The sequence below is a fragment of the Gloeomargarita sp. SKYB120 genome (assembly GCA_025062155.1).
In the GTDB taxonomy this organism is placed as follows: domain Bacteria; phylum Cyanobacteriota; class Cyanobacteriia; order Gloeomargaritales; family Gloeomargaritaceae; genus Gloeomargarita.
Window position 1 is genome coordinate 111,441 of the sequence record JANXAM010000002.1, and the last position, 52,744, is coordinate 164,184.

Annotated in this window: 43 protein-coding genes and 1 other RNA gene; 32 read left to right on the plus strand and 12 right to left on the minus strand. The window is 56.0% G+C overall.

Annotation, left to right across the window (positions count from 1 at the left end; genetic code table 11):
- The first annotated feature begins 104 nt into the window (after positions 1-104).
- Positions 105-731 carry an IS1 family transposase gene (locus NZ705_01545; protein MCS7291646.1) on the plus strand — a complete coding sequence of 209 codons (627 nt, stop codon included), beginning with the start codon at positions 105-107 and terminating at the stop codon, positions 729-731.
- Positions 732-767: 36 nt separating this feature from the next.
- Here the strand turns inward: NZ705_01545 and ssrA are convergent.
- Positions 768-1,167: a transfer-messenger RNA gene (gene ssrA / locus NZ705_01550) on the minus strand.
- A gap of 106 nt (positions 1,168-1,273) precedes the next feature.
- On the opposite strand from ssrA, the gene NZ705_01555 reads away from it, so the two are divergent.
- Both NZ705_01555 and NZ705_01560 read left to right on the plus strand, forming a co-directional pair.
- Complete coding sequence (locus NZ705_01555; protein MCS7291647.1) at positions 1,274-2,527, plus strand: PrsW family glutamic-type intramembrane protease; 1,254 nt, start codon at positions 1,274-1,276, stop codon at positions 2,525-2,527.
- A complete protein-coding gene (locus NZ705_01560; protein ID MCS7291648.1) occupies positions 2,524-4,014 on the plus strand; it encodes an anthranilate synthase component I family protein in 1,491 nt (496 codons plus the stop codon). The genes NZ705_01555 and NZ705_01560 overlap by 4 nt, the downstream gene beginning before the upstream one ends.
- On the opposite strand, the gene NZ705_01565 is transcribed toward NZ705_01560, so the two are convergent.
- Positions 3,974-4,099 (minus strand): hypothetical protein, encoded by a 126-nt coding sequence (locus NZ705_01565; protein MCS7291649.1) that lies wholly within the window; start codon positions 4,097-4,099, stop codon positions 3,974-3,976. The genes NZ705_01560 and NZ705_01565 overlap by 41 nt on opposite strands.
- Positions 4,100-5,232: 1,133 nt before the next feature.
- Here NZ705_01565 and NZ705_01570 point away from each other — a divergent pair.
- Together NZ705_01570 and thpR are read left to right on the plus strand one after the other, a co-directional pair.
- Positions 5,233-5,478, plus strand: a complete 246-nt coding sequence (locus tag NZ705_01570) for a hypothetical protein (GenBank protein ID MCS7291650.1) — start codon at positions 5,233-5,235, stop codon at positions 5,476-5,478.
- Positions 5,479-5,480: 2 nt separating this feature from the next.
- A complete protein-coding gene (thpR, locus tag NZ705_01575) occupies positions 5,481-6,056 on the plus strand; it encodes an RNA 2',3'-cyclic phosphodiesterase (GenBank protein MCS7291651.1) in 576 nt (191 codons plus the stop codon).
- Between the two features lie 562 nt (positions 6,057-6,618).
- Here thpR and NZ705_01580 read toward each other — a convergent pair.
- Complete coding sequence (locus NZ705_01580; GenBank protein MCS7291652.1) at positions 6,619-6,759, minus strand: hypothetical protein; 141 nt, start codon at positions 6,757-6,759, stop codon at positions 6,619-6,621.
- 277 nt (positions 6,760-7,036) lie between these two features.
- Positions 7,037-9,847 (minus strand): cation-transporting P-type ATPase, encoded by a 2,811-nt coding sequence (locus NZ705_01585; GenBank protein ID MCS7291653.1) that lies wholly within the window; start codon positions 9,845-9,847, stop codon positions 7,037-7,039.
- 44 nt (positions 9,848-9,891) lie between these two features.
- On the opposite strand from NZ705_01585, the gene NZ705_01590 reads away from it, so the two are divergent.
- Genes NZ705_01590 through NZ705_01600 form a run of 3 tightly spaced genes read left to right on the plus strand, consistent with a single transcriptional unit; the run spans position 9,892 to position 13,097 of the window.
- Complete coding sequence (locus NZ705_01590; GenBank protein MCS7291654.1) at positions 9,892-11,178, plus strand: FGGY-family carbohydrate kinase; 1,287 nt, start codon at positions 9,892-9,894, stop codon at positions 11,176-11,178.
- A 22-nt stretch (positions 11,179-11,200) separates the two neighbouring features.
- Positions 11,201-12,631 (plus strand): 9,9'-di-cis-zeta-carotene desaturase, encoded by a 1,431-nt coding sequence (gene zds / locus NZ705_01595; protein ID MCS7291655.1) that lies wholly within the window; start codon positions 11,201-11,203, stop codon positions 12,629-12,631.
- Between the two features lie 4 nt (positions 12,632-12,635).
- Positions 12,636-13,097, plus strand: coding sequence for an SRPBCC family protein (locus tag NZ705_01600; protein MCS7291656.1), 462 nt, complete (start codon positions 12,636-12,638; stop codon positions 13,095-13,097).
- Here the strand turns inward: NZ705_01600 and NZ705_01605 are convergent.
- Together NZ705_01605 and NZ705_01610 are read right to left on the minus strand one after the other, a co-directional pair.
- Positions 13,062-14,150: a histidinol-phosphate transaminase gene (locus NZ705_01605; protein ID MCS7291657.1), complete on the minus strand. Its 1,089-nt coding sequence runs from the start codon at positions 14,148-14,150 to the stop codon at positions 13,062-13,064. The two genes, NZ705_01600 and NZ705_01605, sit on opposite strands and share 36 nt — an antisense overlap.
- A gap of 51 nt (positions 14,151-14,201) precedes the next feature.
- Entirely contained in the window at positions 14,202-14,429 is a 228-nt protein-coding gene (locus NZ705_01610) for a DUF433 domain-containing protein (GenBank protein ID MCS7291658.1), read from the minus strand.
- A 212-nt stretch (positions 14,430-14,641) separates the two neighbouring features.
- Here NZ705_01610 and NZ705_01615 point away from each other — a divergent pair, with 212 nt between their 5' ends.
- From NZ705_01615 to NZ705_01665, 11 genes are all read left to right on the plus strand, one after another.
- Complete coding sequence (locus NZ705_01615; protein MCS7291659.1) at positions 14,642-14,926, plus strand: DUF427 domain-containing protein; 285 nt, start codon at positions 14,642-14,644, stop codon at positions 14,924-14,926.
- Between the two features lie 96 nt (positions 14,927-15,022).
- Positions 15,023-15,586: a type II toxin-antitoxin system RelE/ParE family toxin gene (locus NZ705_01620; protein MCS7291660.1), complete on the plus strand. Its 564-nt coding sequence runs from the start codon at positions 15,023-15,025 to the stop codon at positions 15,584-15,586.
- Between the two features lie 24 nt (positions 15,587-15,610).
- Positions 15,611-15,898: an ATP-dependent Clp protease adapter ClpS gene (gene clpS / locus NZ705_01625; GenBank protein ID MCS7291661.1), complete on the plus strand. Its 288-nt coding sequence runs from the start codon at positions 15,611-15,613 to the stop codon at positions 15,896-15,898.
- A gap of 32 nt (positions 15,899-15,930) precedes the next feature.
- A complete protein-coding gene (locus NZ705_01630) occupies positions 15,931-16,710 on the plus strand; it encodes a CPBP family intramembrane metalloprotease (GenBank protein ID MCS7291662.1) in 780 nt (259 codons plus the stop codon).
- A complete protein-coding gene (locus NZ705_01635; protein MCS7291663.1) occupies positions 16,703-17,104 on the plus strand; it encodes a hypothetical protein in 402 nt (133 codons plus the stop codon). The genes NZ705_01630 and NZ705_01635 overlap by 8 nt, the downstream gene beginning before the upstream one ends.
- 191 nt (positions 17,105-17,295) lie before the next feature.
- Positions 17,296-19,026, plus strand: coding sequence for a Na+:solute symporter (locus tag NZ705_01640; protein ID MCS7291664.1), 1,731 nt, complete (start codon positions 17,296-17,298; stop codon positions 19,024-19,026).
- Positions 19,027-19,103: 77 nt separating this feature from the next.
- Positions 19,104-20,762 (plus strand): AarF/ABC1/UbiB kinase family protein, encoded by a 1,659-nt coding sequence (locus NZ705_01645; GenBank protein ID MCS7291665.1) that lies wholly within the window; start codon positions 19,104-19,106, stop codon positions 20,760-20,762.
- A 5-nt stretch (positions 20,763-20,767) separates the two neighbouring features.
- Complete coding sequence (locus NZ705_01650) at positions 20,768-22,375, plus strand: trypsin-like peptidase domain-containing protein (protein ID MCS7291666.1); 1,608 nt, start codon at positions 20,768-20,770, stop codon at positions 22,373-22,375.
- Positions 22,376-22,466: 91 nt separating this feature from the next.
- Positions 22,467-24,302, plus strand: coding sequence for an ATP-dependent zinc metalloprotease FtsH3 (gene ftsH3, locus NZ705_01655; GenBank protein ID MCS7291667.1), 1,836 nt, complete (start codon positions 22,467-22,469; stop codon positions 24,300-24,302).
- Between the two features lie 99 nt (positions 24,303-24,401).
- Positions 24,402-28,535 carry a GAF domain-containing protein gene (locus NZ705_01660; GenBank protein MCS7291668.1) on the plus strand — a complete coding sequence of 1,378 codons (4,134 nt, stop codon included), beginning with the start codon at positions 24,402-24,404 and terminating at the stop codon, positions 28,533-28,535.
- Between the two features lies 1 nt (position 28,536).
- On the plus strand, positions 28,537-29,415 hold the full coding sequence (locus NZ705_01665) for a phosphatidate cytidylyltransferase (GenBank protein ID MCS7291669.1): 879 nt from the start codon (positions 28,537-28,539) through the stop codon (positions 29,413-29,415).
- On the opposite strand, the gene NZ705_01670 is transcribed toward NZ705_01665, so the two are convergent.
- On the minus strand, positions 29,357-30,046 hold the full coding sequence (locus NZ705_01670) for a DUF2993 domain-containing protein (protein MCS7291670.1): 690 nt from the start codon (positions 30,044-30,046) through the stop codon (positions 29,357-29,359). The two genes, NZ705_01665 and NZ705_01670, sit on opposite strands and share 59 nt — an antisense overlap.
- Before the next feature lie 297 nt (positions 30,047-30,343).
- Here NZ705_01670 and NZ705_01675 point away from each other — a divergent pair, with 297 nt between their 5' ends.
- The 5 genes from NZ705_01675 to NZ705_01695 all read left to right on the plus strand — a co-directional run bounded on the left by NZ705_01675 (position 30,344) and on the right by NZ705_01695 (position 37,500).
- Entirely contained in the window at positions 30,344-31,006 is a 663-nt protein-coding gene (locus NZ705_01675; protein MCS7291671.1) for a response regulator transcription factor, read from the plus strand.
- Between the two features lie 46 nt (positions 31,007-31,052).
- A complete protein-coding gene (locus NZ705_01680; protein ID MCS7291672.1) occupies positions 31,053-31,574 on the plus strand; it encodes a hypothetical protein in 522 nt (173 codons plus the stop codon).
- 109 nt (positions 31,575-31,683) lie between these two features.
- Positions 31,684-34,929, plus strand: a complete 3,246-nt coding sequence (carB, locus tag NZ705_01685; protein MCS7291673.1) for a carbamoyl-phosphate synthase large subunit — start codon at positions 31,684-31,686, stop codon at positions 34,927-34,929.
- A 3-nt stretch (positions 34,930-34,932) separates the two neighbouring features.
- Positions 34,933-36,180, plus strand: coding sequence for a bifunctional folylpolyglutamate synthase/dihydrofolate synthase (locus tag NZ705_01690; protein ID MCS7291674.1), 1,248 nt, complete (start codon positions 34,933-34,935; stop codon positions 36,178-36,180).
- A gap of 24 nt (positions 36,181-36,204) precedes the next feature.
- Entirely contained in the window at positions 36,205-37,500 is a 1,296-nt protein-coding gene (locus NZ705_01695) for an exonuclease SbcCD subunit D (protein ID MCS7291675.1), read from the plus strand.
- On the opposite strand, the gene NZ705_01700 is transcribed toward NZ705_01695, so the two are convergent.
- A complete protein-coding gene (locus NZ705_01700; GenBank protein MCS7291676.1) occupies positions 37,456-38,523 on the minus strand; it encodes a hypothetical protein in 1,068 nt (355 codons plus the stop codon). The two genes, NZ705_01695 and NZ705_01700, sit on opposite strands and share 45 nt — an antisense overlap.
- A 5-nt stretch (positions 38,524-38,528) precedes the next feature.
- Positions 38,529-38,870: a hypothetical protein gene (locus NZ705_01705; protein ID MCS7291677.1), complete on the minus strand. Its 342-nt coding sequence runs from the start codon at positions 38,868-38,870 to the stop codon at positions 38,529-38,531.
- A 55-nt stretch (positions 38,871-38,925) separates the two neighbouring features.
- Here NZ705_01705 and NZ705_01710 point away from each other — a divergent pair, with 55 nt between their 5' ends.
- On the plus strand, positions 38,926-39,525 hold the full coding sequence (locus NZ705_01710) for a chromophore lyase CpcT/CpeT (protein MCS7291678.1): 600 nt from the start codon (positions 38,926-38,928) through the stop codon (positions 39,523-39,525).
- On the opposite strand, the gene NZ705_01715 is transcribed toward NZ705_01710, so the two are convergent.
- From NZ705_01715 to nadA, 3 genes are all read right to left on the minus strand, one after another.
- Positions 39,514-40,242: a DUF429 domain-containing protein gene (locus NZ705_01715; GenBank protein ID MCS7291679.1), complete on the minus strand. Its 729-nt coding sequence runs from the start codon at positions 40,240-40,242 to the stop codon at positions 39,514-39,516. The two genes, NZ705_01710 and NZ705_01715, sit on opposite strands and share 12 nt — an antisense overlap.
- Complete coding sequence (locus NZ705_01720) at positions 40,243-44,214, minus strand: magnesium chelatase subunit H (GenBank protein MCS7291680.1); 3,972 nt, start codon at positions 44,212-44,214, stop codon at positions 40,243-40,245. It lies immediately after the preceding gene.
- 270 nt (positions 44,215-44,484) lie between these two features.
- A complete protein-coding gene (gene nadA / locus NZ705_01725; protein ID MCS7291681.1) occupies positions 44,485-45,447 on the minus strand; it encodes a quinolinate synthase NadA in 963 nt (320 codons plus the stop codon).
- A 137-nt stretch (positions 45,448-45,584) separates the two neighbouring features.
- Here nadA and cobA point away from each other — a divergent pair, with 137 nt between their 5' ends.
- The 7 genes from cobA to glmS all read left to right on the plus strand — a co-directional run.
- Entirely contained in the window at positions 45,585-46,310 is a 726-nt protein-coding gene (cobA, locus tag NZ705_01730) for a uroporphyrinogen-III C-methyltransferase (GenBank protein ID MCS7291682.1), read from the plus strand.
- A 31-nt stretch (positions 46,311-46,341) separates the two neighbouring features.
- On the plus strand, positions 46,342-47,562 hold the full coding sequence (locus NZ705_01735; GenBank protein MCS7291683.1) for an SPFH domain-containing protein: 1,221 nt from the start codon (positions 46,342-46,344) through the stop codon (positions 47,560-47,562).
- Positions 47,559-48,743 (plus strand): 8-amino-7-oxononanoate synthase, encoded by a 1,185-nt coding sequence (locus tag NZ705_01740; GenBank protein MCS7291684.1) that lies wholly within the window; start codon positions 47,559-47,561, stop codon positions 48,741-48,743. Before NZ705_01735 ends, NZ705_01740 begins: the two co-directional genes overlap by 4 nt.
- A complete protein-coding gene (cbiD, locus tag NZ705_01745; protein ID MCS7291685.1) occupies positions 48,736-49,809 on the plus strand; it encodes a cobalt-precorrin-5B (C(1))-methyltransferase CbiD in 1,074 nt (357 codons plus the stop codon). Before NZ705_01740 ends, cbiD begins: the two co-directional genes overlap by 8 nt.
- A gap of 30 nt (positions 49,810-49,839) precedes the next feature.
- Entirely contained in the window at positions 49,840-50,319 is a 480-nt protein-coding gene (locus NZ705_01750; GenBank protein MCS7291686.1) for a CBS domain-containing protein, read from the plus strand.
- 25 nt (positions 50,320-50,344) lie between these two features.
- Positions 50,345-50,926: a Uma2 family endonuclease gene (locus NZ705_01755; protein MCS7291687.1), complete on the plus strand. Its 582-nt coding sequence runs from the start codon at positions 50,345-50,347 to the stop codon at positions 50,924-50,926.
- 156 nt (positions 50,927-51,082) lie between these two features.
- On the plus strand, positions 51,083-52,744 hold a 1,662-nt coding region (gene glmS, locus NZ705_01760; GenBank protein ID MCS7291688.1), incomplete at its 3' end, for a glutamine--fructose-6-phosphate transaminase (isomerizing).

The window sequence follows — 52,744 nt, forward strand, 5'->3', positions numbered from 1 at the left end:
GCTATAGCTAAGCACACAATGTTTGGCATGAGCTACAACTGGAGACCTTGACGCTTCTTCCTTGTCCGCCGTCCAAACACGCCAGCTTAAATGTTTTCTGCTATATGACTGCCATCGGCAATTTACACCTGAAGCTAGGAAGAAACATTTCTCAAGCCCAAAGGCAACTGGTCGATAAAATGTTGTTAGAGCGACTCTCAATTGCCGCCATCTCACGGGTGACTGGCATTTCACAATCTTGGCTGTATAAATATGTAAAGCCAAAGGCAATTTATACGTCAGAAATGATGGATATTCAGCTCGGTGACGATGAAGAGATAGAGCTGGAATGCGACGAGATAGGGTCGTTTTGCGGCTCAAAAAAGCATCTCCAGTGGCTCTGGGTAGTTCCCGAGAGGAAGACACGTATGATTGTAGCCGCCTGTGTGGGAGACAGAAGCATAGAGACAGCAAAAAAGTTATGGAAGAGAGTGCCGATTGTTTGGCGAAAACGAGCAAAATTTTATACTGATTCTTGGCCAGTTTATCGGCGGGTGATTCCGAAATCTCAACACGAAGTCGGTGTCAAAGGGAGTGGTAAGACGTCCTTGATTGAGCGCTTCAACAACACGCTTCGACAGCGAGTTAGTCGCTTGACGAGGAAAACTCTGTTCTTTTCTAAAAACCTAGAAAATCACATCGGCATTATATTCAACTTCATCCACCACTATAATGCATCATTACTTACATAGCACTACCGATAGCTGGGAAGTCCCTTAATTTATGGGAAATGGAGCCGAGCGGAATCGAACCGCTGTCCGCATCGGGTAATGACGTCCTACTCCTTCACAGGCTTAGGTATCTTAACCCAGATACCAGGAGCCGATTTTGTCCCAAACCGGCAAGGGGTTCACGGTTGAGTCTTAGCTAACAGGCAACCGTGCAAATCCTGTTAGGGCAACCGTTAGGGGGGTACGCTCATGGCTTAACGGTGTCACCATGAACGCCTCGAAGTCGGACTAGTCGCTTGACTAGGGACTCTTAGGCAGCCACAACGGCCGCTTTACGAGCAAAAGGAACAATGTTGTTCGCACTTACTGGCTTGAGCCTGGATTTACGAGCGGTGCTCACGCTCGGCCTGCATCATAGGATGCGCCTTCGCCGACACGTCGAAGCCATTACGGCCCCTTGTTCAGCACTCTCTATTGTAGCTTGTGGGAAAAAGGATTGACAGGTTGGAAGTGGGATAGGGAACGCTCCATAATGGAGCAGTAGCAGCTGGTCAGGGTTGCCTGTGAGCGTCATTGTCTTGGAGTGGCAAGAGAATGGGCGCACTCATCGCCGCCAGATGAGCCTGTCTACGCCAACATCCGTCATCCGATTAGGGCGCGACCCGAATGTGTGTGACATTGTGTTTACAGACCCGACGGTTTCGGGATTGCAGGCCGAAATTGCCAGCGATGGTCAAGGGGTATTCCTGCGGTGCTTGCGCGAGTCCAATCCCCCCTGGGTAGATGGGCAACGGTTGGGCGCGATGCCTGTGCCCCTGCAGACTGGGAGTGTGATTCGGTTGGGGCGCACGGTGGTCAAGGTGGTGAGCGTGGGCGCTGAACCGGTTGGGGTGGACACAGATTTGAGTCTGAGTCAGTTGATTCCAGTGGTCGGCACTGGCCGGGCCTTGACCCGCAAAGCGCATTTGGTGCCGGCAACGGTAGCTGTCATCGGGGTTATCACGCTATTTTCCGCTATCGGCAATCCCCCCCTGTTCAATGCCTGTCTGGCGTTCTTGCTAGGAGCCGGGGGGTTTTACTTCATTTACCAGCTGTGCGGTAAGGCCAAACCTTGGTGGGCAATGACGTTGGTGGCCCTACTGACGGTGATTTTGTTGATTAGTCCGGTTTGGTCTATCTTGGCCTTCATCTTTCGCCAAATTCTGCCGGGCGACATTGACCCTAGCAACCCGAATTTTGCTGCCCAGTTGATTTCCCATTTCTTTGGCGCTGGATTGCTAGAGGAATTAATCAAGGCATTACCCATTGGATTGTTTTGGTGGATGGGGTCCTGTCTATCGCCGAGGGCGCGCTCGCGAATTGGGGTCGTGGAACCCTTGGATGGCATCGTCTATGGGGCGGCGTCAGCTCTGGGCTTTACCTGGCTGGAAACGATGGGGGAATATGTGCCGGGGATTATTCAGGATGTGGCGCAACAGGCGGGTGAAGCAGCTGGCGAGTTGGTAGGCTTGCAGTTGTTGATTCCCCGTATTCTGGGGTCGGTGGTAGGTCATATGGCCTACAGCGGCTACATGGGCTATGGCATCGGCTTGGCGGCCCTGAAACCGAAGTACACCTGGATCGTGCTTCCTACTGCCTATGGGGTCGCCGCCATCATCCACGCCCTGTGGAATGCATCGGGTGCGCTGGGGGTCTGGGCATCAGCCATCGTGGGGATATTGGCCTACATCATGCTCTCGGCGGCGATTCTAAAGGCGCGGCAGCTTTCTCCCTATCGGGATGAAAATTTTGCAACGACCTTGGCTCGCCGTCCATGAACGGGAAAACCGCCGCTGGCGCCTCATGGGAGACGTTTCAACGCTTGAGTGAACAGGGGAATTTTGTCCCCGTGTATGCGACGTGGCCAGCAGATGTGGATACACCGGTGTCTGCCTGGTATCGGGTGTGTCGCGGATGGCCCTACAGTTTTTTGCTGGAGTCGGTAGAGGGCGGTGAACGCATCGGACGCTATAGTTTGCTGGGGTGTGACCCGCTGTGGGTGCTGACGGCCTGGGGCGATCACTGCGAGCAGGTGTTTCGGGACGGGACCAAGCGGGTGTGGTGCGGGTCGCCGTTCGAGGTCATCCCCCAGTGCCTTGCGCCGTACCAGCCGGTGTCGTTGCCAGAGTTGCCGCCGGGGTTGGGGGGATTGTTTGGGTTTTGGGGTTATGAACTCATCCGCTGGCTAGAACCGACGGTGCCGGTGGTGGCGGAAGGTACGTTACCCGATGGTTGCTGGTTGCAGATGGACCACCTGCTGGTGTTTGACCAGGTGCGACGCCAGATTTGGGCGGTGGCCTATGGGGATACCCGCCACGGCGATATCCGGGCTGCGTATGAACAAGCCCGGGCCAAAGTGCAGGAGTTAATCGCTCGGCTGGAACAACCCCTGACCTCCGAAGTGACTCGCATGCGTTGGCAACCCAACGTTAGGACGCTCGACCTTAAAAGTGATACGACGGCAGAAATGTTTCAAACGGCGGTGCGCCGGGCCAAGGACTACATCCACCGGGGGGACATTTTTCAGGTGGTTCTCTCCCAGGAACTCCGCACCCCCTACACGGGCGACCCTTTTTTGCTCTACCGCTCGCTGCGGCTGGTAAACCCGTCGCCCTACATGGCCTTTTTCCAATTTGGGGACTGGCAGTTGGTCGGTTCTAGCCCAGAAGTGATGGTCAAGACCGAAGGCCGTCTCGCCACGGTGCGACCGATTGCAGGAACCCGTCCACGGGGGGCCACGCCGGAGGAAGATGCGCGTTTGGCCGAGGAATTGCGCACAGACCCCAAGGAGGTGGCTGAACACGTGATGCTGGTGGATTTGGCGCGCAATGACCTGGGGCGGGTAGCCGAGCGTGGAACGGTGCGGGTGGACGAAATGATGGTGATTGAGCGCTACTCCCACGTGATGCACCTGGTCAGCAATGTGGTGGCCAAACTCGCGCCGGAATTCACCGCCTGGGATGCCCTAAAGGCTTGTTTTCCAGCGGGGACCGTCAGCGGTGCGCCCAAGATCCGGGCGATGCAGATTATTTATGAACTGGAACACCGGCACCGGGGACCCTACGCGGGCTGCTACGGGTACTACGACTTTGAGGGGCAATTGAACACGGCCATTACCCTGCGGACCATGGTGGTACATCAAGGTTGGGTGCGGGTGCGGGCAGGCGCTGGTGTGGTTGCCGATTCCGACCCCGAACGGGAATACCAGGAAACCTGGAACAAGGCTAAAGGACTGCTGGCAGCCATTGCGGCGCTAGGGGAATGACTTTCACCAGGTAGGCCGTTGCGATTGCCAGGCCGCCGATTCCCAGCCACTGGGGTAGCTCAGGAGCAGGCTGGGTGCTCCCCATCAGTACAACACTCGGCAAAAAGCCAATGACGGCGGGATAGGCGTGCCAAGCGGGTAGGTCAATGCCGACTGAATATGGCTAAGGTCACTCAACCCCAACGGCAAGTATAGCTAAGCTGACAAAGGTTGACATAGAAGACAGATAGCTTTATCCACGAGAAAACGTAGGTTCCGTTTGGTTAAACTCCACGCATGGTTGACCCACCGTTTTATCAATCGGATTCAAATCGGGTGAATATCTCGGTAAATAAACCAAGCGACACCCAGCCGCTTCCACAACCTGTCTCACCGCCTTATCGCTGGTAAAAGTCTCTCACTTAACCATCGGGTAGTGGCCTATCCAAGTAGTAAATGGTTCCATCACACGCCCTGATTAGTAAGCCACCATAATGCTAATTCGTTTTTCGGCGCTCAACTATATTCATCAATATCCCAGTAATCCACACCAGATTGGTTCATATAGACCACCCGCTCTGATGGTATCTGCTGGATTAACCCGCAATAGACCTGTCGCTCTTAGAAATACGTTTTTTTTGTGGGTATAGCCTATCTTTTGCAGGGCCTTAACTCACACCGAATCAAGCGGCCATCTCCCGTTAATCTACAAACCGCTGAAATGCTTATGACGATGGCCCTTCTGATAGCCTTCCTTCAGCGTTGTACCGTTCGACAGCTGACGTTTAGGAACTGACTGACTTCCATGATGGTTTCTACCGCCTTATTGCGCAAATCATAGTTATATAGTCTGGGCACTTTCTCACTCCCTAGCAACGCGTTCATTATATGACAATCTTAAAAAGCTTGGCTATAACTTGCCCGCTCGTAGGATGACCAAGCGGGTGACGGGCTAGCCCTCCGGGACAAGGCATTGATGCGCCGCTACGGTATCCGGTTGCAAAGCCCTAGCCATTGCCTCCAGGGCTGCGAAAGGAAGACCCGCCAGCGCTGTCGAAGTCTGAAGCCATACCAGGCGCTCGTCAACTGATTCCCAAGATAGACGTACTACCGGCGGTATGATAGGCTGGGGGCGGAGTGATCCATGCTCGTTTTTCAAGTGGATAAGATTGTTGAAACCCTGGCGGCGCTGGGAGTACCAGGTTTGGTGCTGTTGGTAGCTAGGCAGGTGCGGCGGCCATGACGACTGCGTTAGCGGTTTTGGGGGGACCCTTGGGAATGATAAGCGGCATTGGCATTTTGGGCCTTCTGGGGTTGATAACAAAAGGATTGGCGGACTACGGCTTTGAGCGGTTATCTCAAAGCACGGTTGAAGCTTTGAGAAAGCAGGGCAAATCCAAAGAAGAAATTGCTAGGGAGATTGACAGCTATCCCATCTCTTACAAACTGAAACTCAAGATTAAGGATTACTTGCAGCAACTTTAAGCATGACAACGACTCAAGACCAACCCCTGCGAACCTTTCTGGCCATTCCCCCTGATCCCACAGCGCGAGAGTATTTGACCATTTATCATGAGCGTTTGACCGCGCAAGCATGGAGTGAACAGGTACGCTGGGTAAACCCTGAGCAATGGCATTTGACCGTGCGATTTTTTGGGAATTTACGCCCAACCCAAGTAGCAACACTAATCCAATTGTTGAACCAAAAATTGTCTTTTAGCGCCCTACCCCTAACACTGACTCAACCCAGTTTTTTACCGAACCAGCGACAACCCCATGTGATTGCCTGTCGTGTCCCGACCACAGAAGGATTACAAAACTTGGTGAACTGTACAGAAAACTGCGTGCGGGCCTTGGGTTTGCCGCAAGAAAAACGACCCTTTCGGGGGCACATTACGTTAGGCCGTTTGCGGAATAAGGCCACACTGCCAACTAGCATTATTGATATTGATCAGGAACAGAGTGCTGCGTGGCAAGCCAATAGGCTCGTGCTTTACCAAAGTGCCTTGACTCCCCAAGGTTCCTACTACCAGGAATTAGCCGCTTGGTCGCTGGGGAGTTAAATTTCTAATCTAGGCCTGATGCGCCCCTAACCAACGCCAAGCTGTTATTGGTTAGTTGGGGGTAAAAAAACTACTGGAGCTTAGACAACGTAGTTCGGACACCTGGACGCGGTAGCCCTGTTCTTGTAATGGTTAAAATAGGGGTAGTTGGATTTGGGTGAAGCCATCAGTACAATTACTTGCCCCCGTTGCCGGTCTCAAAATACTGTGAAGTACGGTTATATCCATAATGGAAAACAGCCATCGGCAATTTACGCCTGCAGCTGGAAAAAAATACTTTTCTGGAGCACAAAGGCGACTTGTTAGAGCGACTTTCAATTGCCGCCATCTCACGGGTGACTGGAATTTCACAATCTTGGCTGTATAAATACATCAGAAATGATGGATATTCATCTCTGCGAAGATAATACGACGAGATATGGTTGTTTTGCGGCTCGAAAAAGCATCTCCAACGGCTCTGGCTGGTTCTATAGCTAGGCACAGAATGTTTGACATGGGTGACAGCTGAAATCCCTGAGCTGCCAACTTCAATTCCTGTCTGTCTGCAACAAACTGACTGTTTTTAGCTATATAAACGAGTCAACCGCCGGACCTGCAGCGCCGCCCGAATCCTGGCACGCAGTTCCTCCGCATCAATGGGTTTGCAGATAAATTCGTAATTCGTCTGCGCCTGTGGCCAGCCCCAGCACTCAGTCGGCGGCATCCTCGCGCACGGTGAGCATCAAGAAATAGACATGGGATATGGCGCAGTTTGGGGTCTGATTCGACCCGACGACACAGTTCGATTCCCGACAGGCCCGGCATGAACCAGTCGCTGATGATCAAAGCTGGGGGCGATTCGCACAGGCAATGAGTTCCCGTGCCATCATGCTGTTGTCAAAGACCAGGATTGGCACCAAGTCGTAGGCGGTCCTAGGTATCATGGGGTTCACCCAGGCTCTCCTGCCATCTATGGTGGCACACTGGGGCGCGGCAGTCACCTAGCCCTCCCGGTCGCGGCCCGGCCATAGCCAGCGGATCACCAATTTTTCCAACTCAACCCAGACAAACACCAGTAGGCTAAAGGCGACGCAAATCAACATTTCCTGGGGCGGCAGGTAAAAAACGCTGAAAAAATGTCGCAGCGGCGGCAAGTAGACAATCAGTACCTGCGCCAGAGTCATCAAACTCACTGCCCCCCAAATCCAAGGATTACTGCGGGGATTGAGTTCTACCAGCAGCCGGCTGTCAGAACGCACCGCAAGTGCATGGCCCATCTGCGATAAGCAGAGTGTGGTGAACACCATCGTCTGCCAGCGGCGTGGGTCGAGACCAGGGGCCGTGTGGGTCTGGGTGTAATCAAAGGCCCAGACCATCAGGGCAATAGTCACAGTGGAAAAGACCAGCCCCACCCGCACCATGTAGGACCCCAGCCCACGGGCGAAGATACTCTCTTGCGGGTCCTTGGGGGGTTGCCGCATCACCACTGCTCGCCCCGGTTCCACTGCCAGCGCCAAGGCGGGAATCCCATCGGTGGCCAGGTTCATCCACAGGATTTGCAAGGGTGTCAGGGGCGACCCCCCCAGCCCTAGCAGGGGTGCCATGCCAATCGTAAGCACCTCGCCGATGTTGCTGCCCAGGATGTACCGGATAAAGCGCCGGATATTGCCATAAATCACTCGCCCTTCCTCGACCGCCGCGACAATCGTGGCGAAATTGTCATCTAGCAGGATCATGTCGCTGGCTTCTTTGCTGACATCGGTGCCGGTGATGCCCATCGCCACGCCAATATCGGCCTGTTTGAGCGCGGGTGCGTCATTTACTCCATCGCCCGTCATGGCGACCACGTGCCCCCTTTTCTGGAACGCCTGCACAATCTTGAGCTTATGTTCCGGCGACACCCGCGCATAGACCGTCACCCGCTCCACCCGTTCCGCCAGCGCTTCCGGCGACAGGGTTTCCAAATCGCGGCCCGTTAACGCCTCATCTCCCGGTCGCCAGATGCCCAGTTCTTTGGCAATCGAGCAGGCGGTCAACCAGTGGTCGCCCGTGATCATCACCACCCGAATTCCTGCCGTATGACAGCGGGCCACCGCCGTTTTGGCCTCGGGACGCGGGGCGTCCAGCATTCCCACCAGGCCCAGCCAGATCAACCCCTGTTCCAGCTCGGCGGCCTCTGGTTGGCTAGGGAGCGCGTCCAAGGGCCGGTAGGCCAACCCCAGCACCCGTAACCCCTGACTCGCCAGCGTGTTGTTCTGCTCCAAGATGGTGCGGCGGTCTTCAGGGGTCAGGGGCCGCACAGCCTCTCGGCCCTGCACCTGGTCACAGCACTCCAGCGTCAGTTCCGGCGACCCCTTGCACAGGAGTAGAAATTCCCCCTGCACAAACGCAAACAGGGGCTGGTCGTCGGTATCCACCACCACGCTCATGCGCTTGCGCTCTGGAGAAAAGGGAAATTCCGCCACGCGGGGCAAGCGGTAGCGCTCCAAGGTCAAACCAGCTTTGGCCGCCAGGGGAAACAACGCCCCTTCGGTGGGGTCCCCCAGGATGGTCCATTGCCCCCGCTCCTGTTTCCAGATGGCGTCGTTGCACAGCAGGCCCGTCAGGAGCAGAGACATGACCTCGGGATGTGCTTGGGGGTCAAACGGCGTGTGGTTAGGGCTCAAAAATTCGCCGGCGGGTTCGTAGCCGTTTCCCGTGACGTGGACGTAACCCAAATCGGGAAGCGCCAGGGTTTGCACTACCATTTTGTTCTGGGTCAAGGTGCCGGTTTTGTCCGAACACACCACCGTCACCGACCCTAGGGTTTCCACTGCTGGTAAGCGCCGGATCAGGGCCTGGCGTTGCATCATCCGCCGCGTCCCCAGGGCCAACGTAATCGTCACCACCGCCGGCAAGCCCTCGGGCACCACTGCCACTGCCATGCTTAGGGAGACTTCGATCAAAGTGACGAACATCTGCGGCTTGTGCAAGGTGCCAGCGGTCACCACCAGCGCCACTAAGGCCAGAGCGCCCGTCACCAGCGTTTTCCCCAGTTGGTCCATGCGTCGTTGCAAAGGGGTGGGTTCCACCTCGACGGTTTGCAGCGCCGACGCGATTTTCCCCAGTTCTGTGCGCATGCCAGTCTGAGTCACCACCAGCGTCCCCCGGCCATGCACCACCTCCGTGCCCATAAACCCCAGATTGACCCGGTCGCCCACCTCTGTATTGGGGGGAAGCACCACGTCAGCCTGTTTGGTCACCGGCATGGCTTCACCGGTCAGCATTGCCTCCCGCACCTGGAGATTGGCGGTCACCAGCCAGCGCCCATCGGCTGGGAGCTTGTTTCCGGCTTCCACTAGCACCACATCGCCCGGTACCAGCTCTGTGGCATCCACTTCTTGGATTTGGCCGGCCCGCACCACCCGCACCCGGGACGCCGACATTTTTTTCAGAGCCAGTAGAGCCTGTTCCGCCTTGCTCTCCTGGATGTAACCCAGCAGGCCGTTCAAGACCACAATCGCTAGAATGGCAACGGTATCTTTGGGAAAGATAAATTCCTGCGATTGTAAAGATTCCAGAACATCCAGCACTCCTGACAAGATTGCCACCGCAATCAGGAGCAATAGCATGACATTTTTGAACTGGTCTAGGAGAATATCCCAGTGGCTACGGGCGTGGGTTTCGTTTAGTTCATTCGGCCCGTAGTGAGCAAGTCGTTGCTGGGCTTCCCCTGGCGCCAGACCGTCAAGGCTGGTTTTCAGATAGGTTAAGGTGTCAGGAATGGAGAGGGTATGCCAGTCGGGTGCAGTGCAATCAGTCGGAACGGCCATGTCCTTATCGTGGGTACTTAGTTTCCATCCTAGGGGGTGGCCGGATGGTTGAACAGGGGTGTGGGACGCTCAGCCTGGGAATTGATTGTGGTACATCGGCGCTCAAGGCAATGGTGATTGACGCCCAAGGGCAGATTCACCATGCCGACCGGATACCCCTGCGTGACCCGGCAGACCCGTACCAATGGCGGGCGGCACTCGAACAGGTACTCCAAACGATTCCCCCAGCTTTGAAACCCCGCATCGACCACATCGCCATTGCTGGGACGTCGGGGACGGTACTGCTTGTTGATGATCGAGGGGAACCTGTCGCGCCTGTTTTGCTCTACAATGATGCCCGCGCTGTCGTTTGCCTAGAAGAACTGCAACGTTATGTTCCAGCGCCCCACCTGGTTTTGAGCGCGACGTCCAGTCTAGCCAAGGTGTTTTGGTACGCTCGCCAGGGGCTAGAATTGCGGGGCCTATACCTGCTGCACCAGGCGGACTGGTTGGGGTTCTGGTTGCACGGGCAATTAGGGGTGAGCGATGCACACAACGCGCTGAAACTGGGCTACGACCCCGGCGCCCGGCGCTACCCGGATTGGTTTGCCGATTTGCCCGTGCCGGTGCGTTTCCCCCAGGTCTTGATTCCGGGCGCGGTGGTGGGTGCGCTTCGCCCAGAGGTGGCTCCACGGTTTGGGTTACCCCCTGCGTGTTCCGTACATGCGGGTACGACCGACAGCATCGCGGCATTTATTGCCAGTGGTGCGAACCAAGTCGGTGACGGGGTAACGTCCCTCGGCTCCACCCTAGCGCTGAAATTGCTGAGCGACCGGCGCATTGATGACCCAACAACGGGCGTCTATAGCCATCGCTTGGGCGATCTATGGCTGGTGGGGGGCGCGTCAAACACAGGCGGCGCGGTGTTGAGCCATTTCTTTTCGGCTCAGGAATTAGAGGACTTGAGCGCCCGGATCAACCCGCTAGTCCCCCTGGACCTGGGCTATTACCCGCTGCTCAAGCCCGGCGAGCGGTTTCCCATCTGTGACCCCCACTTGGCACCCCGGCTCGACCCCCGTCCAGACGATCCGGTGCAATTTTTACAAGCCCTGTTGACTGCGATGGCCCGCATCGAAGCCGAAGGGTATCGCTTGCTGCAAACCCTAGGGGGGCCAGCGTTACAACGGGTGTTTACTAGCGGCGGCGGCAGTCGCAACCCCACCTGGCAAGCGATTCGCCAACAACTGCTAGGGGTACCGGTTCTGGTGGCCCAACAGCAGGAAGCGGCCTGGGGCACGGCGCGGTTAGCCCAGGGTCTGCCTGATAGGTTGAACGCTGAGATAAACTGTTAAGCAGTGTTAAAAGTTGGGGGCGATGCGGGTAGCCATTATTGGGGCGGGTCTAGCGGGTTTAGCGGCGGCGGTCACGCTGGTGGACCACGGGCACCAGGTAACGGTGTATGAAGGGCGCCGGTTTGTCGGGGGTAAAGTGGGGAGCTGGCGAGACGACCAGGGCCATCACATCGAAATGGGCTTGCACGTCTTTTTCCACAACTACGACAACCTGTTTGCCCTGATGCGCCAGGTGGGGGCCTACGAAAACTTGTTGCCCAAGGAACATGTGCATACGTTTGTCAATCGCGGCGGCCAGCTCGGGCACTTGGATTTTCGGTTTCCCTTGGGAGCCCCATTTCACGGGTTAAAGGCGTTTTTCACCACGGAGCAACTCACCTGGTGGGACAAGTTACGCAATGCCATTGCCTTGGGCACCAGTCCCATCGTTCCGGGGTTGCTGGACTATGAAGGGGCAATGCGGCGAATTCGGGCCTTGGACTGCTATAGTTTTGCCGATTGGTTTCGCCGGCATGGCGGGTCGCAGCACAGTTTGGAACGGCTCTGGAACCCGATTGCCCTGGCGCTGGGGTTTATTGATACCGAGCAGATTTCCGCCCGTTGTATGCTCACGATTTTTCTCATGTTTGCCGCCCGCACGGAAGCGTCGCGGTTGAACATGCTCAAGGGGTCGCCGGATACCTATTTGCATCAACCGCTGGTGCGCTACATTCGGGAGCGGGGGGGCGAAATTTTCACGTCCCGGCGGGTGCGGCAAATCGAGTTTGCCGAAGTCAATGGCGAAACGCGAGTGACGGGTCTGGTGGTGGCCAACGGCGAGCAGGAGGAACGGGTGACGGCGGATGCCTACGTCGCGGCCTGTGATGTGCCAGGGATTCAGCGGCTGTTGCCCCAACAGTGGCGGCGCTGGCCGGAATTCGACCGGATTTACAAGTTAGACGCCGTGCCGGTGGTAACGGTGCAGTTGCGCTTTGACGGTTGGGTGACGGATCTATCGGGGTCGGCGGTCAACGGTTCCCAACCTAGGGGCCTGGACAACCTGCTCTACAGCGCCGATGCGGACTTCTCTTGCTTTGCCGATTTAGCGCTCACCAGCCCGGCGGACTATTACCGGGAAGGGCAAGGGTCCTTGTTGCAGGTGGTGTTGACGCCGGGAGACCGGTTTATCCCCATGCCGAATGAGCAAATTGCCCAGCATGCCTTGGCCCAGGTGCGGGAGTTGTTCCCAGCGGCGCGCAACCTGAACCTGACCTGGTATAGTGTGGTGAAACTGGCCCAATCCTTGTATCGGGAAAATCCCGGGATGGAGCCGTTCCGTCCGCCCCAAAAGACGCCGGTTCCCAACTTTTTCCTGGCGGGGAGTTACACGCAGCAGGACTACATTGACAGTATGGAGGGGGCGGTGATTTCCGGGCGACAGGCAGCACAGGCGGTCTTAGCGTTTTTGGAGTGAACCGATGACAGAGTGGTTAGAGCATACGGTGCAGGTCACGGTAGGGATTCCTGTAAGTTTGGCGTGGGCCTTGTGGTCGGACTTGGAACGTATGCCCCAGTGGATGCAGTGGATTCGCTCGGTGGAGGTGCTGCCGGACCAACCGGAGTTATCGCGCTGGCATCTGGCAACACGGGGCCTGGACTTCAGTTGGCAATCGCGCATCGTGAAACAAATTCCCCACCAGATCATCCAATGGGAGTCAGTGACCGGCTTGCCCAATCGCGGGGCGGTGCGGTTTTACGACCGGGGCAACCAGTGCGTGGTGAAATTGACGGTGGCCTATTCCCTGCCAGCGTGGGTGAGTCAATGGGTGGATGGACTGGTCGGCCCCTATGTGGAACGGACGTTGCAGGCGGATTTGGAGCGCTTTCGGGAATACAGCGAAAACCTAGCCCCCACAGCACTGGCGCAAGCGCTGAATTAAACGGGAATTTTCTGCCGGTGTGCCAATCGTCAGCCGCAGTCCCCCGCCAGTGTGCCGCACCACTGTACCCAGGTCGTACAACTGCTGGTAGAGCTGCTCGGGGGCCAGGCGTGTAGGTCGGCTAAAGATAAAGTTGGCTTGGCTAGGCCATAGTTGGATGCCCGGACATTTGCGCAGCTCGGCCATGACCCGTTCCCGCTCAGTCAAGATTTCCGGGATGGTGCTCAGGAGTTGCCGGCGCTGGGTCAGAGCCAATTGGGCGGCTAAAAGGGAAAAACCGCTCAGGTTATAGGGCAACCGGACATGTTCCAGCGCGGTAATCACTTCGGGATGGGCAATGGCGTAACCAATCCGCAAATTGGCCAGGCGAAATGCCTTGGAAAAAGTGCGCAAAATGACCCAGTTCGGGCGGCTAAGCAATTCCGCCAAGAGCGTGTCCTGACTAAACTCAAAATAGGCTTCGTCAATCACCACCAGAATTTTGGGGGGCAACTGCTTGAGCCATTCCCGTTCTTGAGCGGTTAATCCATTGCCCGTGGGGGAATTCGGATGCACCACAAACACCACGCGAATAGGTTCTTGCTGGATGAGTTCGTTCGCTTTCGATAGATGCATCTCAAACTGCTCGTTACGCCCCGCATCCCACACCGGAATCCCCAGCGTCCGCGCCAGGATTTTGTACATCGAAAACGTGGGTTCTGCAATTAAAATGCCAGCATTTTGACCAAGGCAGGTCGCAATCAGGACAGAGCGAATCAACTCGTCAGAACCGTTGCCAATCGTTAACCACTCGCCGGTGAGTTTGTTTTTGGGGTTGGCCCCTAGTTGTTCGCCCAAGTATTGCACCAATTCCTGTTTGAGTTCTGCGTGGGTGCTATCGGGGTAGCGATTGTTCTGAATATCTTGGCGGTAGAGCCACACCAGTTTTTCCTTGAGCGCCGGCGGCCAGTCCCAGGGCGATTCATTCCCATCTAGCCAGTCGGTTCCTGCGTCCCGCGCCGGTGGGTGATAGACCGCTAAGTTGGCTAAGTCCGGTCGCAAACAGGGCAACATTTTGACCATTGGCTCCCAACGGTTGCTTTATCCTAGCGCTTTGCCGGCCCATTATCCCATCCGCAACGGTAACTCTCGTTCCTGTACGGCTTCAGCCGCATAGCGAAGTGCTTCCCGAATGTCTTCCTGTTCCAGGTCGGGGTAAGCTGCCAGGATTTCTGGGGCGCTGAGACCTTCAGCCAGCATACCCACTACAGTCGCTACGGGAATGCGCAACCCCCGAATACAGGGCACACCACCCATTTGTTCAGGATCAACGGTAATGCGTGAGTACTTCATAGCCCTGTTTTTTTTTACTAGCCCTGTGATTGACTCTCCCCCTGACAATGACCATAACAAACATTCGCAACGACCCAGCGCAGGGGTGTATTGTCGTTTTTGATGATACGCGCATCCGTTTGGGAAGACTGCCTTAATCGGTTGAAACCGTTTCCCTACACCTGCCACGCTGTTAAGATATGTAAAAAAGTTGACCGGGCGAGAGCGAACCTATGGCGCAAGCGATTTGGGAAGGGGTTGTGCTAGCCGACAGCGACCGCTACGAAGTCGTGGAGGGCAATGTGTATTTCCCGCCGGAAGCGTTGAAGATGGAGTATTTTCGTCCCAGTGCCACCCAGACCACCTGCGGCTGGAAGGGCGTTGCCCATTACTACACCATCGTCGTCAACGGCAAGGAGAATCCCGATGCAGCCTGGTATTACCCTGACCCGAAACCAGCAGCCCAACATATCAAGGGCTACGTGGCCTTTTGGCGAGGGGTGCAAGTGAAACGGTAAATCTGCCTAATGGTTTGGAGGATTGAGTATGCTTATGGAGACGTAGAGCAGTTTATTCTGGAGTTACCACCAGGGTTGGCAGCCAGATACTTGTGATTGACGGACTTGATGCTTGAGTTTAGCCCTGATTTGGGTATGCCTCATACCAAGGCGCTCGGTAACGGTTTGTTTGAACTTCGGTTAAAAGGCCAAGAAGGCATTGCTCGTTTGTTTTACTGTACCCCAACTGGTCAACGAATTGTTATGCTACACGGCTACATTAAGAAGGCACAAAAGATTCCACTTCGAGTACTTAAAATGGCTAGAAGATGCATGTTGGAGGGAAGAACCGTAGACCACACTGAACTCAAAGCTAGGCTTCTGACTAAGCCGAAAACACGCTCTATCTATGAAGACTTAGCAGATGAATTTGATCTGCTCCGTCAAGTATTAGCAGTTAGACGCGGAGCCCGACTGACTCAGACTCAAGTCGCAGAGCGGATGGAAATGAAACCGGCTGCTATTGCCCGCCTAGAGTCAGCACTTGTCACGGGCAAACCATCACCGTCACTGGCTACCTTGCGTCGCTATGCTAAGGTGCTAGGATATAAGCTGGAAATCAGGTTGACTCAACCCCAAGGCGATGTATCTTCCCGCCGGTCTGTTCATTCGCTAAGCTGAAACTGTGTTTGGGAGTGGAGAACGATGGCGACCGAAATCCTGGAAAAACCAAAAACCAGTCAAGAACGCAAGCACGCACCCAAGTACAAAGTTCTGCTCCACAACGACGACCACAATACCATGGAGTACGTGGTGGAGTGCTTGATGAAGGTGGTGCCAAGTCTCTCCTGGGTGGAAGCGGTCAACATCATGCTAGAGGCCCACAATACGGGTGTTGCTCTGGTTATTGTTTGCCCCTTGGAACCGGCGGAATTTTACTGCGAAGGGCTGCGGCGCAAGGGCCTAACCAGCACCATTGAACCCGAATGCTAAGCTGGCTGACGGCTGTCCCCTTTCTGGGCCGGTTGCTGGCATTTGTCCTGCTACTTCTGCTGGTTTGGTTGCCGGTGGTGGCTGCTCTTTGGCCATTCCTGCAGGGCAACACGCCCATCCGCTCTATAGCAACTGGCATTCTTTATCTGGAATTTGTCGGTATGTTGTACCTGTGGGGCCGAGCAGTCCGAGACGAAAAGCGCCCCTGGGTCATGTATGGCCTGCAACTGAACCGGCGGTGGTGGCAAGAGGCGCTGGCGGGTTGGACAATGGCCCTAGGGGCGTTATTGGGATTGCTGGCATTGCAGGCATCCTGGGGATGGTTGGACTGGCAAGCGGCGCCCCCTTCATCCGTTGTTCTACAAGGGATGGGCTTGGGACTTGGGGTAGCCCTAGCAGAAGAACTGTTGTTTCGGGGCTGGCTGTGGCAGGAACTGCAACTAGATTACGGGGTCACCGTGGCCGTTTGGGCAAGTAGTGGACTGTTTGCACTGGCGCATTTTTTTCATCCCCCCGAGGTACTGCTGCAAATCTGGCCGCAATTTCCGGGTTTGTGGGTCCTGGGATTGGCGCTGGCGTGGGGACGCCTGGCCTGTGCCGGCCGATTAAGTTGGCCAGTGGGCTTTCACGCAGGTCTGGTAACAGCCTACTACTGGGTGCGAGTGGGGCATTGGCTCGTGGTGAATCCGGAGTTGCCGGCCTGGTTGACGGCGCTGGAGACGAATCCGCTGGCAAGTCCCCTGGGATTTACGGCGATGTTAGTCGTGGCGCTTGTCACGCGCTGGTGGTGGGTACGCCAGGTGAATGCGTAAAGGCCAATGGCTGGCAATTCTCAGCAGCGTGGCTGTCATTGCAGGCTGTCAGCCCCAAGTTGTAGAAGTAAAAGACGGTTTTGAGACCGTAACGCTCCCAGGTCAGGCTGGGGGACCAGTGGACAGCGAGATTTGTGGTTACATCGCTCAGCGTCCCAATCACGAGTTGCATTTGCCCCAGGCGATAGATTACTTAAAAATCCAGGTGAACAGCGCCGCTCCCGTCACCCTATTCATCCAAGGCCCCGACGGGTCATTTTGCGCGACCGCCATCCAAGACCGTCCCCCCCAGATTGCTGGGTATTGGCTAGCAGGTAGGTACCAAGTTTTCGTAGGTACGCCAGCCACAGAAATATCTGCGCCGTATGAGCTGGTTATCACGGACGAACCATGAAGCGATACCTGCTCACAAAGAGACAACAAGTTCAGCCTGTTGCAGCCAAGCCGCTTCAGTTTGCCGGAGAGAAGAGACAAAGCAGGGGTGGGGCTTTGCTCTGCGACCCAAGGGCTTGATGCTGTAGTGCGTTGGAACGCCAGTAGCAGGGTATAGTGAATTGCTGTGTTCTTCGATGGCTGGAGGCACCGGTGACCGTTGCCGATTGGGTGGTCGTGGGGCTTTATCTGGTTGCTAGCTTGGGGTTGGGGCTGTACCTGGCGCAGCGCGGTAGTCAAAGCTTAGAAGAATTCTTTGTCTCAGGACGGGCGCTCCCCTGGTGGCTGGCGGGAACTAGCATGGCGGCGACCACGTTTTCGATTGATACGCCGTTGTACGTGTGCGGGTTGGTGGCCAAACGGGGGGTGGCAGGCAACTGGGAATGGTGGAGTTTTGCCTTTACCCATGTGGTGTTGATTTATCTTTTTGCGCGGCTATGGCGACGGGCAGAAATTATCACCGATGCGGAATTAACGGAATTGCGCTATGGGGGTCAACCGGCGGCGTTGCTCCGGGCGACTAAGGCCTTTTTGTTTGCCGTGCCGATCAATTGCATCGGTATGGGCTACGCACTCCTGGCAATGGTAAAGGTGGTGGACGCCTTGGACATTTGGAGCAGTTTGGGAATCGACCCTGGGCCAAATGGCAAGTTGTGGAGTGTGATAGGCATCAGCGTGCTGGTATTGGTCTATGCCGGTGTCGCTGGTTTGTGGGGCGTGGTGGTCACGGATTTATTCCAATTCGCCTTGGCGCTGGTGGGTGCAGTGATTGTCGCGGTAGCGGCGCTGCAACACGTGGGTGGCATGGGAAGGATTGTCGCCCATTTTCAAGGCACGGAAATGCTGCGACTGTGGCCTTGGGGTGAGCAGGTGGGGCTGTCGGCCAGTACGTTGTTTGCCTACGTGTTTGTGCAGTGGTGGGCGTTTCGGCGTAGCGATGGGGGCGGGGAATTTATCCAGCGGCTGGCGGCGACCCGAAACGAACGAGAAGCGGAACGGGCAGCCTGGTGGTTCAACTTGCTGCATTATGTAGTGCGCACCTGGCCTTGGGTGGTGGTGGCGCTGGCGGCCCGCATGCTCTACCCGGACTTAAGCGACCCAGAGTTGGGCTACCCCCGCCTGATGCGTGACTTTTTGCCGCCGGTGCTGCTGGGATTGGTGGTGGCGTCGCTATTAGCAGCGTTTATGAGTACGATGTCCACGTTGATCAACTGGGGGGCGTCCTACCTGACGTGCGACTTGTACCAGCGGTTTGTGCGGCCCCAAGCGAGTCAGGCGGAACTGGTGGGGGTGGGACGCATTGCCTCGGTGCTGATTACGGCGCTGGCGGGACTGGCGGCCTTTTACGCCCAGGAGGTCACCACCGTGTTTCGCCTGGTGATTGCCATGGGAACGGGGCCAGGTCTGGTGCTGATCCTGCGCTGGTTCTGGTGGCGGATTAATGCGGCAGCGGAATGGACGGCGATGGTGGCGGGCTTTTTCATCGGGCTGGGAACGACGGTGGTGCCGGTGATCCGAATCCCAGACTTTGGTTGGCGGTTGATGGTGACGACGGGTCTCACGGCGCTGGCCTGGCTGACCGTTATGTACTGCACTCCCCCAGAAAGCGAGGAAACCCTGAACGCCTTTTACCGACGGGTCCGGCCTGGGGGACCGGGATGGCGACGGCAACAACAGGCAACGGGTTTGCCACCTTTGCAGGATTTGGGCTGGGAAATCCAACGCACGCTAGCCGGGGTTGGACTGCTGCTGGGGGCGCTCCTGGGGGTGGGGGGATTCCTGCTCTGGCAACCCCTGGCGGGCTGGACCTGCTGGAGTCTGGCGGTACTGGCAGGCTGGTGGCTCCATCGTCTAAATCGCCGCGAGAAAGCAAGCCAAATGTAAAGAAACAATAGAATTTCTTAATGGGGATCAAAACAATTCTTTATTAAATTGATTAAAGATGCGCGATTCATCCAGGCATGAGTAAGAGCAGCATTGAACAGTTGCGGCGGTACGACCCTGAGGTCATTGCGGCGTATTACCGGTGGCGGCTCTGGCGGGTGTGGGGACGGCTGCTGCAAGTCGGTTGGGCGATGGCGCAGTTTGTTGCGGCGTTGGTGTGGGACCACCTCACTGGGCGGGAGGAACCCAATCGGCCCCAGCGGGCGGCCCAACTGCGGGAGTTGATTACTCGCCTGGGTCCCACCTTCATCAAAGTGGGGCAAGCCTTATCCACGCGACCGGATTTGGTGCGCCGGGACTATCTGGAAGAATTGACGTTGCTCCAGGACCAGTTGCCGTCGTTTCCCAATGCGGTGGCCTACCAGATCATCGAGAGCGAACTGGGGCGGCCTGTAGCGGATATCTATGAGGAACTCTCCCCAGAACCAGTGGCGGCGGCGAGTTTGGGACAGGTCTATCGGGGCCGCTTGCGCACGGGGGAAGAGGTGGCGGTCAAGGTCCAGCGACCGGGTTTGATTCCCATTCTCACCCTTGATCTCTACATCCTGCGGGAATTGGCCCATTTCCTACAGCCCTGGTTGCCCATTCACATGAAGGATGACTTGCGCTCGATTGTGGATGAGTTCGGGCGTAAATTGTTTGAGGAAATTGATTATTTGCATGAGGCTTGCAACGCGGAAAAATTTGCCGATAATTTCCGAGATGACCCGACGGTGAAAGTCCCCAAAATTTACTGGGCTTACACCAATCACCGGGTGCTGACGCTGGAGTGGATCCACGGCTATAAACTCACGGATGCCGACGTGGTGAAAAAAGCTGGGATTGAAATGCACGAATTTGTGCAAATTGGGGTGCGGGCTGGGTTGAAACAGTTGCTGGAATTTGGCTTTTTTCACGCTGATCCCCACCCAGGCAATTTGTTTCTCACCACCGACGGCAAGTTGGCCTATATTGACTTCGGCATGATGGACCAACTGACCCAGGAAGCCAAAGAGCAATTAGCCGATGCCCTGGTGCATTTGGTCAACAAGGACTACACAGAATTGGCCAGGGATTTTGTGCGGTTAGGTTTCTTGCCCCCCGATACGGACATTACCCCCATCGTGCCGGCCTTGGAGGCGGTTTGGCAAAAGGCTGTTGGGAGTCAATTGCGGGATTTTCGCTTCAAGCAGGCCACCGATGAATTTTCGGATTTGATGTATCGTTATCCGTTTCGGGTGCCAGCCCATTTTGCGCTGATCATTCGTTCGCTGGTCACCCAAGAAGGAATCGCCATGAGTTTGGATCCCGATTTCCGGATTGTGGATGCGGCCTATCCCTACGTGGCGCAGCGGTTGCTTACGGGTGAAACGCCCGCGTTCCGGCGGCGACTGATGGAGGTGCTATTCAAAGATAACCGGTTCCAGTGGCAACGGTTAGAAAGTCTGCTATCGGTGGCGCAACAGGCGGGCGATTTGGATTTGCGACCAGTTCTGGGACCGGCGTTGAGTTATTTGTTTTCGGAGGAAGGCCAGTTTTTGCGCACCCAGTTAATTTTGGCCTTGACAGAGGATGACCGGCTGCACCTGGCGGAAGTGGAACGGTTGTGGCGGTTGGTGCGGGGGCAACTGCGTCCCAAAGCCCTGTTAGAATTAGCATGGCAACAGCGGGAGGCGTTACTGCTCAAATTTGGGTGAAATCCATGCACAAAGCGGCGGCGATTGGCCTGGCGCTGTGGATGCTGGGGAGCGCTGGGTTCATGTCAGGACGAGCAGCACCTACGCCGCTTGTTGCCCAAGCCCGCTTGAGTAAAAGTCAAATTGCGGATGTCGCGGAAAAAATCACCGTTTTGATTCAAACACCAGCGGGGCACGGGTCGGGGACAATTGTGGGACGCAATGGAGATGTCTATACCGTTCTCACGGCCAAACACGTGATTGAGAGCATTCAACCGGGGGAAGAAGCCGATATTACTACCCACGACGGCAAGGTGTATCCCCTGAATCGGCAAGCCATCCAACCCCTGCCCAACGTGGATTTAGCGGTGGTGCAGTTTCGCAGTTCGGTCAATTATCCCCAAGCGAAATTGGGCAATGACCTGGCCATCAAACGGGGGATGACGGTGCATGTCGCGGGTTTTCCCTTACCGGGCCAGGCCATCACGAAACCGGTCTTGCAGTTCACCAGCGGCGATGTCACGGCCACGTCCGAAAACCTTTTGAAAGACGGTTACTCGCTCACCTACACCAACAACACGCTGCCAGGGATGAGCGGGGGTCCGGTACTCAACGAACAAGGCGAGGTGGTTGGGATTCATGGGCGCGCCGAAGGCCGCTATCAGTCCACGCAACAGGGGATGGTGGCGCTCAAATCCGGGTTTAATCTGGCGGTGCCGATTCGTACCTATGTCGCCTGGGTGAATAAACAACCGATTCGCATCCAAACCACGGCCACTACAGCTCAAGAACTCTTTATCTCTGCCGAGCGCAAGTTCAACGCTGGCGATATACAAGGGGCGCTGGCGGATTTGAACCAGTTGATCAAGCTGGAACCGAATTCGGCGTTGGCCTACATGAGCCGGGGGATCATCAAAGCCCTTGACCAGAAGGACTACGCCGGCGCCTTGGCCGATTACAACCAGGCTCTGAAACTCGACCCCAACAATGCTGACATTTACGGGAACCGGGCGTTTGCCAAGGCGGGACTGCGGGATTTTACAGGAGCCATGTCCGATGCCGACCAAGCCATTCGCCTGCGACCGAATTATGACCGGGCTTACATCGTACGGGGACTGGTGAAAAGTCAAATGAACGATTATGCCGGCGCTTTGGCTGATGCAACACGGGCGGTGGAATTGAACCCGAACTCGGCGGATGCGTGGTTAATGCGGGCGACAGCCTACGTGTACCTGAACCAGCCCCGCCGGGTTTTGGACGATGTCAACCGCGCGCTGGCTTTGAACCCTAGGGAGTCGTCCAGCTATGCGATCCGTTCGCTGGCCCGAGCCGCGTTGCAGGATGTCAAAGGGGCGCTCGAGGATGCGCAGCAGGCAGTTCTTTTGGACAACACCAGCGCGCTCGCGTTTACCGCCCGCAGTACGGCCCGTTTATTGATCCAGGACTACAGCGGCGCAATGGCTGATGCCGAGCGGGCGATGCAGTTGAACCCCGCGAATCCCGACAACTACTTCATGCGCGGGGCCGCCCGAGCTGGTCTGGGAGATGCGCGGGGAGCTTGTCAGGATTGGCAAACCGCCAGTCAACTAGGGAGCGCCGAAGCCCGCCAAATGCACCGACAATTCTGCTTTTGAACCGTTCTCAGGAAGTTGTAACAATTGTTCATAATACAAACGGGTGCGTTAACATATAGGGAAAACGATTCTGCTGTAAGGAGTAGGTCCGGTGAACAAGCGGTGGCGCAACGTAGGGCTTTACGTGCTGTTGGCGATTGTGGTGGTGGCGCTGGGGACTGCCTTTTTAGACCGTCGCCCGCAGGTGGAAGTGTGGCGCTACAGCCAATTCATTGACGCGGTGCAGGCGGGCCAGGTGGCCAAGGTGAGCATTACATCTGATCGGACGCAGGCGGAAGTGGTGCGCCAGGACGGGACGCGGGTGATGGTGAATTTGCCCAACGACCCGGATTTGATCAACATCCTGACAGACAAGAATGTGGATATTTCGGTGGTGCCCCGGCGCGAGGAGGGCTTTTGGTTCCGGGCCCTGAGCAGCTTGTTCTTGCCGGTGTTGTTGTTGCTGGGGTTGTTTTTCCTGCTGCGGCGGGCGCAAGCGGGTCCTGGCTCCCAGGCGATGAATTTTGGCAAGTCGCGGGCGCGGGTGCACATGGAACCCCAAACCCAAGTGACCTTTGCCGATGTGGCCGGGATTGACCAAGCCAAGCTAGAACTGGCGGAAGTGGTGGACTTTTTGAAGAATGCCGAGCGGTTTACAGCGGTGGGGGCCAAGATTCCCAAGGGCGTGTTGCTCGTTGGGCCGCCAGGAACAGGTAAAACCTTGCTGGCGCGAGCCGTGGCTGGGGAGGCCGGGGTGCCCTTCTTCAGTATTTCCGGCTCGGAATTCGTGGAGATGTTTGTAGGCGTCGGCGCGTCGCGGGTGCGGGACTTGTTTGAGCAGGCCAAGCAACACGCCCCCTGCATCGTGTTTATTGATGAAATTGACGCGGTGGGACGCCAGCGGGGGGCCGGTCTTGGCGGCGGCAACGACGAACGGGAGCAAACCCTGAACCAATTGTTGACGGAAATGGACGGGTTTGAAGGCAACAGCGGCATCATTATCATTGCGGCGACCAACCGGCCTGATGTTTTGGATGCGGCGTTATTGCGGCCTGGGCGGTTTGACCGGCAAGTGGTGGTGGACCGGCCCGACTACAAGGGACGCCTGGAGATTTTGCAAGTTCACGCGCGCGGCAAGGTGCTGGCCCCCGATGTGGATTTGGAAAAAATTGCTCGTCGCACACCGGGATTTACCGGCGCTGATTTGGCCAACCTGCTCAACGAAGCGGCGATCTTGGCGGCCCGGCGCAACCTGACCGAAATCTCCATGGATGAAATTAACGATGCGATTGACCGGATTTTGGCAGGGCCGGAGAAAAAAGACCGCGTGATGAGCGAGCGACGCAAGACTCTGGTGGCCTACCACGAAGCCGGCCATGCGCTGGTGGGGGCGCTGATGCCCGATTATGACCCGGTGCAAAAAATCAGCATTATTCCCCGGGGACGGGCGGGCGGCCTGACCTGGTTCACCCCCAACGAAGACCGGATGGATTCGGGTCTCTACAGCCGCAGCTACCTGGAAAACCAAATGGCCGTAGCGCTAGGGGGCCGGGTGGCGGAGGAAATTGTGTTCGGTCCGGACGAAGTGACCACCGGGGCGGCCAATGACCTGCAACAGGTGGCGCGGGTGGCCCGCCAGATGGTGATGCGCTTTGGTATGAGCGACCGGGTGGGGCAAGTGTCCTTGGGGCGCAGCCAGGGCGGCATGTTTCTAGGCCGGGAAATTGCCATGGAGCGGGACTTTTCCGAGGAAACGGCGGCCCTGATTGACGAGGAGGTGCGGGCGCTGGTGGACCGGGCCTACCAAAAAGCCAAGTACGTGCTCACCCACAACCGGGCCTTACTCGATAAACTGGCGCAAATGCTGGTGGAAAAAGAAACCGTGGACGCCGAGGAGTTGCAAGCCCTGATTGATAGCCACGATGTGGTCATGGCGCCCCTAGGCTAGAGTTCCCTTTTCGCAACAAAACTTTACAACAGTTAGGCGGCGAGGGGGACGCCAGGGCATGATGGAAAAGATTATTGGCTGCCTGTTCGAGGATTACCGATGACCCGTACATCCCCCCGCCCTACTCCGACCGACGTTGCTACGCCTGAACCCACCAACGGCGTTCCACTAGCGCCAACCGTTGTCCCGATGCCTACTCCTAGCAAACCGGCACGGGTGTGGGCGCAGCGAGTGGTGACCTTGGCGGCTTTGACCGGATTGGCGGGTGCGGTCGCTGGTGTGGCCACCTACAACGCGCTTTTACCATCCACATCAACGCCCCAAGTGGAGCAGAAAACCTGGGCTGGCGGTGCAGCAGCAACCGTGGGCTTGGTGCTGGGTTTGGCGGCGGCGGCCTTACTCGGGCAAGGGTTGACCCAACCAGCGTGGCTGCTGTTGCAGATGGTGCAGCGACTCCGGCGGGGGGATTGGCAGGCGCGGGTGTCTCTCCCGGATGAATGGGCGGGGGTGGGCCAGGAGTTGAATGCGCTGGCGGCCCAGTTGGAGCAGCTGACCGAGCAGCAGCAGTCGGAACGGGAACAGGCCAACCGGTTGCGGGAGTTGATCCAGCACCTGCGCCAGACCCACGACCCCCAAGCGCTGATGGACTTGGTGGTGCGGGAAGCGCGGCAGGTGTTACGCTGTGACCGGGTGGTAGTCTATCGCTTTGACGCCGACTGGGTGGGCACGGTGGTGGCCGAATCCGTTGGACGGGGTTGGGTCTCGGCGTTGCAGGAGAAAATTGACGACCCTTGTTTCCGGGGCGAGTACGTCACGCAGTACCAAGCCGGGCGCGTGCAGGCGGTGGCGGATATTTACCAGGCCGGTCTCCAGGATTGCCACGTGCGTATCTTGGAGCGGTTCCAGGTCAAGGCCAACCTGGTGACGCCGATTCTCGTCGAAGGGAAATTACTGGGGTTATTGATTGCCCACCAGTGCAGCGAACCCCGCGAGTGGACGGTGGGAGAGCAAGAATTTCTAGCGCAGGTGGCGTTGCAATTGGGAGTGGCGCTGGAGCAAGCGCAGTTGTGGCAAGCGCAACAGGTGCAGATGACCCAAGCCGCCCTGCTTAACCAAATGATCATAAGAATGCGGGAGTCCTTGGACCGCCAGACGATTTACAACACCACGGTGCGGGAACTGCGGCAAGCCCTGCAATCCGACCGGTGCGTGGTGTACTTGTTTGATGAAAAGTGGCAGGGGACGATTGTCGCTGAATCCGTCGCCAATGGTTTCCCTAGGGCGTTGGGAGCGCAGATTGATGACCCCTGTTTTGCCGAAGGGTATGTAGAGAAATACCGCCAGGGACGGGTACAGGCTACGCCCGATATTTATCAAGCCGGGTTAACGCCATGCCACTTGCAACAGCTCGAACCCTTCCAGGTGAAAGCCAATTTGGTGGCGCCGATTCTAGCGGAAGGAAAACTGTTGGGGTTGCTGATTAACCATCAGTGCCGTGGCCCGCGCCAGTGGCAGCCCCACGAAATCGAACTTGCTCGCCAAGTGGCCCTACAAATGGGGTTTGCGTTAGACCAAGCCATTGCCCTCGAGCGGCAAGCGCAGTTGCGGCGGGAGCAGGAAACCAAAGCCCACCTAGCGCAACTGCTCAACGACATCACCCTACGGATTCGCCAGTCCCTCGACCAACAAGCGATTTTCCAGACCACCGTGCAGCAGATGCGCGAAGCCCTTGAAAGCGACCGCTGTGTGGTGTATCTCTTCGACGAAAACTGGAAAGGCACGATTGTGGCGGAATCCGTAGCGCCAGGGTGGCCAAGAGCCTTGGGAGCGCAGATTGACGACCCCTGTTTTGCCCAGGGTTACATCGAGAAATACCAGCAAGGACGGGTACAAGCGACGCCAGATATTTACCGCGCCGGTTTGACAGAATGCCATTTACAGCAACTGGAGCCTTTTGCCGTCAAGGCCAATCTGGTCGCGCCCATTTTGCTGGGAAATAAACTCTTCGGTCTCCTGATTGCCCATCAGTGCAGCGGCCCGCGCCAGTGGCAAAGCGGCGAAATTGAGTTGATGAAACAGGTGGCGATCCAGGTGGGGTTTGCCCTCGACCAGGCCAACTTACTGGCGCAGCAAAAAGCTAAGGCCGAACAGGAGCAGTTGCTCAACCGGATCACTTCCAAAATTCGAGAGTCCCTCGAGCGCCAGACGATTTACGAAACCACGGTCTGGGAGGTCCGCCAGGCGCTCAAGTGCGACCGCTGTGTGGTGTGTTTGTTTGACGAAAACTGGCAAGGGACGGTGGTGGCGGAAGCCGTCACGCCGGGGTATCCCCCCGCCCTGGGCGCGCAAATTGCCGACCCCTGTTTTGCCAATCAGTACGTTGAGCCATACCGCGCCGGTCGGGTGAAAGCGACGCCGGATATATACAACGCCGGTTTAACCCCTTGTCACTTGCAGCAGTTAGAACCTTTCCAGGTCAAGGCCAATCTGGTCGCGCCGATTCTGCTGGGCAACAAACTCTTTGGCCTGTTGATTGCCCACCAGTGCGATGGCCCCCGCCAGTGGACAGAGTTGGAGATTGACCTGATGCGGCAGGTGGCGATTCAGGTGGGGTTTGCCCTCGACCAGGCGGTGGCGTTGGAAGAGCAAGCAGCCCTACGGCGGCAACAGGAAGCAGCGGCAGCCCAGGCGCAACGCATCAACGAAATCACCTCTAAAATTCGCCAGAGTTTACAGCGCTCGGCCATCTACAACGCCGCCGTCCAAGAAGTCCGTAAAGCCCTGCAAGCCGACCGGTGCATCGTCTATCTCTTTGACGACCAGTGGCAAGGGACGGTGGTGGCAGAAGCGGTGGCGGGTGGTTGGCCCAAAGCCCTAGGCGCCCAAATTCACGACCCCTGCTTTGCCGAAGGCTATGTGGAGAAATACCGCCAGGGACGGGTGCAGGCCACGCCCGATATTTATCAAGCGGGGTTGACGCCCTGTCACTTGCAGCAACTGGAACCCTTTGCGGTGAAGGCCAACCTCGTGGCGCCCATCCTGGCGGAAGGGAAATTGCTAGGGTTGCTGATTGCCCACCAGTGCAGTGGCCCGCGCCAGTGGAATGAACTGGACATTGACCTGATCCGGCAGGTGGCGATGCAAGTGGGGTTTGCCCTGGACCAGGCCATCTTGCTGGAACAGGTGGAACAGGCGCGGCAGCAGGCCGAAGCGGTCTCAGAAGAACAACGCCGGCAACGGGAAGCCCTTCAGGGACAACTAGCTCAATTCCTGGCGGACATCGAAGGCGCGTTCCAAGGCGATTTGACGGTACGGGCGCGGGTGACCTCCGGCGAAATGGGAACGGTGGCTGACTTTTTCAACGCCATCATCGAGAGCCTGCAACAACTGGTGCAGCAAGTGCAGGTGGCGGCCCAAGCGGTGGCAGATACCGCCCAACGCAGCGCTCCCCCGGTGAATGCCCTCTCATCGGAAGCGGCGCGGCAGGCGGAAGCCATCCAGGGCGCCTTGGCCCAAATTCAACAGATGGTGCAATCCATCCAGCAGGTGGCGGCCAATGCCCACAGCGCCGAATTGCAGGTGCAGCGGGCCAACGAAACCGTGCGCGAAGGGGACGAAGCCATGAACCGTACAGTGGCAGGAATTTCGGCGATTCGAGAGACGGTAGCAGCAACTGCCAAGAAAGTCAAACGTCTCGGCGAAGCCTCCCAAAAAATCTCGCGGGTGGTCAACCTGATCAGCAACTTTGCCGCCCAGACCAACCTGCTGGCGTTAAATGCAGCCATCGAGGCAGCGCGAGCGGGTGAAGAAGGGCGGGGGTTTGCGGTGGTCGCTGAAGAAGTCCGTTCGCTGGCCCAGCAGTCAGCCAATGCCACCCATGAAATCGAGCAACTGGTGGAGGAAATCCAGGCGGAAACCAACGAGGTGGTAGCAGCGATGGAGGCGGGAACTGAGCAGGTAGTTGCCGGAACCCAGTTGGTGGCTGAGGCGCGCCAGAAGTTGAGCCAAATTGTCGCCGCGACAGCCCAAATCAGTACTTTGGTGGCTGAAATTGCCCAGGCCGCCCAAGCCCAGTCGGAAACCTCGGCGGTGGTCAGTCGCACGATGCAGGACGTGGCCCGAATTGCCAACCACACCTCGCAGCAATCCGTTGCCGTAGCCGATTCCTTTACCCACCTGCTGGGGGTGGCGGCGGAACTCCAGAAAAACGTGGCCCAGTTCAAGGTGAGCTAGCTTGCAAGACGGGTCTCGCTGGTTAACCATTCCTGGGATTCGGATTATCAGCGGCGCCGTTGCGTTGGTACTTGCTCTGGTGTGGGTCACGCTGGGCGGCTGGTACTTCAGCGCTGGAGTGGCAGCCCTGGTGTTTTGGGGACAACGGGAGTATTTTGAACTGGCGCGACGCAAGGGCATTCTTCCAGCGACGAAAACCACCCTAGTTGTGAGTCAGATTTTGATTATCATCGCTACCATTGCGCCCGATTTAGCCGATGCCGTATTGCCGATTGGGGGCAGTTGGATTTGTTTTTACCTGCTCTTTCAGCCGAAATTGGCCACGATTGCCGACATTGCCACTTCCATCTTGGGGTTGTTTTATGGAGGTTATTTACCGAGTTTTTGGGTGCGATTGCGGGGGTTAGAGCAAAATACCTATAGCAATCTCCCGTTAATAGGTTTTTGGCCGGATGGCAGTGAATGGCCGCTAGGGTTAAAAGTGACCTTGCTGACTTTCGGATGTATCTGGGCGGCGGACATTGGGGCGTTCTTTTTTGGACAAGCGTTTGGCAAAACAAAACTCTCGGAAATTAGCCCGAAAAAAACCGTGGAAGGCGCAGTCTTTGGCGTGATAGCCAGTATTTGTGTGGGGACCCTCGGAGCAATGCAATTGACCTGGCCTTGGGGCTTGGGATTGGCGTTGGGTTTAATGACGGGAATCACGAGTTTACTGGGAGATTTGACAGAATCCATGATGAAACGGGATGCGGGCGTCAAAGATTCGGGACAATTCATTCCAGGACACGGGGGCATTTTGGACCGCGCCGATAGTTATGTGTTTACTGCTCCCCTGGCCTATTACTTTGTGACCTTGCTGGTGCCCCTGCTGGTCGGATGAGCAATTGACCCGATAAATGAATTGCTCCTGTGGCTATTGTTAATGTCTGGATTTGCACATCAGAGCCTAGCGATATGGAGATGGGTTGGGTGCGGGCGGCCAAGGGCGTCAATTGTATTTCATTAGGAGTAATAACCTCAACCCGAGTGATATATTGCTTGCCGTCCTGCATTAACCAATAGAGATTCTGGTCTTGAATCTGAAGTCGCTGGACTGTTCCCATCTGACCCGTCAATGCCTGTAGATAAGGTTGCAAGAACGTCTGAAGATAGGGCAAAGATTGATTGAGATTTTGTTCCGTGATAACTGCCTGAATTTTTACCGTGATTGGCTCGACAAAAGGGTCTCCTTGTTTACGGAAAAACGGCCAGTGAAATTGGATACGTTCAGCGCGGATATGGACCTGATGCAAATGGATATCGCGATAAATGACGTTGCGGGCGTTCACCTGCACCCAAGGCAGATAACCGGCTGACCAAACCGGCACGAGGTCGCCCAGCACCACCTCCAGATTTTCCGCTTGGGTCACTTGTTGTTGAATCCACCAGCGCAACAGGGCAGCCAGTGGACGCGCTAACCCTCGATTAGCGAGCAAAGGCACCAACTCCGTAAACACAATTGCGAGCGGCACAGTGGCTCATGATGGCCTGGATGCGAAAGGTCAAGGCCCGCCACGCGCCCCGGAAATTGCCCCAGCTAAACATCAACCACGCCAGAAGCATAGCGAGAAACGGCACCCAACCCAGGCGATGGCCTGTGACTAGACCCTGGACCTATAGCACAGCCGATGTCACGCAAAACAGCGACGTGTTAATTGCCAAAGCCCGCCGCGCCCGCTCATGTCTAGCCAACCGACTCATAAATCCCTGGGCGTTTTTTCTCAGCTCTATTAAAATCCGGGTGCAGGTGCGATGGCAAGGTGTGACCGTTGCGGGTTGTTTTACTAATTCCTAACCGGCAATTGCGCTTGTTACTGGGATGGCATTTGCAACAAGCTGGGTATCGTGTCACGCTCCTAGAAAGCCTCGCGCAAGGATATACCCAGGCGACCGTCGGCGCACTGTGGGTTTTGGATTTGGACTGGCCCCAGGCGTGGGACGATGGCTTGAAATTGACCCGGTGGTTGAGCCAGCAGCACCAAGGCCCCCTGTTCATCCTGTCGGCTCGCAATCAAGAGAGTGACATTGTCGCTGGGTTACAGGCGGGCGCTGATGACTATCTCGTGAAACCCTTCGGCTTGGCGCAATTCATGGCCCGGGTGCAGGCGCTGGTGCGACGGTGGCAACGGGGAACGCCAGTTTTGACCTGTGGAGATTTAACGCTGGATTTGCTGGCGCAACGGGGGTTTTACGGGGACCAGGAATTGGATTTAACGCCTCATGAATTTCGGTTACTGGCGCTACTGCTGCAAGCGCAGGGGGAAGTGGTGCCACGCCAGGTGTTACAGGAACGGCTGTGGGGACAGGCGACAGGACGCAGTTTGGACACCCACCTGCTCAGTTTGCGCAAGAAATTACCAGCCGGTATCGAGATTGGCACAGTGCATCGCCTCGGGTATCGGCTCGTGACCAGCGAACCGCAGCGGAACTAACCCCAGTCCTGTGCTAAGTTAAGGGAAATCCAGCGGCTCGATGGGGATGGACATCCGGCGTACGACTCTTGCTGTCTGGCTGGCGTTGGGGCCAGTCGCATTACCGGCGCGGGCCGATTCGCCGATTACATCTACTCCTATCGCCGATGCCTATCTGGATATTCCGTTGGTGCAAAAGGCGCGGGAAAAAGGCGTTTTAACACCGGAGATGGCCGAATTCTTATCCAATCCCCAGCATCCTGTGGACCACAAAGCCGCTCTAATTAACGCCTTATCCTGGCGCGTGGAAGGCAAACAAAATGCCCGCCTTTACGAGCAATTTCTGCGCACTCGTTATGGGGAATGGAACTTGTCTAAATTCACTCCCGATGAAGTGTTTGCCCTGGCGTATTTAACGGTGATGGATAACTACTTTCGACCCGAACGTGCCATGTCCCTGTTTGACCAGGCTCGTTTACGTAATCGGCACAGTTTAACGGTGGCTTTCATTCGGATTCTCAACCGACCGAGCGCAGATGGTGATGACCCAGCCAGGGGAGTGGTGTCGTGTCTGGCGTTTAGCCGATGAGACCCAGCGCAATCGCACCCTCAAAAACGATTTACGTCCCGCCGCCCGGCAGATTATCTTGGATTACATGGTTTTGTACCGAGAAAGTTGCCCGCGTTGAGATACGTCCATGCCCCGTCGCACCGATATTGAAAAAATCCTGCTGATTGGTTCCGGCCCCATCGTCATCGGTCAAGCCTGCGAATTTGATTACTCCGGCACGCAAGCCTGCAAAGCGCTACGGGAAGAAGGGTATCAGGTGGTGCTCGTGAACTCCAACCCGGCAACCATCATGACCGACCCAGACATGGCCGACCGCACCTACATCGAACCCTTGACCGCTGAAGTGCTGACCCAGGTGATTGCCCAGGAGCGACCCCAAGCCCTGTTGCCGACGATGGGGGGGCAAACGGCATTGAACCTGGCCGTGCGCTTGGCAAAAATGGGAGTGCTCGAGCAATACGGCGTAGAACTGATTGGGGCAAAACTCAGCGCCATCGAAAAAGCCGAAGACCGCCGGTTGTTCAAAGAAGCCATGCAAAAAATTGGGTTAAATGTGTGCCCATCAGGATTGGCCGAAAGTTGGGAAGAAGCGCAACAAATCGCCCAGCAAATTAACACTTATCCCTTAATTATTCGCCCGGCATTTACCTTGGGGGGGACTGGCGGTGGCATTGCCTATAACCAGGAAGAATTTGAACAAATTGCCCGCGCCGGTTTGGAAGCCAGTCCCGTCTCGCAAATTTTGATTGAACAATCCCTGCTGGGCTGGAAAGAATTTGAACTGGAAGTGATGCGGGATTTGGCCGACAACGTAGTGATTATTTGTTCGATTGAAAACGTGGACCCCATGGGTGTTCATACCGGCGATTCCATCACCGTTGCGCCAGCCCAAACCCTCACCGATAAGGAATACCAGCGCCTGCGCGATTACGCCATTCGGATCATTCGGGAAATTGGCGTCGAAACTGGCGGGTCGAACATCCAATTTGCCGTCAATCCCCAGAACGGCGACGTGATTGTCATTGAAATGAACCCCCGCGTTTCCCGCAGTTCGGCGCTAGCGTCAAAGGCCACGGGTTTTCCCATTGCGAAAATCGCTGCTAAATTGGCGGTCGGTTACACCTTACCGGAATTAACCAATGACATTACCAAAAAAACGCCTGCTTGCTTTGAACCCAGCATTGATTATGTCGTTACCAAAATCCCCCGGTTCACCTTTGAAAAATTCCCCGGCGCTGCGCCCCATCTCACGACGCAGATGAAATCTGTTGGGGAAGCCATGGCGATTGGCCGCACCTTTCAAGAGTCCTTCCAAAAAGCGATTCGTTCCCTCGAAACGGGGCGAGCGGGTTGGGGTTGTGACCGTTCGGAAGTCTTGCCAACCTTGGAGCAGGTGCGGGCCAATTTGCGCATCCCCAATCCCGACCGCATCTTCCACATCCGTCATGCGTTATTGCTTGGATTAACCGTCGAAGAAATCTACGAACTCACTGGCATTGACCCGTGGTTTTTACGAGAAATGGAAGACTTGCTCAACACCGAGCGCTATATGAAAATTACGCCGTTTGAGAAGATTACTCCCGAAGATTGGCGGTTGATTAAACAAAAGGGATTCAGTGACCGTCAAATTGCCTTTGCCACCCGCAAGACCGAAGCCGAAATTCGCGCCCATCGTCATCGCATTGGGCTACTTCCTGTGTATAAAACCGTGGACACCTGCGCCGCCGAATTTGAAGCCTACACCCCCTACCACTACTCCACCTATGAGCAGGAAACCGAAGTACGTCCGACTGATAAACCCAAAGTCGTGATTTTAGGGGGCGGCCCCAATCGGATTGGTCAAGGCATTGAATTTGATTACTGCTGTTGCCACGCCGCCTTCGCTCTCAAGGAACAGGGTTACGAAACCATCATGGTGAATTCCAACCCCGAGACTGTTTCAACAGACTATGACACCAGCGACCGCCTGTACTTTGAACCCCTGACCCTAGAAGATGTTCTGCATATTTTAGAAGCCGAAAAGCCCGTGGGTGTCATTGTCCAATTTGGCGGTCAAACCCCGTTGAAATTAGCCTTACCCTTATATCAGGCGTTGAACGAGCATCCCGAATTACCCACCCGTATTTGGGGAACATCACCTATCTCCATTGACATTGCCGAAGACCGAGAAAAATTCGAGCAAATTCTCCGCGAACTCAACATTCAACAACCCCCCAACGGCATTGCCCACAACGCACAAGAAGCCATCAAAATTGCCCAGCGTCTCGGTTACCCCGTGGTGGTACGTCCCAGCTACGTATTAGGCGGACGAGCCATGGAAATTGTCTATTCCGACAGCGAACTCGAACGTTACATGAAAACGGCTGTACAAGTGGAACCTGACCACCCAATTCTGGTGGATAAGTTTTTAGAAAATGCCATTGAAGTGGACGTGGATGCCCTGCGAGACCAGGACGGCACAGTGGTCATTGGCGGGATTTTAGAACATATTGAGCAGGCCGGGATTCACTCTGGCGATTCCGCGTGTGTGTTGCCTACGTATTCACTACCGGAAAACGTATTAACGCAAATTCGCACCTGGACCTATGCCTTAGCCGAACGATTGCAGGTCGTGGGCTTAATGAACATTCAATTTGCCATTCAAGGAGAACAAGTCTATATATTGGAAGCAAATCCACGCGCGTCTCGCACCGTACCTTTTATTGCGAAAGCGACCGGTGTACCCCTAGCCAAACTAGCAGCGCGGGTGATGGCAGGTGAGCGATTGGCTGATTTGGGATTTACCCAGGAAGTGATCCCCCCTTATTACTCCGTGAAAGAAGTTGTTTTACCATTTGAAAAATTCCCTGGCACGGATACAATTTTGGGGCCAGAAATGCGCTCGACGGGTGAAGTAATGGGCATTGCCACTGATTTTGGTCAAGCCTTTGCCAAATCCCAGATTGCGGCGGGTCAAAATTTGCCATTAAGCGGGCGAGTGTTTGCCTCCTTTAATGACCGTGACAAGGCCGGAGCGGTACCTATCATTCGGGAGTTAATAGAGCTAGGTTTTCAAATTGTAGCTACCCAGGGAACGCGCCAAATTCTCTTAAATCACGGCTTAACGGTTGACCATGTATTCAAACTGCATGAAGGTCGCCCCCATGTTATTGATTGGATTAAAAATGGCCAGATTCAACTTATTCTCAACACTCCTTCGGGGGAAGATGCCTACGCTGATGGACAGTTGATCCGCCGTACCGCTTTGGCGTACAAGATTCCCCTCGTCACGACACTGGCTGGCGCTCGGGCAACGGTTGCAGCGATTCGCGCCCTACAGCAGGGGATGTCTGCACCCAAAACGATTCAGGATTACTACCAGTTATTGCGCTAGTTCATGACAGACGTCCAGACATTTTTTCAACAATTACAACGCTTTGGTATCACGTTGGGTTTGGAGCGTATCCAGCAGTTACTCAGCCATCTCGGCCAACCCCATCAAAAAGTACCGGCGATTCACGTCACAGGCACAAACGGCAAGGGGTCGGTATGCGCGTATCTCGCCCATGTATTGACCGCCTGCGGTTATCGCACGGGCTTGTACATTTCTCCGCATCTGGTGCATTACCAAGAGCGAATTCAGATTAATGGGAAACCCATTCTTGAAACTGACTGGTGGCAGATTCTGTCCCAGATCAAACAAGTGGTAGAGACCTATCATCTCGCCATCACAGAATTTGAAGCCATTACGGCCTTGATGTGGGTTTATTTTGCTGAGCAACAGGTGGATATTGCCGTGATTGAAGTGGGGTTGGGGGGACGTCTAGATGCGACTAATGTGATAGAAAATCCCTTGGTCACAGTGATAACTTCTATTGGGTTCGATCATCAAGACCGGCTTGGTCCGACAGTTGCCGACATCGCCTGGGAAAAAGCGGGAATTCTTAAGCCCTATCGTCCCCTGGTGCGGGGGCCCGTACCACCCGACGCGGCAGCTGTCATTGACCATCGTGCGCGAGAACTGCATTGCCCGCTCGTTGTGGTCGAACCGCCAGCATCTCCCTCAGGAAATATCTTGTCTTTCCAAGGTGATGACTACTCAATCCCCCTGCTCGGTGAACATCAAAAGTTAAATGCAATGATTGCGCTAGAAGTTGTGAACCAATTGCGACAGCAGGGATGGTGTTTACCGGTGGCAAATGTGCAGTGGGGAATTGCGCATACCCGCTGGCCGGGCCGATTACAATGGGTGGATTGGCAGGGCCGACAAATTCTACTGGACGGGGCGCACAATCCTGAAGGCGCTGCAACCTTACGTCGTTACATTGACCAAGAGCACTTAGCACCGGTGCATTGGGTGATTGGATTACTAACCAGTAAAGACGCCAACGCAATTTTAGCAGCACTTTTACGTCCGAAGGACAGGGTGAGTTTTGTCCCGATTCCCGGTCACCGCTACCATGAACCGGCGATACTCTGTGATTTGAGCCAGCAAATTTGCCCAGGAGTCACGGCGCAGGCGTCTGATGCTATTCAAGATGCTTTGGCTGGGGTAATGGTCGGATATACACCGGTCATTTGCGGCTCATTGTATTTGATCGGACAAGTGCTCAAAGACATCGGGAGCCCCTCGTTTCAGCGATAATAGAAGAAAACCGGATAAACAACCATGGGTATCCGCATTTTACACCTATCAGATATTCACCTGGGAAGCGGCCAAGGTTATGGGCGGTTTAATCCGCAAACTGGTATCAACACACGAGTAGAAGATTTTTATCGGGCCTTGGAAACAGCGATTGATCAGGCGTTAGCTTTGCCCGTGGATGTGGTGTTGTTCACCGGAGACGCCTTTCCCGATGCAACGCCGCCTCCCCGGATTCAGGAATTGTTTGCTCGACAATTTTTGCGCTTGACGACTGCTGAAATTCCGGTGGTGATGCTGGTGGGCAATCACGACCAATACAAGCAAGGAGAAGGGGGGGCGTCGTTATCCATTTATCGAGCGCTGAATGTGCCTGGTGTCATTGTAGGGGAATCTTTAGCGACCTACACCTTGACCACTCCCAATGGACCCTTACAAATTGTTACCTTGCCCTGGATTACCCACTCCATGCTGCTGACCAAACCGGAGACACAAGGTTTGTCAATGGAACAGATTAACCAATTACTACTGACACGGCTGCGGGAAGCCCTCGAAGGAGAGATTCTTCTTTTGGACGCCAATATACCAGCCATCTTAGCAGCCCATCTGATGGTGGACCAGGCGATATTGGGAGCCGAACGATTTTTATCGCCAGGGAAAACGTTTACCGTGCCTTTGTCATTGTTGGCTCAGCCTTGTTTTCGCTATGTGGCCTTAGGGCATGTCCATCGCCATCAAGTGTTGTGCCAGGAACCGCCAGTGGTCTATGCCGGTAGTATTGAGCGCGTTGACTTTGGTGAAGAAAACGAAGCCAAAGGATATGTGCTTGTTGAGATTGAACCTACCGAAACGCGCTGGCAATTTTGTCCATTGCCCACTCGCCCCATGCACACCATCCAGGTGGATTTAACCCAGGCGAAAGACCCGCAAACCAAACTTCTAGACGCGGTAAAAAAAGCCCCAATTACTGATGCAATTGTGCGGGTGATTTATCGAATTCGTGCTGACCAAGTCACTCAGATCAATGAGAGAGAACTGCGGGAAGCGCTAGCCACAGCCCACTACGTCGCTTTGCAACCAGAAATTGTGACAGAACAACCCCGAAAACGAATTACAAATGTCGATCTCAGCCAGGTCTTAGACCCCATGACGGTCCTGGCGCAATACGTGGACGAAATGGAGCATCTCAAGCCCTTGAAAAAGGACTTATTACTAGCGGCGCAAGCCTTACTCCAGGGCACAGAACCGGACTGGTCGGCAACACCCGCAACTGAACAACTACCCCTGCAACTGGGCGAGATAACCCCGGTGAGCGAACGGTAAATCTACAACTTCAGCGGTTTTTCCATCCACCTGCACCATTAATCCAACGCCGCCCGCTTTGGTACGAATATATCCCAAACCTCGGTGTTCTTCCTGAAAAGAATGGGTGTAACTGGTCAATACGCCAACTTTTTCTTCACCCAGATAAATCGGGGTACCTGGTGTGGCTGGTGCGGTTAATTTCAGGCCCCACAACTGTTGTTTGACCCCCTGATAAGTGTTAAGTCGCGCCAGGGTTTCTTGCCCGATATAACACCCCTTCTGCAGGGACACGCAATGCCATAAACCCGCTTCAAAAGGATTGTAATCTTCCGTGAGTTCTGCACCAACCGCCGGTCGTCCTTGCTCAATTCGTAGCCATTCCCACGCCTGTTCACCCCAGGGAATCGCCCCCTGTTGCCTACACCATTGCCAAAAGTCAGTCGCCATTTCCACCGGCACAATGATTGTGTAACCAGGTGTGACTAATCCACTGCCAACTGCTATCCAAACGGGTGCGTTTTCCCAAGCGATGACAGTGTGATTGCCCAGCGGTTGAGCGGTTAAATCGGCGGCCCCCAATTGCGCGACCAGTTCGTGACTCCCTGGCCCAATCAGCGTAAACATGGCGGTGGCATCCGTGTGGTCAAGGACAGTTACGTGATCGGCAAAAAAGATGTATTTTTCGAGCCATTGGATAATGCGTTGCCGTTGCCCCGGCGAAATGACCAAACGAATCTGCTCCGGTTCAATGTAGGCGCTTACCAAATCAATGGTACGGGCGGTGGATGTCACGAAAACCGTGTCGCAACCTTGACCAACGCTCAACTTCTGAATGTCATTGGTGCTCTGGTTGTGCAGGTAACGCATACGGTCAGCTCCCTGCAGCAATAACCGTCCCCAATGCGTACGGTCGAACAAAATGACGCCGGTTTCTAACTGGTTGCGTGTATTGATTTCTTGACCAAATATCCAGGGGAAACCGTCCGGGTGAAATTGGGCGCCGGTTGATGCTTGTGCTTGACGTAATGTTGCCAGCGACATGGTCATCAGTTTGGCGATTCGGGAACTTCTACAGCTTCAACATCTACCGTACCGGGGGGCGTCAAACGTTGAAATTTACCGCCGCTGACTTGCAATCGTTCACCACAGTTGGGGCAGCGGGTTTGGGTCTGGTTCCACCCCTGGAGTGACGTGCCACAGACGGGGCAGGGACCGACCGCGATTTGCCGGCGCACCCACCAGCGCAATCCCCATAGCACCAGGGGCGGCGCGATCACTAGAAATAGCAGGAAGGCTGACAACCCCTGCGCTAGGCCCTGGAGTCCGATATTGCTCAGTACCGCCAGAAGCAAGAGCCAGCCCAGCCAAAATCGCCACCCGTTGTTCACCCGTCTCTCCCAGACCGTACAATCTAGCTAGCGTTGATTGTTTTTATAGTAGTGTATGACCCACCCGACCGATCAGCAAACCTTGGCCCGCTGGCTGGCTGCTGATTTTAGTAACCAGGCCCAGGCGTTTGAGAACCCGCCCTTTTTTGCCCATATCCGGGTGTGTATGCGTCCTTTGCCCTGGTCGCTGCTGGACGGGTTGAGTCTGTATGTGGAACAAGCCTACGACTATGAATTGCACCGGCCCTATCGGGTGCGCGTACTTAAAATCATCACCGTCAATGACCATTTAGAAATCGAAAATTACGTGGTACGAGATGAAGCAGCATTTTACGGTGCGTCTCGGCAAAAAGACCGGTTACAAGCGCTCACCCGTGAACACCTGACCCGCTTGCCTGGTTGCAATATGATTGTCACCTGGGATGGTCATAGTTTTCATGGCAAGGTGGAACCGGGTAAATGTTGCTGGGTCGAACGGCGTGGCAAACGCACGTACTTGGATAGCGAATTTGTGATCAATGCCCAGCAATTTCTGAGTTGGGACCGGGGTCGTGACCCAGAAACCGATGTCCAGGTGTGGGGCGCTGTCGCGGGGCCATTTGAATTTACACGGGTGCAAAGTTTTGCGGAAGAAGTGCCTAGATTACCCTATTGAAAACCGGCGTTCTGGCACCACAATATAACCCGTTTCTTCGTTCCCCAAAACCTGGTTTTTCTGCGGTCCCCAGTACCACCAGTACGCCGCTACATAGGCACACACCAACGCATCCAACTGGTCTTCCACCACCTTCAAGGATGAACCGTTTAGGGGAATCGCCGGCAATTCGGTCAGGACTAAAGGGGGTTCCGCCTGTTGGAGTTGCCATAGCAAATCCCGTAGCTTGGCTAATTCCTGTCGTCGTTCGGTTAAGGCTCCCTTTTTGTACTTGAGAATGCGCGGCAAGTTAAATAAATGCACCACCGCCGGATGGGGAAAAACCTCGATTTGCCAGCGGTCAGGGGAACGGGGTTGGATGTCAACGCCGTGGCGAAATTGCCGCGCCAACAACGCTTGCCCAAATCCCACCGTGCGCTGGGCAAAGGGACGCCCCTGGTTTGCTGGATAACATCCCGCATGATAACTGCGAAAGTATTGATGCGTTAACCGGTCGGGCAGGCGCATCCCCGTTGGATTGGGAATGATAGTCGGCGCATCCACCGCAATCCCCGCCGGTTGCCCCACCGGTGCCCAGGTATCCACCCAGGCCAGGATGTCCGTTAGCAGCTGCCGCCGGTCCAAGTCCATTAGCGCCAGGGTTTGCCCGTCCCATGCCAAGCAGCAAAGCCCTGACGGCCCGCACGTCCAGCCCAGGTCAATGCCTAGGAAGCGCAACTAGGCGACCCCTTCAATCCGGTCTTCGATGTCCTGGTAAAGCTGTTGGAGCAGTTGGATGTTGGCTTCACTGGTTTGCCAGTAACCCCGCCCATGCACTTCCAACAGCGTGCCGACAATCCGCCGGAAAGAATGGGGGTTCAAGTTCATTAGCCGCTCCCGCATCTGGGGGTCGTTGATGTAAGTGTTGTGGGCTTCTTCGTAAATCCAGTTGTCCACCGCGCCCGCCGTCGCCGACCACCCCAGCGTGTTGTTCAGCCGCTTGGCAATCTCCCGCACCCCCTCATAGCCGTGCTTGAGCAAGCTCTCATACCACTTGGGGTTGAGCAACTTGGTCCGGGAATCCAGGCGCACCGTCTCGCTCAAACTCCGCACCCGCGCATCCGGCGTCGTGGTGTCAGCAATATACGCCTGGGGTTTTTTGCCATCGCTGCGTAAACTGGCCACCACCTTGGTCGGGTCGGAATCAAAGTAGTGGGACACATCGGTGAGCGAAATTTCCGACGAATCCAGATTCTGCAACGTCACATCCACCCGACGCAGGCTGCTTTGGAACAATTGCAGGTTTTGCTCCATCGTCCCCGGCGAATCGGCGTTAAACGCATAGGACTTGCGGGTTAAAAACATCTCCTGCAAATCCTTTTCCTGCTCCCAGGTGCTGTTTTCCACCGCCAGGTTGACATTGGCCGCGTAGGAACCCGACGCGTTGGAAAACACCCGTGTCGCCGCTTGCCGCAGGGGAATGTTTAACTCTTGGGCCTGCTCTAGGGCATGTTTGCGCACAAAATTCCACTCCAGGGGTTCTTCCGCCTCCGCCGCCAGTTTCACCGCCTGGTCAATCAAATACATCTGGTTCAGGAACAAGTCCCGGAAGACACCCGAGCAATTTACCACCACATCAATGCGGGGCCGGCCCAATTCCTCCAGCGGGATGAGCTGCAACCGGTTCATCCGTCCCAGGGCATCCGGCATGGGTTTGACGCCCACCAGCCAAAACACCTGGGCCAGGGATTCCCCGTAGGTCTTGATATTGTCCGTGCCCCACAGGGTGATGGCGATACTTTCTGGCCACGCGCCCCCAGCTTCCTGGCGATACCGCTCCAGCAGGCGGTCCACAATCACCCGCGCCTGGGCAATGGCCGCCGCCGTGGGAATGGATTGGGGGTCCAGGGCATGAATGTTTTTACCCGTCGGCAGCACCTCCGGCGTGCGGATGGGGTCTCCCCCTGGCCCCGGCGCAATGTACTCTCCTTCCAGCGCCCGCAACAAGGCCCCTAGCTCGTTGTCCGCTGTGATGAGTTCCAGGCATTGGGCCAAGTAATTCATCAACGGCTGCAACTGCACCTGCTCCAGTTGGGGGTAGTCTTTTTTCAGGAGTTGAAACCAGGGTTCTTGCGCCCCCAACCCAAAGAAATTGAACCGCGCCGTCCGGCCAATCCGTCCCTCCTGGTCCGTGACTGTTTCCACCAGCGTCGTAATCGCTTTTTGAGTGTCATTTTGCAGCTTGTCCAACAGCGCCACTGCCTCTAAATCCCCCCGTTGACTGCGCTGGTAGATGGCATCCAAATCCTGACCCAAACTGCGGGCGAGCGTGCGCGGCAAACTCTCTAACCCTTCCTCAGGACGGTCCACTTTCGCAATCGCCACCAGTGTCGCAATTGCTTCCTGGGCCGATGGCGGTTGACCAATCACGTGCAATCCAAACGGCAACAGGCGTGACTCGATGTCCATCAATTGCCGGTAAATTTTGCCCACCAATTCATCCCGCTGCTCGGGTGTCAATGCATCGCCACTGGTTTCTGGCAACGGCACATCCTGGTCCAAATTCACCAGGCAACATTGCTCCAGGATGCTGTTAATAATAGCGGCGCCCCGTCCCGTGTCTTTCAGTGTTTGGTAGGACGCAATCAAATCCTTTAACTCCCGCAACCCCTTGTACAAACCCGCCTGGTCCGCCGCCGGCGTCAGGTAACTAATCGTGGTGGCATACCCCCGCCGCTTGGCAATCGTCGCCTCCGATGGATTATTCGCCGCGTAGTAATAGAAATTGGGCAATTCCCCAATCAAATTGTCGGGATAACAATCGCCGGAGAGTCCCATCTGCTTGCCCGGCATAAACTCCAGCGAACCGTGCGTCCCAAAGTGCAACACCGCATCCGCTTGCCAGATGTGATTCAGGTAGGTGTAATAGGCAGCAAACCCATGGTGGGGCGATGCCGAACGGGAGAACAACAATCGCATCGGGTCCCCTTCATACCCAAACGTCGGTTGCACCCCGATAAATACATTTCCAAAATGCTTGCCGTAGATGAGCAAATGTTGTCCATCGCTGTTGAGATGGCCTGGCGGCGGCCCCCATTGCTCCGTAATGCGCTCGTGGTAGGGCGTCAATCGCTCGTATTCCGGCACCGGCATCCGGTAGGCAATGTTCAAATTGGGACTGCCCACCAGCGCTTGCCGGTCATGCAAAACTGCTTCCATTAATTCCTCGACGCTCGCGGGCATCTCATCCACAAAATACCCGTTATTTTTGAGCGCCTCTAACACCCGGTAAATTGAGCCAAAGACATCCAAATACGCCGCCGTCCCCACATTGCCTTTATCGGGCGGAAAACTGAAAACCGTAATCGCAATTTTCTTTTGACACTTGGGTTTGCGCCGCAGTTGCACCCAGCGCATCGCCCGTTTCGCCAGTAATTCCACCCGGTCTCGCAGGGCAATCGCCTTCCCAGTCGCTCCATCCCGGCCCGATAGGATAATCGGTTCAATCGCCCCGTCCAACTCGGGAATCGCCATTTGCAACGCCACTTGAATTGGGTGCAATCCCAAATCACTCGCCCGCCATTCCTCCGTCGTTTGAAACACCAAGGGCAACGCCACAATGTAGGGACGATTCAGTTTTTTGAGCGCTTCTACCGCTTTGGGATGGTCTTGCCGGGCCGGTCCCCCCACCAGTGCAAATCCGGTTAACGACACCACCACATCCACCAGCGGTTTTTGGGGTTGTTTGGGGTGATAAAAATAGGCTTCCACTGGCTTGGAAAAATCCAGTCCACCAGCAAACACCGGAATCACCCGCGCCCCCAAACACTCCAACTCCTGTACCATTGCCACGTAATGGGCGTCATCGCCGGTAATTAAATGGGTGCGCTGCAATACCAGACCCACCGTCGGCGCTAAAGAATCGCGCAATTCTTCGCCAATATCTGCCCGGTTTTCGTACCAGCGCAAGTAATCTGTTAACGACTCAAACATCTGGGGCGCCAGGGGATGCCAGATGCCCATATCGGGATAGGTCACCGGCTCTTGAAACGCCAATTTTTCCTCTACATGGGGCAGATATTTATCCGCCAGCATGAGTAGGAAATTGCGCAGGTTTTCTTTCGACCCACCCAACCAATACTGAAAACTCAACATGAAATTGCGGGCATCTTGAGCCTTATCAATGGGCAGGTATTTTAAGATTTTGGGCAGGGTTTGCAATAACTTGAGCATTCCCTCCTGGAACGATGCACCCCCGGCCTCTTTGCGCTTGCGCATGAACTGGGCAATGGCACTCTTGGATTGACCCAACTGCGCCATGGAAAACGTCCCCAGCTTGTTCAAGCGCATCACCTCTGGCAGGGACGGAAACACGACAATCGCGTGCAACTTATCTCGGTACGGTGTGACCGCTTGGACAATCTTTTGCGCCAAATCTTCGACAAAAATCAACGACGCAATAAACACGTCCGCCTGGGCAATATCCGCTTGGAATTGCTGATAGTTCTCTGGTGAGCGCAATTCTTCAATCAAATATCCCCGCAATTCCACCGCTAAATTTCCCGGTTGCGTATTGATTTCCCGCGCCGCCGCCGTCAATGTGCTTTGATACTGCGGTTCCAATACCACATACACCACCCGCATCACGGTGCGATTTTCCACATTTTCAGGCTGCAATTGACGGATCGCCGGCTTGACGTAGGTGAACATAAGCTCGCTGTCACACAAACGGTCTATGAGTATTCTTACCGAAAACGCCCCACGCCGGCGGCCCCTGCACCCCCACCTGCAATAATTCGATACGTTGCTTAATTTTAGGATAGACTTCTTGCGCTGTGGTACGTTTTCTGATAAGGAAGCAGAGAAAAACTGGGGACGGGGCTGTAATAGTTAGGTCACCTTATACGTGTCATTCCCCAAGTCGCAGGCCGAAGCCCTGGAGCAAGAGCCAAGAGATGACCTAGCCAAAATCACGTGGCCTCAGGGAATCCCCGCACTCATCGCCAGCATCCGTTCTAGGGGCACCAGGGCTTTCTGACGGATGTCTTCCGGCACGGTGATTTCCGGTTGGCGGTCCCGCAGCGCCAGATAGACTTTTTCCAGGGTGTTCAAGCGCATGTAGGGACATTGATTGCACGCGCAACCGTTGGTGGCCGGCGCCGGAATGAACACCTTGTCAGGAGCAGCTTTTTGCATCTGGTGAATGATGCCCGGTTCGGTCACCACGATGAATTCCCGAGCGTCGCTGCGCTGGACGTATTTGAGCAGGCCGGTGGTGGATGCGATGTAATCCGCCATTTCTAAAACCGGGGCTTCGCATTCGGGGTGGGCAATGATTTGCGCGTGGGGATAGCGCACCTTCAGCTTCACCAATTCCTGATAAGAAAACGTCTCGTGGACGATGCAACTGCCTGGCCAGAGCACCATTTCCCGCCCGGTTTGCTTCATGACATAGCGCCCCAAGTTTTGGTCTGGCGCAAAAATGATTGGCTGTTCGGGGGGAATCTGCTGGACAATGGCGACCGCGTTGGAACTGGTGCAAATAATATCGCTCATGGCTTTGATGGCCGCCGAGCAGTTGATGTAGGAAATCACCAGGTGGTCGGGATACTGGGCCTTGAACGCAGCGAAGGCATCAGGGGGACAACTATCCGCTAGCGAGCAACCGGCGGCCAAATCTGGCAACAACACCAACTTATCGGGGTTGAGAATCTTCGCCGTTTCCGCCATGAAATGCACGCCGGCAAATAAAATGACATCGGCGTTGGTCTGGGCTGCTTGCCGAGATAACCCTAGCGAATCCCCCACGTAGTCGGCGACGTCCTGCACCTGGGAATCCTGGTAATAATGCGCTAAAATGACGGCGTTTAACTCCTGCTTGAGCGCCTGAATCGCCCCAACCAAATCCTTCGGCAGCGCCGTCTCCTGCACCGGCAAGAACATCGCCCTACTCCTGAGAGTTCTGTAACGCTTTGTTGTATTATAGTTGATTTTACCAAAATTAGAACCGGCGTGACAGGCGATACCAAACTCACAAATGCCGGTCGGATATTGTACCTTTAATGATCTAACGCTGACTGATGGCGCGGATGACGGGCACGGTGTACTTGGTGGGCGCAGGCCCGGGCGACCCGGGATTGCTCACCCTGAAGGGCAAAACGCTGCTGGAGCTGGCGGAGGTGGTAATTTACGATGCGCTGGTGAGTCCCCCGATCCTAGCGATGGTCAACCCTCAGGCGGAACGCATTTTTGTGGGCAAGTACCGGGGCTGGCACGCGTTACCCCAGGCGAAAATTAATGAGTTGCTGATTGCCAAGGCTCAGGAATACGCAACGGTGGTGCGGCTCAAGGCGGGCGACCCATTTATTTTTGGGCGCGGGGGTGAAGAAGTGGCGGCGCTGCGCCAGGCGGGCATTCCGGTGGAGGTTGTACCCGGGATTAGCGCAGGGTTTGCCTTGGGGTTGCCCTTGACCCACCGGCAATACAGTTCCAGCGTGGCCCTGGTGACGGGACACGAAGCGATTGAGAAAACGCGACCGGCGGTGAATTGGACCGCGTTGGCTCAAGGCGCGGATACGCTGGTGATTTACATGGGGATGCACCACTTGGCAGAAATTGCCCAGACGTTGATGGCGGCGGGGCGTCCAGCTACGACACCGGTCCAGGTGGTGCAGTGGGGAACTTGGCCTCAGGAGCGACGGGTGCAGGGAACGCTGGCAACCATTGCGGATGTCGTCACCCAAGCGGGAGTCGGAGCGCCAGCGATGATTGTGGTGGGTGAAGTGGCAGCGACGGAACCAGTATGATCTAGGGAAACGAGCCAGCAGGGGAATTCCAATGGAATTTTTCATTGTTCTGGTGATTGCTTTCATCATCATCACGCTGGCGATTCGCAATCTCTACTACATCTGCCAGCCGAATGAGGTGTTGATTTTTGCCGGTACAACGCGCTGGGTGCCGGCGTTGGGACGACGGGTGGGCTACCGGCTGGTCAAGGGGGGAAGCAGTTTACGAATGCCCCTGTTTGAGCGGGTGTTGCGCCTGGATTTGACCAATATGATTATTGAATTGAAGGTGGTGGGGGCCTATTCCAAGGGCGGGATTCCCCTGAAGGTCGAAGGCGTGGCCAATATCAAAATTGCTGGCGAAGAACCGATTATTCACAACGCCATTGAACGACTGCTTGGCAAAACCCGGGATGAGATTCAGCGCATCGCCAAAGAAACCCTGGAGGGCAATTTGCGGGGCGTGCTGGCAAGCTTAACCCCCCAGCAAGTCAATGAAGATAAATTGGCGTTTGTGCGCAGTCTCCAGGAGGAAGCGGAAGAGGATTTGGGGAAATTGGGCCTGGTGCTCGACACTTTGCAGATTCAAAACATTTCCGACGATGTGGGGTACCTGGACTCCCTCGGGCGCAAGCAACGCGCGGAACTGCTGCGAGACGCCCGGATCGCCGAAGCCCAAGCGCAAGCCCAAGCAGCCATCCAAGCCGCTGAAAACGCCCGTCTTACGACCTTTGCCAAGCTCGATGCCGAGATGGAGATTATCCAAGCGGAAGTCCAGCGGCGGATTCGGGATGCGGTCACGCGGCGGGAAGCCTTGGTGGCGGAGGTGCAGGCGGAAGTCGGAGCCCAATTGGCGCGCACCCAAGCCGATTTAGCGGTACAGCGAGAACGGATTACCCAGGTGCGCCAGCAACTCCAAGCGGATGTGATCGCGCCGGCGCAAGCGCGTTGTCAACAAGAGATGGAAGCAGCGCAAGCGGCGGCGGCTCAGATCGTTGAAGATGGGAAAGCGCTAGTGGAAGGGATGCGTCAGTTGGCGATGACGTGGCAACAGGCGGGCGCCCATGCGCGGCAAATTTTCCTGCTGCAGAAGCTGGCACCCCTGTTGCAGGCGCTGGCGGCGACGGTTCCTCCGGTGCAGGTGGAACGTGTGACAGTGCTCGACCCCGCCTCTGCAAGTAGTACAGCAGCCTGGTGGGAACAGGTACAGGCGGCGACCGGCATTGACCTGAAGCAACTGTTGCCCCAGAAGTCCCCCCCACCCGAATCATGACGGTTGCGCAGCAACATCCCTATCAATGGCTGGAACAGGCGCTGGTCACCATCCAGCGGGCGCACTGGCAACGGACGTTGAAACCCATCACTAGCCCGCCGGGACCTGTTGTTACCGTTGGGGAGCAACGAGTTTTGAACTTCGCCAGTAACGATTACTTGGGCTTGGCAGGCGATGAACGGCTAGTGCAAGCGGCGACCCAGGCGATGCAGCGTTATGGCGTGGGGGCGACCGGTTCGCGGCTGCTCAGCGGCCATCGGGATTTGCATCGGGAGTTGGAGCGGACGGTGGCCCAGTGGAAGGGCACGGAAGACGCGCTGGTGTTTAGCAGTGGCTATGCCGCCTGTCTCGGAACGATTGTGGCGCTGGTGGGACGGCCCGATGCCATTTTCCAGGACGCGTACAACCACAGTTGTCTGCAACAGGGGGCCAAGTTGAGCCAAGCCCAGGTGTACGCCTACCGGCACAACGACCTGGCGCATCTCCAGGAACTGCTGCAAACCCATCGCCCCGACCATCGCCGCGCTTTGATTACGACCGAAAGCCTGTTCAGCATGGACGGGGACTGTTGCCCGCTCCCGGAGTTGCTGGACTTGGCAGAGCAGTGGGACTGCATGGTGCTGGTGGATGAAGCCCACGGTAACGGCGTGTTCGGCGAGCAGGGGGCTGGCTGGGTGCAGGCGACGGGGTGTCAAGACCGGCCTTTGGTACAGGTGGGCAACTTCAGCAAGGCGCTGGGGAGCATGGGGGGCTACGTCGCCGGTCATCACTCGTTGATAGCGTATCTACGGCACCGCGCGCCCACCTGGGTCTATAGCACGGGTCTTTCGATTCCCGATACGGCGGCAGCCTTAACCGCCATTGGCATCCTGCAGCAGGAACCCCAGCGGCAAGCCCAGCTCTGGCGGAATATCCACGACCTGCGAACGCGGTTGACCCAAGCGGGATTGCCCTTGCTGTCGCCCGTCCCGTCTCCGATTGTGTGCTTGCCCCTGCGAGATACCGAAACCGCCGCCCAGTTGGAACCTGCGCTTTTAGAAGCGGGCGTTTTGGCGGGCGTGGTGCGTCCCCCGACTGTTCCCACCAGCCGGTTGCGCCTATCGGTCACCAGCAGCCACACGCACGACCATCTTGCTGAATTAGTGAGTGTTCTCTGTCGATTTTCTGGGGTCTATGGCTGAAGCCGGTTACACCCTACCCGTATTTGCCTGCGCCAGTGCCGTCGCCGCCTGGCATTACCTGCGCACCCAGGAAATCCCAGACACGGTGCAATTGGATTTACTGAACCCACCGACGACAGCGGAAATTCCCATTGAACAGGTGGTGCCTTTGTCCAGGGGTGGGGCGCTGGCCATGACTCGTTCGCAACCTGGCGACAATCTGGACTTGACCCGCAACACGCCAGTGTGGGCGCTGGTCACCTGGGGCGAATCGGCTGACGAACCCTTGACCTTGGTTGGAGGCTACGGCGTGGGGTGGCACCGCGAGACTGGACAAGCCGCGATTTATCAGTATGCGCGCCGTCTCTTGACCCACCATCTCGCCAGCGACAAGCCCTTGCGTGTAGAAATCATCTTGCCCCAGGGCCGGCGCCTGGCGGAACGCACGTCCAATGCAGCGTTTGGTGTAGTGGAAGGGTTGGCTCTCCTGGGAACCAGCGGCATTGCCCATCCCGTAAGCGCGCCGGAACAACTAGAGCAATTTCGGGACGAACTGCGCCGGAAAGCACCCCAGGGGGAGGTCGTCTTTTGCATTGGGGAAAATGGTCTCGACCTGGCCCGCTCGTGGCACATTCCCGATGACTACCTGGTGAAAACGGGCAACTGGTTGGGGCCATTGCTGGTGGAAGCGTCACTGCTGGCTGTGCAAACCGTCACCCTACTTGGTTACCACGGCAAGCTCCTGAAACTCGCAGGCGGCATTTTCCACACCCACCACCATCTCGCCGATGCGCGTTTGGAAATTCTGGCGGCTTGCGCGTTACGGGCCGGTTTGCCGACGCCAGTGTTGCAAAAACTATTGACGCAACCGACGGTGGACGCCGCCATGCACTACCTGAACCAGGTGCAGCCGTTGCAGATGCGGGCGTTGTACGACATCATCCTGGCCCAAATCCGCCACCGCACCCAGAGCTACATCCACGCCCACGGCGGCCAACCCTTGGGATTGGAAGTCATCTTGTTCAACCGCGAGCGGCAAGTGGTGGCCCAGACGCCTGGGGCAAAGCGGTGGTTCAACCTGCGCTAAGATGCTGATCATCGCCACGGAGAGCCACCCATGACCAAAACCGTTGCCGAAGCCATGACGCCTGACCCGGTGGTGGTCTATCCCCAAACCCCGATTGAGGAGGCCATCCAAATCCTGGCGGAACGGGGGTTTAGCGGCCTACCCGTGGTCAATGAGCGGCATCAACTGGTCGGTGTCTTGTCCACCTTGGATATTCTCCACCGGCAAGAGGGGATTCGCCCGCCCCTTTATTTCTGGTTCATGGACGCCGTGATCTGGCTGGAAAACCCGCAGCATTATCGCCAGGAACTGCACAAAGTGTTAGGGCCGACGGTTGGCGATGTGATGACTCCCCATCCCATCAGCATTCATCCTGAAGAACCCCTGACGGTGGCGGCCCATAAAATGCACCAGCACAACGTCCGCCGCTTACCCGTGGTGAACTCGGAAAATCGGGTCGTGGGTATCCTGACGCGAGGGGATATTGTGCGCTGTTTAGCTGAGGAAATTGCCGCCGAGACCAATCCGTGACTGGTAGGAGCAAAGGGGAAACGCAATGGTTACCGTTGCTAAAAAGACCTACACCCCTGACGAATACTTTGCTTGGGAGTCGCAGGCGCAAATTCGTCACGAATACCGTCGTGGAGACATGATTCCCCTGCCTGGCGGCACGCCAACTCACAATGAAATCATGCGGATGTTGGTGTTTCTGCTAACTGCTAGTTTGCGACAGAAACCCTACTGTATTTTTGTGAGTGACCAACGGCTCTGGATTCCTGCGACCGACCAATACACCTATCCCGATGTGATGGTAACACCACGCCCCCCGGAATTAAGACCAGGTCGCACGGATACCGTCATGAATCCTATCTGCGTGGCCGAAATCCTTTCTGAATCAACGGAAGGCTATGACCGCGGCGACAAATTTAGCGCCTACCGAACCATTCCTACCTTCCAAGAATACCTTTTGATTGCGCAGGATAAAGTCCAGGTCGAACACTTTATCAAACAAACGCAGAACGAGTGGCTGTTCGAGGAATATAAGCATCTCTCGGATGTAGTCATGCTCAACTCGCTTGAGGTGCGTCTCTCCCTAGCAGAGCTGTACGAAACGGTTGAATTTTTAGAGAACTCCTAACGGGATGACACCCTGCGACTCTAAGGATGACCGGCTTGGTGATGGAGCGTTCCGTGAGAACCACATTAACCTACTTTGTCGTGACGGAACTGGGTGACGCACTTTGCCAGTCCAAACGTTATACTATCGGCTTAACGGTGGGTGGGGGTACGCGCCATGTGCGGCATTGTGGGTTATGTAGGGTTGCAATCAGCCTTAGGCATTCTCATGGAAGGCTTGCGCCGGCTGGAATATCGGGGCTACGACTCCGCGGGCATGGCGTGGCTCGACAATGGCGAAATTCACGTGTTACGGGCGGCGGGAAAACTGCACAACTTACAGGCGCAACTCCCGGCGACCCACAGCCATGTGGGGATTGGTCATACCCGCTGGGCCACCCACGGCAAACCCGAAGAGCGCAACGCCCATCCCCACGTGGATAACCAGCGGCGCGTCGCCGTTGTCCAAAACGGCATCATCGAAAACTACCGTGCGTTGCGAGACGAGTTGACTGCCCAGGGGTGCGTGTTTACGTCGGATACCGATACGGAGGTCATCCCCCATCTCGTGAGCCTGTATTTGCAGCAGGGCCACCCCTTCCTGGAAGCAATGCGCCTGGCGGTGTCGCGTTTAGAGGGAGCCTTTGCCATTGCGGCGATTGCGGCTGACGCCCCTGATGAAATTGTGCTGGCCCGGCAACAAGCGCCCCTGGTGGTGGGGTTAGGCCAGGGGGAATTTTTCTGCGCGTCCGATACCGCTGCTTTGATCAGCCATACGCAAGCCTTTCTGGCCCTGGAAAACGGGGAATTGGCCCGCCTGACGCCCCTAGGCGTGGAACTCTATACCTTTGCTGGGCAACGGGTGCAGCGCTATCCCCAACGGTTGACCTGGAGTCCCCTAGCGGTGGAAAAAGGCGGCTTCAAGCACTACATGCTCAAGGAAATCCACGAGCAACCGGCGGTGTTGCGCCAGGGGTTGGAGTCCCACCTGATTGAGGGGCAGATTGCCCTAGGGCCAGTGCAGGAGTTGTACGCGCAGGTCGAGCACATCCACATCGTCGCCTGCGGCACCAGTTGGCACGCGGGTTTGGTGGGGAAATATCTCCTAGAGCAGATTGCCCAGATTCCCACCCACGTGTACTACGCTTCGGAGTTTCGCTACGCCCCGCCCCCCTACCTACCCCGCACCTTGACCATTGGCGTCACCCAATCAGGCGAAACAGCGGACACGTTGGCGGCGCTCTCCCTGGTTGCCAGCCGCACCTTGACTGGTACGCCCTGGTTGCTCGGCATCACCAATCGGCCTGACAGCACCTTGGGACGGCTAGTGCCTTATCTAATTGACACACGGGCGGGCATTGAAATTGGCGTGGCGGCGACCAAAACCTTCACGGCCCAGGTGGTGGCGTTTTACCTGCTGGCTCTAGACATGGCCCACCAGCGCGGGATGATTGACCAGGAAAAGCTAGAACTCTATCTCGCCAACCTGCAGAAAATCCCCAACCATTTGGAATGGATATTGGAGACGCAAACGCCAGCGATTGAGCAACTAGCGCATCAGTTTCAAGACGTACACCATGTAATTTATTTAGGGCGGGGGATCAATTTCCCCATCGCGTTGGAAGGGGCGTTGAAATTAAAAGAAATCAGCTACATTCATGCCGAGGGATATCCCGCCGGTGAAATGAAACACGGCCCCATCGCGCTACTGGATAAAAACGTGCCCGTTGTGGCGATTGCCATGCCCGGAACGGTTTATGAAAAAACGATTAGTAATGTGCAAGAAGCGCGGGCGCGAGAAGCTCAAATTATCGGCGTGGGGACGGCGGCCAATTTGGAA

Bases quoted from the DNA above. Each gene is read 5' to 3' on its own strand.
- NZ705_01545 (MCS7291646.1), top strand. From the start codon at position 105: ATGACTGCCATCGGCAATTTACACCTGAAGCTAGGAAGAAACATTTCT.
- NZ705_01560 (MCS7291648.1), top strand. From the start codon at position 2,524: ATGAACGGGAAAACCGCCGCTGGCGCCTCATGGGAGACGTTTCAACGC.
- NZ705_01565 (MCS7291649.1), bottom strand. From the start codon at position 4,099: ATGGGGAGCACCCAGCCTGCTCCTGAGCTACCCCAGTGGCTGGGAATC.
- NZ705_01570 (MCS7291650.1), top strand. From the start codon at position 5,233: ATGACGACTGCGTTAGCGGTTTTGGGGGGACCCTTGGGAATGATAAGC.
- thpR (MCS7291651.1), top strand. From the start codon at position 5,481: ATGACAACGACTCAAGACCAACCCCTGCGAACCTTTCTGGCCATTCCC.
- NZ705_01580 (MCS7291652.1), bottom strand. From the start codon at position 6,759: ATGCCGCCGACTGAGTGCTGGGGCTGGCCACAGGCGCAGACGAATTAC.
- NZ705_01585 (MCS7291653.1), bottom strand. From the start codon at position 9,847: ATGGCCGTTCCGACTGATTGCACTGCACCCGACTGGCATACCCTCTCC.
- NZ705_01590 (MCS7291654.1), top strand. From the start codon at position 9,892: ATGGTTGAACAGGGGTGTGGGACGCTCAGCCTGGGAATTGATTGTGGT.
- zds (MCS7291655.1), top strand. From the start codon at position 11,201: ATGCGGGTAGCCATTATTGGGGCGGGTCTAGCGGGTTTAGCGGCGGCG.
- NZ705_01600 (MCS7291656.1), top strand. From the start codon at position 12,636: ATGACAGAGTGGTTAGAGCATACGGTGCAGGTCACGGTAGGGATTCCT.
- NZ705_01605 (MCS7291657.1), bottom strand. From the start codon at position 14,150: ATGTTGCCCTGTTTGCGACCGGACTTAGCCAACTTAGCGGTCTATCAC.
- NZ705_01610 (MCS7291658.1), bottom strand. From the start codon at position 14,429: ATGAAGTACTCACGCATTACCGTTGATCCTGAACAAATGGGTGGTGTG.
- NZ705_01615 (MCS7291659.1), top strand. From the start codon at position 14,642: ATGGCGCAAGCGATTTGGGAAGGGGTTGTGCTAGCCGACAGCGACCGC.
- clpS (MCS7291661.1), top strand. From the start codon at position 15,611: ATGGCGACCGAAATCCTGGAAAAACCAAAAACCAGTCAAGAACGCAAG.
- NZ705_01635 (MCS7291663.1), top strand. From the start codon at position 16,703: ATGCGTAAAGGCCAATGGCTGGCAATTCTCAGCAGCGTGGCTGTCATT.
- NZ705_01645 (MCS7291665.1), top strand. From the start codon at position 19,104: ATGAGTAAGAGCAGCATTGAACAGTTGCGGCGGTACGACCCTGAGGTC.
- NZ705_01650 (MCS7291666.1), top strand. From the start codon at position 20,768: ATGCACAAAGCGGCGGCGATTGGCCTGGCGCTGTGGATGCTGGGGAGC.
- NZ705_01660 (MCS7291668.1), top strand. From the start codon at position 24,402: ATGACCCGTACATCCCCCCGCCCTACTCCGACCGACGTTGCTACGCCT.
- NZ705_01680 (MCS7291672.1), top strand. From the start codon at position 31,053: ATGGACATCCGGCGTACGACTCTTGCTGTCTGGCTGGCGTTGGGGCCA.
- carB (MCS7291673.1), top strand. From the start codon at position 31,684: ATGCCCCGTCGCACCGATATTGAAAAAATCCTGCTGATTGGTTCCGGC.
- NZ705_01690 (MCS7291674.1), top strand. From the start codon at position 34,933: ATGACAGACGTCCAGACATTTTTTCAACAATTACAACGCTTTGGTATC.
- NZ705_01695 (MCS7291675.1), top strand. From the start codon at position 36,205: ATGGGTATCCGCATTTTACACCTATCAGATATTCACCTGGGAAGCGGC.
- NZ705_01700 (MCS7291676.1), bottom strand. From the start codon at position 38,523: ATGTCGCTGGCAACATTACGTCAAGCACAAGCATCAACCGGCGCCCAA.
- NZ705_01710 (MCS7291678.1), top strand. From the start codon at position 38,926: ATGACCCACCCGACCGATCAGCAAACCTTGGCCCGCTGGCTGGCTGCT.
- NZ705_01720 (MCS7291680.1), bottom strand. From the start codon at position 44,214: ATGTTCACCTACGTCAAGCCGGCGATCCGTCAATTGCAGCCTGAAAAT.
- nadA (MCS7291681.1), bottom strand. From the start codon at position 45,447: ATGTTCTTGCCGGTGCAGGAGACGGCGCTGCCGAAGGATTTGGTTGGG.
- cobA (MCS7291682.1), top strand. From the start codon at position 45,585: ATGGCGCGGATGACGGGCACGGTGTACTTGGTGGGCGCAGGCCCGGGC.
- NZ705_01735 (MCS7291683.1), top strand. From the start codon at position 46,342: ATGGAATTTTTCATTGTTCTGGTGATTGCTTTCATCATCATCACGCTG.
- NZ705_01740 (MCS7291684.1), top strand. From the start codon at position 47,559: ATGACGGTTGCGCAGCAACATCCCTATCAATGGCTGGAACAGGCGCTG.
- cbiD (MCS7291685.1), top strand. From the start codon at position 48,736: ATGGCTGAAGCCGGTTACACCCTACCCGTATTTGCCTGCGCCAGTGCC.
- NZ705_01750 (MCS7291686.1), top strand. From the start codon at position 49,840: ATGACCAAAACCGTTGCCGAAGCCATGACGCCTGACCCGGTGGTGGTC.
- NZ705_01755 (MCS7291687.1), top strand. From the start codon at position 50,345: ATGGTTACCGTTGCTAAAAAGACCTACACCCCTGACGAATACTTTGCT.